Genomic DNA, 56,307 nt, shown 5'->3' with positions numbered 1-56,307 from the left:
GCTGCCTCAGGTCGAAGCTTTTCTCGCCCGACACCACGCGCTGTTCATCGACGGTCGTTATGTCCAAAGCCAAAGCGCGCAGACGCTGGACGTCGTCAACCCCGCCACCGGCCAGGTCATCGCACAGGTCAGCGAAGCCTCGCCAGGCGATATCGATGCGGCGGTGGAGTCGGCGCGGCGCGGATTCAAACAGTGGTCTGCGGCGGCACCGGCCGTGCGCGGTCACGTGCTGCTCAAGCTGGCGGACCTACTGGAGCGCCATCGCGAAGAACTGGCGCAGATCGAAACCTGCCAGTCGGGCAAGATCATCCAGATATCCCGCGCTTTCGAGGTCGACCAGGCCGCGCATTTTTTGCGTTATTACGCCGGCTGGGCCACCAAGATCAGCGGCCAGACCATCACCCCGTCGCTGCCCTCCTTCGCCGGTGAACGCTACACCGCGTTCACGCTGCGCGAACCGGTGGGCGTGGTGGTCGGCATCGTGCCGTGGAACTTCTCCACCATGATTGCCATCTGGAAACTCGCCTCGGCACTGGTGACCGGCTGCAGCATCATCATCAAACCCAGCGAGTTCACGCCGCTGACCATCCTGCGCATCGCCGAACTGGCCATGGACGCGGGCCTGCCACCGGGTGCCCTCAACGTGGTGACCGGCGGTGGTCAAGTAGGCAAAGGGTTGATCGAGCACCCTGGCACAAACAAGGTTTCGTTCACCGGTTCCGTGCCAACCGGCCTCGCCGTCGGCCAGAGCGCCATGGGCGCCGGGCTGACCCGTGCCACACTGGAACTGGGCGGCAAGAATGCGGCGGGCTTTCTGCCGGACGTGGCGGCGGACGTGGCGGTCAACGGCATCATCGAAGCGGGTTTTCTGCACTCAGGGCAAATCTGCGCGGCGGCCGAGCGGTTCTTTGTCCATCGTTCGCAGCTTGAACCGATCATGGACAAACTGGCCCAGCGCCTGAGCAAACTCAATATCGGCTCGCCCCTGGACGAAGCCACCGAGTTCGGCCCGGTCACCAACCGCCAGCATCAGCGCAAACTCGGTGAGTTCTTTGCCAAGGCCCGGGCGCAAGACAACACCATCATTCACGGCGGCAAGTTGATCGACGGACCGGGCTGTTATGTCGAGCCGACCATCATCCTTGCCAACAGTCGCAGCGATACCTTGCTTCACGAAGAGACCTTCGGCCCGATCGCCACGTTCTTGCCTTACGACAGTGAAGAAGAACTGCTGGAGCTGATGAACGACACGCCGTTCGGCCTGAGTGCCAGCCTCTGGACCAATGACCTGGGCAAGGCCCTGCGCATGGTGCCCGCCATCGAAGCCGGCACCGTATGGGTGAACATGCACACCCTGCTCGACCCGGCCGTGCCCTTTGGCGGCAGCAAGTCTTCGGGGATGGGCCGGGAGTTCGGCAGCGCCTTCATCGACGACTACACGGAACTCAAGTCCGTGATGATTCGCTACTGAGCCGCGACGTGGCGCTCACCCCAGGTAGCGCTTGAACCACTCAAGGGTGCGCCCCCACGCCAGTTCGGCAGCCGCTTCGTCATAGCGCGGGGTCGAGTCGTTGTGGAAGCCATGGTTGACGCCCGGATAGATATAGGCCTGATAGGTCTTCTTCCCGGCCTTGAGCGCTGCTTCATAGGCCGGCCAGCCTTCGTTGATGCGGGTGTCGAGTTCGGCGTAGTGGATCAGCAACGGTGCTTTGATTCGCTGCACGTCCTCAGGTTTGGGCCCGCGCCCGTAGAATGGCACCGCCGCGCCGAGCTCGGGATACGCCACGGCGGCGGCATTGGCCACCCCGCCGCCGTAGCAGAAACCGGTGATGCCGACTTTCTTGCCGCCAATGGCGTCGTGTTTCATCAGAAACTCAACAGCAGCGAAAAAATCGTTCATCAGCTTCTCGGGATCAACCTGCTGCTGAAGCTCGCGCCCCTTGTCATCGTTACCCGGATACCCGCCCACCGAGGTCAGGCCGTCCGGCGCCAGCGCCACGAAACCGGCCTTGGCCACACGCCGGGCGACGTCCTCGATATAGGGGTTCAAGCCACGGTTCTCATGGGCGACCACCACACCGGGCACCGGGCCGCTAGCCTTGGCTGGCCGGACCAGATAGCCGCGCACCTGACCGTGACCGTTGGGAGAGGGATAAGTGATGTACTGCGCCACGATATCCGGGTCGGTGAAGTTCACCTGCATCGCTTGGGCATAGTTGGGGCTCAACGACGCCAGCAGTGCGCCGGCCGTCAGCCCGCCCACCGCAAACTGACTGGCCCGCTCCAGGAAGATCCTTCGGGATATCTGGCCGTGGGCGTAAAAATCGTAAAGCTCGAGCAGTTCGGGGGCAAAGTCCTTGGCGGTCAGGCGAGTCATGGTTTGATCCTCTTCGGGGATCGAAAAATCATAGACGAAAAAAAACGCCGCTCGATGAGCGGCGTTTTTTATTCACCAGACAACGTCCGGTTTACAGCGCCATGTCGGCCGCCGGGTTGCTTTGCGGGGCAGCGGCCGGCGCAGTCGGTGCAGGCGCGGTGCGCTGCTGGCCGATCGTCGGTGGCGTGTCCAGCTGCAGGACTTCGCTGGTGTAAGCCCACTCCTGAGCCACACGCTCAGGGCTTTCGTTGAGCTTGGTGCCGTAGCTTGGCACGATCTGATGCAGTTTTTCCTGCCAGGCCGGGGTGGCGACCTTGTCCTTGAAGACCTTCTCAAGCACCGTCAGCATGATCGGCGCAGCAGTCGAGGCACCTGGCGAAGCACCCAGCAGAGCGGCGATGCTGCCGTCCTGGGAGGCGACCACTTCAGTACCCAGTTTCAGAACGCCGCCCTTCTCTTCATCACGCTTGATGATCTGCACGCGCTGGCCGGCCTGCCACAGGCGCCAGTCTTGCTGCTTGGCGTCCGGGAAGTATTCCTTCAGGGCGTTGAAGCGATCTTCGTCCGACTGCATCAACTGGCCGGCCAGGTATTCAACCAGCGGGTACTGTTCGATACCCACCTTGGTCATCGGCCACACGTTGTGGGTGGTGGTGCTGGTCAGCAGGTCAAAGTACGAACCGTTCTTCAGGAACTTGGTGGAGAAAGTGGCGAACGGGCCAAACAGAATCACACGCTTGCCGTCGAGCACGCGGGTGTCCAGGTGCGGAACCGACATCGGCGGTGCGCCAACCGAAGCCTTGCCGTAGGCCTTGGCCAGGTGCATCTGGGCGACGGTCGGGTTCTCGGTCACCAGGAACGAGCCGCCCACCGGGAAGCCGGCGTATTCACGGGCTTCGGGGATGTCGGCTTCCTGCAGCAGGTGCAAGGCACCGCCGCCAGCGCCGATGAACACGAACTTGGCGTCGGTCTCGGTTTCGCTACCGTCCTTCAGGTTCTTGTACGCAACGCGCCAGGTGCCGTCTTCGTTGCGGGTGATGTCCTGCACTTCGCTGGACAGCTTGAGGGAGAAGTTCGGTTTGGTTTGCAGGTGAGCAGCAAACTGACGGGTGATTTCGCCGAAATTCACGTCGGTGCCCAAGGGACTCCAGGTGGCCGCGACTTTCTGGCTCGGATCACGCCCTTGCATCATCAGCGGTACCCACTTGTTGATCTGCTCGCGATCTTCGGAGTACTGCATGCCGGCGAACAACGGGCTGGCCTGAAGGGCTTCGTAGCGCTTCTTCAGGAACGCGATGTTGTCCTCGCCCCAGACAAAGCTCATGTGCGGGGTGGAGTTGATGAACGAGCGCGGGTTCTTCAGCACGCCGTTCTTGACCTGCCAGGCCCAGAACTGACGGGAAACCTGGAACGCTTCGTTGATCTCGATGGCCTTGGCGATTTCGACCTTGCCATTCTTGTCTTCGGGCGTGTAGTTCAGCTCGGCCAGCGCGGAGTGACCGGTACCGGCGTTGTTCCAGCCGTTGGAGCTCTCTTGGGCAACACCGTCCAGGCGCTCGACCATTTCCATGGTCCAGTCCGGTTCCAGCTCATTGAGCCAAACGCCGAGTGTCGAGCTCATGATGCCGCCACCAATGAGCAGGACATCCACTTTTTTTGCCTCGGCGGCGTGCGTGGTCGCAAGACCCATCGCCATCGCCAGGCCCAGCAGCGCCGTGTGTGTTTTCTTCAACATGTGTGTATCCCTAGGGTAGAACGCCATTCCGCCCACCAGTCCGGCAATGATAGACCACGCCATGGCCGGCATACGGCATGACTGGGGTCGAGACGAGACTGGAGGATGGACCTACAGGGGCCGAGAATCATCGGCCTCGCTTTTATGTCTCTCCGGCGCTGACTTCTTGTAGGTCTTGGCTTCAGCTGGGTGAGGGACACTGCAAAACGCTTGTAATCGGGCCAGACATGGCCGCGCCCGATTGTCGCAGCGGGGGGAGTTTACAGAATGAACTAAACAGACCGAAGCCTCTTTTTTCATTCAAGGCATAAACACCGACCAAATGACGGCGTTTTGATGGCGCACTGGCTGAAAAATGTGGGAGCGAGCCTGCTCGCGATGGCCGTGGCGCATTAGACAGTGATGCAAGCTGACCCAGTGCTATCGCGAGCAGGCTCGCTCCCACAAGGGATTGTTGGTGAAATCTGGCGTCACCTCGCCACTCGCTATCCGAGCAACTGACTCAACACCGCCCGCAATTTGCCGGGCTTGACCGGTTTGTTGAGCAGTGGCGCATTGAGTTTGCGCAAGGCGCGGCGGCACTGGTCGCTGCGATCGGCGGTGATGATCACCGCCGGGATCGTCTGTTGGAAATGCTCGCGCAAGTGCTTGACCACTTCGCACCCGACCACGCCATGGTCCAGGTGGAAATCCGCCAGGATCAGTTCCGGCGCGCGGCCTTGCAGCACGTCAAAGGCACCCGCCTCGTCCGTGGCGGTCAACACGTCACACCCCCACTGCCCCAGCAGCGCGGCCATGCTTTGCAAAATGCTCAGCTCATTGTCGATGACCAGCAGACGGCGGCCAGGCAGCGGGTTACCGGCGACGGCCTGGGCGGGCATCTGGGCCATGGGCAGCAGTCTTTCAGCAGACAACGGCACCTCGATGCTGAATACCGAACCGCGCCCCGGGCGGGAACGTACCTGGACCCGATAACCGAGAATGTGGGCGATACGCTCGACAATCGCCAAACCCAGGCCGACACCCTTGCGATCGGCAGCGCGACCTACGTCCAGCTGGTTGAACTCCAGGAAGATCGACTCCAGGCAGTCGGCAGCAATACCGCGCCCCGTGTCCCAGACCTCCAGGCTCAACCGCTCGCCCCGACGCCGCGCGGCCAACAGGATGCCGCCCTGAGCGGTGTAGCGACAGGCATTGCTGAGCAGGTTGCGCAAGATCCGGGTCATCAGCCGCAGGTCGGTCATCACTGTTTCGTCGCCGAAACGTACCCGTAGCTCCAAGCCGGCAGCGCCAGCCACCGATTGAAACTCCGAAGCCAGCGGCGCGAGCAACTCATCCAGCCGATACGGCGCCAGGTCCGGCCTGACTGCAGCCTGGTCCAGCCGGGAGATGTCCAGCAGGTCGGTGAGCAGGTCTTCCGCCCCTTCGAGCGCCTGGTGGGTACGCTCCACCAGCACGTGTTCGGAGGTGGGCAGCGAGCGTTCGCGTAATGTGGCGATCAGTAGGCGTGCGGCGTTGAGCGGTTGCAGCAGGTCATGGCTGGCGGCGGCCAGGTATTTGTCCTTACTGCGGTTGGCCGCCTGCGCAGCGTCCCGAGCGTCGCGCAGTTGTTGTTCGATCAGCTCGCGTTGGGTGATCTGTTGTTGCAGGTTGCGGTTGGCCTCCAGCAGTGCGTCGGTACGTTCGGCCACCCGCTGTTCCAACTGATCGTTGAGCTGTTGCAGGTGTTGCCGAGCCTGTTCCAGCTCATCGAGGCGCGCGGCCAGTTCCGGATAGTGGCTCTTGCGCGTGGAGTGATTGCCCAGTCCCAGCAGCCCGGCCAGGGCTTTTTGCTGTTCGTCAGAGGGCTTCGCCATAGACGACCTCGACATCCCGCTGGCTCGACTCCCGAGGGTTGGTGAGAATGCACGGGTCATGCATCGCATGTTGCGACAGGAACGGAATATCCGAAGTACTCACCCCGTGCAGCCCCAGGGTTTCGTGAAAGCCGATGGTGCGTTTGAGGGCAATCAGGTGTTCCACCAGCCGGGTGCGGATCTGCCGGTGATTGAGGCCCCGGCAATCGATACCCAGCGTCTGGGCAATCACCTTGAAACGTTCGGGCGCCGAGTTGTAGTTGAACGCCACCACATGCTCCACCAGCACCGCGTTGCACAAGCCATGGGGCAAATCCAGGAACCCGCCCAGGCTGTGGGACATCGCGTGCACCGCACCGAGAATCGCGTTGGAGAACGCCAGGCCGGCCTGCATGCTGCCCAGCATGATCTTTTCCCGCAGGGCGACATCCGCCGGGTTGGCGATCATCTGCACCAGGTTGCTGTTGATCAGGCGCATGGCCTCCAGCGCATGGGGGTCGGTGAGCGGGCCGTGGCCGGTGGATACAAACGCCTCGATGGCATGCACCAGCGCATCGATGCCGGTGCAGGCGGACAAAAACGGGTCCATGCTCAGGGTCGTTTCCGGGTCGATCAGCGACACGTCCGGCACCGCGGCCTTGCTGACGATGGAAAACTTCATGCGCTCTTGCTGGTTGGAAATGATCACGAACTGCGACACGTCCGCCGAGGTGCCGGCGGTGGTGGGAATCAGGATCAACGGTGGGCTGGGCACGTGCAAGGTGTCCACGCCTTCGAATTCCAGGATATTGCGACCATGGGCAACGACGATGCCGATGCCTTTACCGCAATCCATGGGGCTGCCGCCACCGACCGCGACGATGACATCGCAGTGGTTTTCCCGGTACAGCTCGGCCCCGAGCATGACTTCTTCGACCCGGGGATTGGGCGAGACGGCACTGTAGATGCAATAGTCGATGGCCTGGGCCTGGAGGCTGGCCTCGACGTCGGCGACCCATCCTGCGGCGATCACGCCGGGATCGGTGACGATCAGCACCTTGCGTGCGCCGAACGTCTTGGCGTAATTGCCGACATTGTGCCGGCAACCGGCGCCAAACATGATTTCAGGTGAAACGAACTTGCGCAGCGGGCTGAGACTCTGGCTCATCGGTAAGCCTGTTCTTATTGTTCCGGGAATACCCTGAGCCTAAAGCATCCCACCGTGATTGCAATCAGACCAAATGGGTAGCCCGGCCTGAACATCTCAGGCCGGGCCAACGCTCATCGGTTGGCGAAGTACATCGTCACTTCAAAGCCTATACGCAGGTCGGTGTACGCGGGTTTAGTCCACATGGGTCTTTCCTCTTCTTGTACCGGGCCATTCCGGCAAGGTCATTAATGCACGCTGTACCCGACGTTCGAATGCTACTTTCGAAGCAGTGGGTGGGGTGCGTTGGTAGCAATGCTGCAATCACACAAATCCAAATGTGGGAGCGAGCCTGCTCGCGATGACGCCGGAACATTCAACATAGAGGTTGAATGATCTACCGCTATCGCGAGCAGGCTCGCTCCCACAGGGGGGGGTCTGGGTTAGAAGAAGCCCAACGGATTAACGTCGTAGCTCACCAGCAGGTTCTTGGTCTGCTGGTAATGGTCGAGCATCATCTTGTGGGTTTCACGACCCACGCCAGACTTCTTGTAGCCACCGAACGCGGCGTGGGCCGGGTACAGGTGGTAGCAGTTGGTCCAGACACGCCCGGCCTTGATTGCCCGACCCATGCGGTAGGCGCGGTTGATGTCACGGGTCCAGAGACCGGCGCCGAGGCCGAACTCGGTGTCGTTGGCAATCGCCAGGGCTTCGGCTTCATCCTTGAACGTGGTCACGCCCACCACCGGGCCGAAGATCTCTTCCTGGAACACGCGCATCTTGTTGTGGCCCTTGAGCAGGGTCGGCTGGATGTAATAGCCGCTCGACAAATCCCCTTCAAGATGTTCCGCCGCGCCGCCCGTGAGCAGCTCGGCGCCCTCCTCCCGGGCGATGTCCAGGTACGAAAGAATCTTGTCGTACTGCTGCTGGGACGCCTGGGCGCCGACCATGGTTTCGGTATCCAGCGGATTGCCGCGCTTGATCTTGGCGATCTTCTTCATGACCTCGGCCATGAACGGCGCGTAGATCGACTCCTGCACCAGCGCCCGTGATGGGCAGGTGCAGACTTCGCCCTGGTTGAAGAACGCCAGCACCAGGCCTTCGGCGGCCTTTTCGATGAACGCCGGCTCAGCCTGCATGATGTCTTCGAAGAAGATGTTCGGCGACTTGCCGCCCAGCTCCACGGTGGACGGGATGATGTTCTCGGCGGCGCATTTCATGATGTGCGAGCCCACCGGGGTCGAGCCGGTGAAGGCGATCTTGGCGATGCGCTTGCTGGTGGCCAGGGCTTCACCGGCTTCGCGGCCAAAGCCATGGACGATGTTCAACACACCGGGCGGCAGCAGGTCGGCGATCAGCTCGACGAACACGGTGATCGACAACGGCGTCTGCTCCGCTGGCTTGAGCACGATGCAGTTACCCGCGGCCAGGGCCGGGGCGAGTTTCCAGGCGGCCATCAGCAGCGGGAAGTTCCACGGGATGATCTGTCCGACCACGCCCAGCGGTTCGTGGAAATGATAGGCGGTGGTCAGTTCATTGATCTCGGCGGCCCCACCCTCTTGGGCGCGGATGCAGCCGGCAAAATAACGGAAATGGTCGGCCGACAGCGGTACGTCGGCGTTGAGGGTTTCGCGCACGGCTTTGCCGTTGTCCCAAGTCTCGCTGACAGCCAGGCGTTCCAGGTTCTGTTCGATGCGGTCGGCGATTTTCAACAGCACCAGGGAGCGATCCTGCACCGAAGTCTTGCCCCAGGCATCGGCAGCGGCGTGGGCTGCGTCCAGGGCCTTGTCAATGTCAGCGGCGTTGGAGCGTGGGAACTCGGCGATGACCTCGCCGTTGACCGGGGACGTGTTGGTGAAATACTCGCCGTTAACCGGCGCGACGAATTCGCCGCCGATGAAATTGCCATAGCGCGGCTTGAAGGTAACGACGGCGCCTGGGGTTCCGGGTTGTGCATAGATCATAATGGGCCTCTGCCTGGTCGATGCCTGTCGCGGGACAGGCGATAGGCCGATGGTAGAGAGCCCCGCATGCTGGACGAATGCGTCATTGGCAGGGGGGCTCTCGTTATTTGGTCGTAGGTTTTGCCGCGATCCGAGGATGAATCGGAGCTTTTATGTGGGAGCGAGCTTGCTCGCGATGGCGGCGGATCAGTCACCATCGATGCAAGATGTTCTGGCCCCATCGCGAGCAAGCTCGCTCCCACAGGTTCTACATTTGCCAAGGTTGGCTCAGCGCTTGGCCACCAACTCTTTCGGCAACTTGAAGGTCCAGAGCATGCCGCCCTGGTTGAAGTCCTTCACGCGCTTGGCCACTTCGCCGCCCCACAACGGCACCGCGCCACCCCAGCCCGAGAGCACGGAGACGTATTGCTCGCCATCCATTTCCCAAGTGATGGGCGAACCGAGCACACCGGAGCCGGTCTGGAACTCCCAGACCTTTTCCCCGGTCTTGGCGTTGAAGGCCTGCAGGAATCCTTCAGGCGTGCCGGTGAACACCAGGTTGCCCTTGGTGGTCAGCACTCCGCCCCACAGCGGCGCGAAGTTCTTGTGACGCCAGACCTCCTTGCCAGTCTTGGGGTCGATGGCCCGCAGCACACCGATGTAGTCCTCGTTCAGCGGCTTGATGGTGAAACCGGCCCCCAGGAACGCCGCGCCCTTCTTGTAGGCGATACCCTCGTTCCAGATGTCCATGCCCCACTCGTTGGACGGCACGTAGAACAACCCGGTGTCCTGGTTGTAGGCCATGGGCATCCAGTTCTTCGCCCCGAGGAACGCCGGCGCGACAAACACCGAGCTGCCCTTGGCTTCGCTGCCCGGCGCGCCCGGACGGCCGGCCTCGTTGTAGATCGGCCGCCCTTCCTTGTCCAGGCCGCTGGCCCAGGTGATCTTGTCGACAAACGGGAAGCCGCGGATGAACTTGCCGTTGGTGCGATCGAGCACGTAGAAGAAGCCGTTGCGGTCGGCGGTGGCCGCAGCCTTGATGTCCTTGCCCCCTTCCTTGTAGTTGAAGGAGATCAGTTCGTTGACGCCGTCATAGTCCCAGCCGTCGTGAGGGGTGCTCTGGAAGTGCCATTTGATGCTGCCGTCGTCCGGGTTAAGGGCCAGGCGCGACGAGGAATAGAGGTTGTCGCCGGGGCGCAGATGGGAGTTCCACGGTGCCGGGTTACCGGTGCCAAACAGCAGCAGATTGGTTTCCGGGTCGTAGTAGCCGCCCAGCCAGGGCGCGGCACCACCGGTCTTCCAGAGATCCCCCGGCCAGGTCTTGCCGGCTTCGCCACCGGAAATGCCATTTTCAATAGCCTTGCCGTCCTTGTAGACATAACCCATGTGCCCTTCCACGGTCGGACGGGTCCACAGCAGCTCGCCGTTTTTCGGGTCGTAGGCGCTGATCTTGCCCACCACGCCAAACTCGCCGCCCGCCACGCCGGTAATCAGCTTGCCATTGACGATCATGGGTGCGGCGCTGATGGAGTAGCCTTCCTTGTGGTCAGCGACTTTCTTGCTCCACACCACCTTGCCGGTGTCCTTGTTCAGGGCCACCAGCTTGGCGTCCAGGGTGCCGAAATACACCAGGTCGCCATACAGCGCCACGCCACGGTTGATCACGTCGCAGCAAGGGCGAATGTCATCGGGCAGGCGCGCATCGTATTGCCACAGCTTCTTGCCGGTGCGTGCATCCACCGCGAACACCCGCGAGTAGGAACCGGTGAGGTACATCACCCCATCCTTGATCATCGGCTGGGCCTGCTGGCCGCGCTGCTTCTCGCCGCCGAAGGAGAACGCCCAGACCGGACGCAGATCCTTGACGTTATTCACGTTCAGCGTGTCGAGCGGGCTATAGCGTTGGCCTTGCACGCCGAGGCCGTTGGTCACGACCTGCTGCGGGTTTTTCGGGTCCTGGAGAATTTCCTGATCGGTCACGGCGGCCAAGGCCGAACCGGACAGCAGCATGGCACTGAGCAGCAGGCTCACGGCGAAGGGCTGGCGACGTGCGGGATGAGTCATGACGGCTACCTCTGCGGTTATTGTTATACCCGGGAAATTTTCCCGGTCTGCCGCAGATTCTTGGCCTTGGGGCCGTCGTCAACAATTGCCCGCTGTGTTGAGTTTTCTAGTTCCTTGGTACATGTGAAGACCGGATTGGACCGTTACAACGCTGTTCCCTCAGGAAGCCGGTAAGGTGGCGCCAGCCTTGCGTGAACGGCATGCCGGCTTCAGGGCGAGTCGGCTTGGAAAAAATCGCGCAAGATTCGGGCGAATTCGTCGGGACGTTCGTCGGCCGGCCAGTGTCCGGCACCTTCAATGACGGTCCCACTCAGGTGCTGCGCCACCGGTTCGAGGAGCAGGCTGGTCTTCTCGGCGAACCCCCATCGACCACCAATGCCGAGCACGGGCATCTGCAGTTTGCCCCGCCGAGCGGTTTCGGAATGGTCGTCCATGTCCTGCCAGACCGCAGCGTAGTAATTGAGGCCCGCTCGCAGCGCGCCTGGTTTGATGATCTGCCGGACATATTCCTCGAAGTCCTCGCCGCTCACGCCCTCAGGGTTGGCGGACATCTTCCAGAAAAACCAGGAGAGCAGCTCGCGCTCCTTTCCGCGAATGAACATTTCCGCAACATCGGGCTGAGTGAAGAAGCTGAGTTGCCAGCTACTGGCGACGTCCCAGTCTCGAGATGGCGTCAGCTTGGCCTCGTAGCCGAACCCCGGCAGCGCATATTCGGCGAGGGCCAGCCGTAGAACCTCGTTGGGGTGCGCGCCGGCATATTGGTAAGCAACGCCAACACCGTGATCGTAGCCCACAAGGAAGACCGGCCCCAGGTTGAGCTTCTCGATGAGGGCTCGTAGATCGCGCGCCATGGTCCGCTTGTCGTAGCCCCCGGGCGTAATCGACGATCCTCCGGCTCCGCGCAGATCAGGGGCAATGATTAGATACTGGTCGGCGAGTTCCGCCATGACCCGATTCCACATCAGAGAGTGTTGTGGCCAGCCGTGGAGAAGGACGATCGGTGCCCCTTGCCCGGTAAACCGATAGTGCATTTCGATGCCATTGGCGTGGACTTTGTCGTGGAGGATTTTTGTGATGGTCATTTCATCGCTGCTCCAGAGTTCTGCCTTGCGTAGAAAGCACTCTGCGGCCATGACATCTTCGGTTCCGCGACTTCGGCTATTTTTTCAGGCACCACACCCCTGCTGTGTCCTTAACAATGACCTTAGACCAAGGCCCGCCTTTTTTCATTTTTGGCGCTAGCCGGGGGATTTGCCGGGACTACTCAATCTTGGCATCTACTCGCTTCATCCCTACCCGCTCATAACGCGGATAAAGATGACTGACACTGCGAATCAGCTCATACCGACTCAAGCTGATTCCGGCAAAACGCTCGGGGATGGGGCTGCGGATCATCTCGGCCATGTCATCGCCCCGGGCCGCGCCGTCGCGCATCAGTTGGTCGAGCCAGCTGAGGTAGTCGCGCATTTGCAAGAAAGGCCGGGCATCGCTCGCCACTGGACCATGGCCGGGTACGATCTGCTTCCACGACAGGCTTTGCAGGGTGTCCAGATCCTTGAGCCAGACCTCCAGACCGGGGCTGTTCGGGGTGGTCAGGGCTCGTTCGTAGAACACCAGATCGCCGGCAAACAACACGCCGGTGGTTTCATCGAGGATCGCCAGGTCCGCCCCGGTGTGCCCGGCCAATGCCAGCAGACGCAACGAATGGTTGCCGACCTTCAGCGGACCGGGAACCAGCACTTGGTTTGGCAACACCACTTCGGTGCCACGCATCCAGTCACCGACCAGCCGGTACATGTTCTCGGCCATGGCATCGCCCTGCTGGCGCAACAGATCCGTGGTCCCCGCCAGCGCGCCGATGGAGACGTCGCTGAAGGCCTGGTTGCCCAAGACATGGTCGGGGTGATGATGGGTCAGCAACACCTGGACTACCGGCTTATCGGTGATCGCGGCAATCGCCTGGCGCAAGGCCTGCCCGTAGCGCCGGGACGGGCCGCTGTCGATGACCACCACGCCGGCCTCGGTGACAATAAAAGCGGTGTTGACGATGTTGCCGCCGTTGGCCTTGGCAAAATTGTCCGTGCTGCCTTCCAGCAGCCAGGTGCCTTCGGCGATCTGCCGGGGCTTGAGTGAATAGTCCGCTGCGGCCCATGTCGGCAGGCACAGGCCCAGCCAGATCAGCAACAACCAACGCATGGCGCGCTCCTTGTGGTCAGGGGACCGTTGCCTCGAATTCATTGCCGCTGTTGTCACGCAACAACAGGCGGGTCTGCCCGGGGCCTTGAATGTCGAAGCTCAGGTTGGGGTTTTCGCTGACGGCCGGGAACAGCTCCAGGCGCGCCAGCACCTGGCCGTCGTCGTCCAGCAACTGCGCCTGGTTGAGGTAAAACTCCGGGATGCCGCTCACCAGCCCATTGTCCATCGGGTGGGCGACTTGCAGGCGCAGGCGGCTGTCTTCACCTCGGGGGTACCGAGCTCCCAGCACTTCGCCCAAGTGTTCTTCCCAGCCCGGCTGGGTCCGCACCACGCTTGGCGCGGTGCAGCCGCCACCGGCCGCGTCGATCAACGTCGAACCGACGTGCCACAGGCCGTCACGGGTCTGCACGGCGGCGCGCAACGGCGTGGCCTGCTCGATGCGAATGCGGATCGACAGCCAGGGCAGCACCCGCTCCCCCGGCTGGAAATCGACGATCTTGGGCAGTGGGTTCAATTCGGCCCAAACCAGCATGCGCACCACGTCGCCGGTGAATGCGCGGGCATCGATCTGCAACGGCACCTGGCGCGCGTCTTCGGCAAAAGGCGGCGCCAGCAATCGGACCCGGTCATCGAACACGAAGGGCGCCTCAGCCAGCAGTTGTTTGTGATAGAAGGCCCACATCACCGAGGGCACCGGGTCCTTCCCGGTCTCGAGCGCCGTCGCCGTCAACGGCAGGCAGCACAACAGCAGACCCCACGCTCGCCAGTTCATCCCTGCGCTCCTATTGATACATCTCGGGCACTTCGTAACGCAGGCCGTAATGGGCATAGATGGTTTTGAGACTGCCGTCGCGGATCAACCCTTCCAGCGCTTCTTCTACCGCATAAGCCAACTGCCGGTTGCTCTCATGCACCGCCATACCGATTTCCCACCGTTGCTTGCCCATGTTCGGGTAAGCATTTTCGGCCAATGCCAGTTGCGGATCGGCCGCCTCATGCAGTTGCCAGTCGATCTCCCCGCGCATGGCCATGACCGCGTCGACCTGCCCGGCCCGCATGGCCTTGAACGCCTGGCCTACGCCGGGGAAGTGATGGGTCCTGGCGCTGAGCATGCCGTTGAACACCGAGGTCAGGTAGAACGACGGCACGCTGTCGACTTCAACGCCAATGGGGTGCTGCTGGAATACCGCGACACTGCCTACACTTTCAAGCCGGCGGCGGTCGTACGCCACTTGCCAGCACTCCTGCTGATAAGGCCCGAACATGGCGACCTGGGCGTTTTCCAGTTCACCGATGTCGTTGCGCTTTTGCACGTAGTCGCGATCGTAAGGCACGCGCATCATCAGGTCGGCCAGTTGCCGACCATGCAGGGCGCTGCTGCGCCAGATGTAATCGCGCAGGTCGTCATCGAGCTTTTCGCCGGGCGGCGCCCAGATCAATCGCAGGCGCACGCCAAGGGCTTTGGCCAGGGCCTGGGCCAGCTCCACATCCACGCCCCGAGGCTGACCGTGGTCTTCGAAGCTATAGGGGGCAAAATCCTTGTACACCGCCACTTTCAGCTCGCCGGCGGCGATCATTTCGTCGTAGTTACGCACCTGTGCCTGAACCGTCTGGCCACACAGCAACAGGCTGCAGAATATCCACGCGAACAGGCGCATGGCGATCACTCCTCGACGTGCACGCTGTCGAGATAGGTGCGCACCGCCCACAAGGCTTCCTGGCTCAAATAGTCCGCCATTTTCGGCATGTAGACCCGGCCGTCGCGCACCGCGCCGTGACGCACGCGCTCGACAAACCACTCATCTCCGGCTTCGGCGGCATCCAGCATGCGCAGATCCGGCGCGATCCCGCCGGACTTGGCTTCCAGGCCGTGGCACGCGGCGCAGTTCTGGTTGTAGGCCGAGGCGCCGATTTCCACCGCTTTGTCTCGCTCAGGAGAACTGCGGTAAGGGTTCTGGGCGACCCAACCATCGCCATCCAACGGCAGGCCGGTGTCCTTGATCGGGGTCAGCCCTTTGGTTTCCACTGCCTGGGGCACTACGTTGCCATGGGCCCACACGGAGCCTGCGCCGGTCAGCCCTATCAGCAATGCGGTAGCGATGATGGCGTTGCGTTTTGTTGTCATTGTTATGCCCTCGAATTTGCACGCAAGACCTCTCTACAGAGGCCGTGCCGTCATCTTAGGAACGCCTGCACCCCAGCCGAATGCTGCTTTGGTGGCCGCACTCTAGTTCCTTGGTAGCGGGTCATCCGGCGCGGTTCGCAAAGACAGCCGGTTCGGGAAGTCTTCCCGGCAAGGGCGGGACTTTTTCCGTATCGGTAGAGCCCTGACGCGACCCAACCTAGTCAGGCCAAAACCTCACTGGGAATGCCCACCATGACAATAAAAACGCTCCCCGCCCTCTCTTCCCTGACCGTTGCCTTGCTGCTGGCCGGCAGCCTGTCCCTGACTCCGCAGGCGAACGCAGCAGTCACCTGGGAAGACATCGCCAACGACCACCTGACCACCCGCGACGTATTGCAATACGGCATGGGCACCAACGCCCAGCGCTGGAGCCCGCTGGCCCAGGTCAATGACAAGAACGTGTTCAAGCTCACGCCGGCCTGGTCTTATTCATTCGGCGACGAAAAGCAGCGCGGCCAGGAGTCCCAGGCCATCGTCAGCGACGGCGTGGTGTACGTCACCGGCTCTTACTCGCGGGTGTTCGCCCTCGACGCCAAGACTGGCAAACGCCTGTGGACCTACAGCCATCGGCTGCCGGACAACATTCGCCCGTGCTGCGACGTGGTCAATCGGGGCGCGGCCATTTACGGCGACAAGATCTACTTCGGCACGCTGGATGCGCGGGTGGTCGCCCTGAATAAAAACACCGGCAAAGTGGTGTGGAACAAGAAGTTCGGCGATCACGCGGCCGGCTACACCATGACCGGAGCCCCGGTACTGATCAAGGATAAAACCAGCGGCAAGGTGCTGTTGATCCATGGCAGTTCCGGGGATGAGTTCGGCGTGGTCGGGCAACTGTTCGCCCGGGACCCGGACACCGGTGAAGAAGTCTGGATGCGGCCTTTCGTCGAAGGCCACATGGGCCGTCTCAACGGCAAGGACAGCACGCCGACCGGCGATGTGAAAGCACCGTCCTGGCCCGACGACAAAACCACCGAAACCGGCAAGGTCGAGGCCTGGAGCCACGGCGGCGGCGCACCTTGGCAGAGCGCCAGTTTCGACCCCGAAACCAACACCATCATCGTCGGCGCCGGCAATCCGGGGCCATGGAACACCTGGGCGCGCACGGCCAAGGATGGCAACCCGCAGGATTACGACAGCCTCTACACCTCCGGCCAGGTGGGCGTCGACCCGAGTACCGGCGAGGTGAAGTGGTTCTACCAGCACACGCCCAACGATGCCTGGGATTTCTCCGGCAACAACGAGCTGGTGCTGTTCGACTACAAAGACAAGGACGGCAAGCTGGTCAAGGCCACCGCCCACGCCGACCGCAACGGCTTTTTCTACGTCGTGGACCGCAACAACGGCAAGCTGCAGAACGCCTTCCCTTTCGTCGACAACATCACCTGGGCCAGCCACATCGACCTGAAGACCGGCCGCCCGGTGGAAAATCCAGGTCAGCGTCCGGCCAAGCCACTGCCGGGTGAAACCAAGGGCAAACCGGTGGAGGTCTCACCGCCTTTCCTGGGTGGCAAGAACTGGAATCCCATGGCCTACAGCCAGGACACCGGGCTGTTCTACGTGCCGGGCAACCAGTGGAAGGAGGAATACTGGACCGAAGAGGTTAACTACAAGAAAGGCTCGGCCTACCTGGGCATGGGCTTTCGCATCAAGCGCATGTATGACGATCACGTCGGCAGCCTGCGGGCGATGAACCCCACCACCGGCAAGGTGGTCTGGGAACACAAGGAAGCCTTGCCGCTGTGGGCCGGGGTGCTCGCCACCAAGGGCAATCTGGTGTTCACCGGCACCGGCGACGGCTTCTTCAAGGCCTTCGACGCCAAGACCGGCCAGGAATTGTGGAAGTTCCAGACCGGCAGCGGCATCGTCTCCCCGCCCATCACCTGGGAACAGGACGGCGAACAGTACATCGGCGTGACCGTCGGCTACGGCGGCGCCGTGCCGTTGTGGGGCGGCGACATGGCCGAGCTGACCAAGCCGGTGGCCCAGGGTGGGTCGTTCTGGGTGTTCAAGATTCCGAGTTGGGATAACAAGGTGGCCCGCCAATAACCCTTGTGGGAGCGAGCCTGCTCGCGATAGCGGTGGTTCAGTTGGCAGTGATGTTGAATGTACCGACGGCTTCGCGAGCAGGCTCGCTCCCACTCTTGATCTCATTGGACACAGATTCTGTGTCCAGCAAAGATCCCTTGCGGGAGCGAGCCTGCTCGCGATAGCGGTGGTTCAGTTGGCAGTGATGTTGAATGTACCGCCGCAATCGCGAGCAGGCTCGCTCCCACAGTTAACTCGAGTTCCTGCCATGAACTATCCACTGGTTTTATTGATCGTGTTCGCCGCAAATGCCAGCGCCGCCGACCCCGACATGCCCCTGACCATCAACGGCTGCATCATCGCCGAGTCCAGCCAATGCCCCGGCGCCGACCTTCGCGGCGCCCGGCTGGCCAACCAGGACCTGCGCAAAATGAACCTCAGCGGTGCCGACCTGCGGGGCGCCGATCTGCGCCATGCGCGGCTGGACCTGGCCAATCTGGAAAAAGCCCGTCTGCAAGGCGCCAACCTGACCCGAGCCAGCTTGCAGCAAAGCAACCTGCGCCTGGCGGACTTCAGTGGGGCCACGCTCAAGGCTATCCAGGGCTGGGGCCTGTTTGCCCAGGGCGCGCAGTTCCAGAAAGCCGACCTGAGCGCCGCGTATCTTCAATTCGCCCGGCTGTCCGGCGCCCGAATGCACGAAACCAACCTGCAAGCCGCCGACCTGGAAATGGCCTGGCTGAGCAAGGCAGATCTCAAGGGCGCCGACCTGCGCGACGCCAACCTGCAGGAAGCCAAGCTTGGCGAAAGCAACCTGGAAGACGCCGACATGAGCGGTTCACGCCAGCATTACGGGAATTTTCAGGATGCGAATATGCAAGGGTGTACGGGTTGCCCGACGACTTGGGATTAGTACCCATTCAAGGACCGACACAGATCCCGTGGCGAGGGAGCTTGCTCCCGCTGGGCTGCGCAGCAGCCCCCATCCAGACAACTCAATCTTCCTGATGCACCGAAGCGATTGGTATTGGGGCTGCTTCGCAGCCCAGCGGGAGCAAGCTCCCTCGCCACAGTTGTGTATTGCTTTCAAGGATGGGATTCACCCCGCCACCCGCACCACGCCCATGTCGATCCCCAGGTGGACCAGTTCGGCATGGGAACTGACCTGCAGCTTGCTCTTGAGCAGCGTCAAGTGATTGGACACGGTCTTGGCGCTGATGCACAACTGTTCGGCAATGGTGCGAGCCGGGGTGCCCCTGGCGAGCATGACGAAGATCTCCAGCTCGCGCTGGGTCATGCATTGCAAGCGCGGGTCGGTGTCGTGTCGGGTACTGGCGCAGGCCAACTGGGTGGCCAGGGCTTGTTCGATGTAGGCATGGCCGGCCAGCACCCGGCGCACGGCCTCCACCAGTATCTGAGGTGCCGAATTCTTGGTCAGGTAGCCCGCAGCCCCGGCGTCCAGCGCCTGACGGACCAATGGCAGTTCATCGTGCATGCTGAAGAACAGCACCCGCAGTTGCGGCAGGCGCTGGCGCAGGCGCCGGGTGGTTTCCAGCCCGCTGATACCGGGCAGGCCGAAATCCATGATCACCAGATGAGGCACCTGCTCCAGCACTTGACTCAACGCCTCCTCACCGGTGGCGGCTTCGCGCACGTGCAGCTCCGGCATCAGCGCCCGCAATAGGCTGGCATAGCCCTGCCGAACCACCGCATGATCGTCGACCAACAAGATGTTCATCACGCCTCCAGGGGAATATTCAAGGCCAGCGCCCAACCGGCACCGGGCTGGCTGATGATGCGCAGTTCGCCACCCAGGCTGCGGGCGCGCTCGGACATCGAGTGCAGGCCAACGCCCGCTCGATGGGGCCCGGTCGCTCCCCGGCCGTTGTCACGCACCAGCACTCGCAAACGCCCGGCCCGATGGTGCAGGCGAATCCGCACCTGCGTGGCGCCGGCATGCCGGACGACATTGGTCAGCGCTTCCTGCAACAGGCGATACAGGTGGGTCTTGTTCGAGCCCGACAACGGCGGCAACGGCGCGTTGATCCGCAGCTGACAGGCGATGCCCTGGTTTTGTTGCCACTGAGCCACCAGCAGCTCGATGGCCTCGGACAGCGGCAGGTGCTGAAGCACCACCGGATACAGGTCTTGCACCAGCGCACGGAATCCCTGTTGCAGATGCTCGCAATGACCCTCGAGCTGGCTGACGGTCTGCTCCAGCATCGGCGGCTGATCGATCACCAGCCGCAGCAAGCATGCCCGGGCGCGGATCCCTGCCACGTATTGGCCCAGGTCATCGTGCAGGGTCCGAGCCAGCTGCGTGCGTTCCTGCTCCTGCACGGCCAGCAGGGCTTGAGTAAGCCGGGTGTTATCGGCCTGGGCCTGAGTCAGGGCAGCGGTCATGCGATTGAAATGCACCGCCAATTGCCGGGCCTCCGGGATAGCATCAGCGGCCAGCCGCACCCGCAGATCGCCGGCGCAGACCTGACGCAGGGCCTGCAGCAATTCATCGAGCAATCCCATACCCCGGCGCACCGCCCAGCGGATCACCAGCAGGCTGACCAACAACGCCAGCGCACAGACGCCGAGCAGTTGCACCAGGGAATCGAGGACTTCTTCGATTTCGTCCCGAGGATCGACCGCGATCCAGGCCCGGCGACCGTCGCGCAAATCCACCACCTCGGCAGCCGGAGCGTCGCCCAGTAACCAGCGACCAAGCCAGGCGCTCACCCCGCCCTCGCTGTTCACCGGGTGCATCTGCCCCGCCGCCAACCAGTGCACCCGTACATGACGCAGACTGCCGGTCAACCGCGACTGGAGACTGGCCGGGTTGCGCTCGGCGGTTTCACTCAGGTAATGCACCACGGACTCGGCCGATTGCAGCTCGCGTTTCACATCGGCCATGGCTTGATGCAGCAACAGGACCGCACAAGCCAGGGTGACCACGGCGAAAAACGCCGTCACCCAGAGGTTGATTCGCCAGAGGGCCGACATGGTTAGCGGCCCATTCCCTGGCCGGCACAGAACCCCGGTGGGAGCGAGCCTGCTCGCGATGAGATCGGCACATTCAACAGCGCTGTCGACTGAACCACCGCTATCGCGAGCAGGCTCGCTCCCACAGGGGAACCTCTGTGCTCGCAGGTTTTGTGTTCGCGGCAGCTCTTTGGTTTGCCAGACAACCGATCCACGCCAATCAGACTCAAGATCAGCAACAACGGCAGCAGCAGGGCTTTGAGAATCCGCACGGTCTGTCCGCTCCTGATGAATGACGATGACTGGCATCCTAAAACCCCGGCGTCGACAGCGGGTTACTACCTTGGTACTGGCCCGGCGGTACTTTCTGCATATTTCCCCCTGGACACAGGCTTCCTATGCTGGCGCTACCCGCAAATGGAGGTGTTATGCGCCGGCTCGTCAGTTACGCCTTGATCCCTTTGCTCGCAGCGGCCAGCGCCGGGTTGCCGGTCGCCGCCCAGGCTGGCGACGGCGCGCCGCTGCAAGTGCGCATCGGCTACCTGGGTTACCGCCCCGACCCGGGCCCGCTGCTGTCCAACGTCATTGAAGAGCCCGCCGATGCCGGGCTGCGCGGGGCGCAGTTGGCGATTGTCGACAGCAACAGCACCGGGCGTTTTCTCAAGCACGATTACCAACTGCAAAGCGCCAGCGTCGACAGCCCCGAAGCCTTGCTCCAGGCCGCCCGAGCGCAGCATGACCAGGGTCTGCGGTTGTTTGTGGTCAACGCGCCATCCGCCAGCCTGCGCCAACTCAGTGCCGCCCTGCCCGACAGCCTGCTGTTCAATGCCGGCAGCGCCGACGACAGCCTGCGCACCACCGATTGCCTGGGCAACGTGCTCCACAGCCTGCCCGACCGGGCGATGCTCGCCGATGCCCTGGTGCAGTTCAGCGTCGTACGCAAATGGCGGCGGGCATTACTGATCGTCGGCCAGACGGCCGAGGACCAGGCCTATGCTGCTGCGCTACGACGAGCCATGAAGCGTTTCGGCATGAAGGTCGTCGCGCAAAAAGACTGGCAGTTCGACAACGACCAGCGCCGCAGCGCCCAGGCCGACATGCCTTTGTTCACCCAGACCGCCGAATACGACGTGGTGCTGGTGGCCGACGAGCGCGGCGACTTCGGCGAATACGTGCCCTACCAGACCTGGTACCCGCGTCCGGTGGCCGGCACGCAAGGCCTGACCCCCACCGCCTGGCACAAGACCGTGGAAACCTACGGCGCGGCACAGCTGCAAAAACGCTTTGAAGCCCTGGCCGGGCGCTGGATGAATGATCGTGATTTCGCCGCCTGGATCGCCGTGCGCAGCATCGCCAGTGCCGTGAGCAAACTGCGCCAGGACGACCCATTGGCCATCCGCCAACTGGCCCTGAGCGAGCAATTGCCGCTGGACGGTTTCAAGGGGCGCAAGCTCAGTTACCGGCCGTGGAACGGGCAACTGCGCCAGCCGATTCCCCTGGTTCAGCCGCGGGCGCTGGTGAGCACCTCGCCCCAGGACGGTTTTCTGCACCCTACCAACGAAATGGACAGCCTGGGCTACGACCGGCCCGAAGTGAGCTGCCGCTACCCCTGATCCCTTCAAGAACAACAATAAGGAAACCGCCATGCGCCGCCCCCTGCTTGACCCGACCCGGTTCCAACCTGCCCTGCTTTGCCAGACCCTCACCCTGGCGGCGGCGTTGTTGGTCGCCGGCCCCGCCGCCGCCAGCATCGCCTGGGTTTCCAATGAGAAAGACAACAGCCTGAGCCTGATTGACATGCAGAGCCTGGAGGTCATCGAGACCCTGCCGGTGGGCCAACGCCCCCGAGGCCTGTTGCTGTCCCACGACAACCGCCTGCTGTACATCTGCGCCAGCGATTCGGACCGGGTCCAGGTGATGGACGTCGCCACCCGCAAGATCATCAAGGAATTGCCCTCCGGCAAGGACCCGGAACAGTTCGCCTTGCACCCCAATGACCGCTGGCTCTACGTGTCCAACGAAGACGATGCCCTGGTGACCGTGATCGACACCCAGACTTCCGAGGTGCTGGGACAGATCGGCGTCGGCGTCGAGCCCGAAGGCATGGCCGTCAGCCCCGATGGCAAATGGGCGGTCAACACCAGTGAAACCACCAACATGCTGCACTGGATCGACACCAGCACCCAGACCTTGGCCGACAACACACTGGTGGACCAACGGCCGCGTTTCGTCGAGTTCAGTCGTGACGGTTCGCAGCTCTGGGCCTCGGCGGAAATCGGCGGCACGCTGACGATTCTCGATGTCGCCAGTCGCCAGGTGCTCAAGACGCTGACGTTCCAGATCAAGGGCGTTCACCCCGACAAGGTACAGCCAGTGGGCATCAAGCTCAGCGCCGACGGCAAACTCGCCTTCGTCGCCCTGGGCCCGGCCAATCACGTCGCCGTCATCGATGCCAAGACCTTCGAAGTGCTGGATTACCTGCTGGTGGGGCGGCGCGTCTGGCAACTGGCATTCACCCCCGATCAACGCCAACTGCTGGCAACCAATGGCGTCAGCGGCGATGTGTCGGTGATCGACGTGCAGAGCCGCAAAGTGCTCAAGTCGGTGAAAGTCGGGCGTTACCCCTGGGGTGTAGTGGTGACGCCATGAACGCCCTGGAAGTCAGCGACCTGAGCTTCGCCTACGGCGCGCGCGAAGCCCTCAGGCAGGTGAGTTTCAACTTCGCAGCCGGGCGCTTCGCCGCGTTGCTGGGCCCCAATGGCGCCGGCAAATCGACGCTGATTGCTTTGCTCACGCGCCTGTATGACGTGCAGCGTGGTGAGGTCCGGGTCGGCGGCCATTCGTTGCAGACCTCGCCGCGGCCGGCCTTGCGCCAATTGGGTGTGGTGTTCCAACAGAGCACCCTGGACCTGGACCTGAGTGTCGAGCAGAACCTGCGTTACCACGTCGCGCTGCATGGCCTGTCGCGGCGCCAGGGCAGTGTGCGCATCGACGCGGAACTGGCCCGCCAGCAGTTGACCGAGCGGCGCCACGAACGGGTGCGCGCCCTGAATGGCGGCCATCGTCGCCGGGTGGAAATCGCCCGGGCGCTGCTGCATGAACCGCGCCTGTTACTGCTCGATGAACCCAGCGTTGGCCTTGACCCGGCCAGCCGGCTGGCCCTGAACCAACACGTCCGCCAGTTGTGCCACGAGGGCATCAGCGTGCTGTGGACCACGCACCTGCTGGACGAAGTACAGCCCAGCGACGATCTGCTGATCCTGCATCAAGGCCGCCTCGTCGCCAGCGCACGCGCCGACGCCGTGAGCCAGGCACACGGCGGCACCCTCGGTTCGGCCTTCACCCACCTGACCGCAGCGGGAGTTCACTCATGAACGCGTATTGGCAATGCTTCAGCGGCATCGTGGTGCGTGAATGGCTGCGTTTCGTGCTACAACGCACGCGCTTTCTCAGTGCCCTGGTGCGGCCGCTGCTGTGGCTGCTGGTGTTCGCCGCCGGCTTTCGTGCGGCACTGGGCATCGCCATCATTGCCCCCTATGACACCTACATCCCTTATGAGGTGTACATCGTGCCTGGCCTTGCCTGCATGATCCTGTTGTTCAATGGCATGCAGGGTTCGCTGTCGATGGTCTATGACCGGGAAATGGGCAGCATGCGCGTGCTGCTCACCAGCCCCCTGCCGCGGGCCTTTCTGCTGGCGAGCAAGTTGCTGGCAACCTCGCTGATCTCGTTGTTGCAGGTCTACGCATTTCTCGCCATTGCCTGGCTGTACGGCATCCAGCCACCGGCCATGGGCCTGCTGCTGGCGTTTCCGGCGCTGCTGCTGGTGGCCCTGATGCTCAGCGCCCTGGGCCTGCTGCTGTCCAATGCCATCCGGCAACTGGAGAACTTTGCCGGGGTGATGAATTTCGTGATCTTCCCGATGTTCTTCCTGTCCTCGGCACTGTATCCATTGTGGAAAATGCTGGAGGCCAGCCCTTGGCTGTACTGGCTGTGCGCGGTGAGTCCGTTCACCCATGGGGTGGAGCTGGTGCGTTATGCGTTGTATGAACGGTTCAATCTGCTGGCGATGGTGGTGTGCGCGGGCTTGACTCTGGTGTTCGCGCTACTGGCGGTGTGGACCTTCAATCCGCAGCATGCGGCGTTGCGCAAAGCAGGCTGATTGCACGACGAATAACCCTTGTGGGAGGGAGTCTGCTCGCGATAGCGATGGTTCAGTTGGCAGAGACGTGACTGACGCACCGCTATCGCGAGCAGGCTCGCTCCCACAGGGGATAGAGCATGACCTAGGTTTGACACTTGTCTTTGAGCCCGAAATTACTACTTTAGTACCGGTTTTCCTGTCTATGGTCGCATTCACAAGACCTCGACCCTGGCATGTAATGGGCGCATAACAAAAAGGATAAATTCCCATGCCCCGTTTGCTGGTGATCGTCTTGCTGAGCCTGTGGCTGAATGTCGCCCAGGCTGACACTGCGCTGTTCTCCGCGCAGGGCTATCGCATTGCCCAGTACCGCAGCCCGACGCCCGCCACCGTCGATGGCGCAAAAACGCTCGATACCCAGGCACTGCAACAGCTGATGATGCAAACGCCATCTGCGATCCTGATCGACGTCTATCGCCGCCCCTGGCTCCAGGGACGCTTCATCGACAACGAGCCCCACGCCAACCTCCCCGGCAGTCTGTGGCTGGCCAATACCGGCGACGGCGAACTCGACCCGACCTGGCAGGATTACTTCAACCATCACCTGGGAAAAGCCACGGGCGGGCGAGCGGATCAACCGCTGGTCTTTTATTGCCGCTCTGATTGCTGGTTGAGCTGGAACGCGGTAAAACGCGCCGCCGCCATGGGCTATAAACAGTTGTATTGGTACCGCGACGGCCTCGACGCTTGGGAGGCGGCCCGCCTGCCCTTGCAAGCGGCCCGGCCCGAACCCTTTCCCTGATTTCAATGAGTGCGTGCCCCCGCTCCACCCACACGACAATAACGAGGTGAATGGCCATGTATAAGATCCTGATAGCCGACGATCACCCACTGTTTCGCGAAGCCATCCACAACGTCATCAGCGACGGTTTTCCTGGCAGCGAGGTGATGGAAACCGCCGATCTGGACAGCGCCCTGGCGTTGACCCGCGAGCACGACGACCTCGACCTGATCCTGCTGGACCTGAACATGCCCGGCATGCACGGCCTCAATGGCCTGATCAACCTGCGCAACGAGGCGCCGACCATCCCCGTGGTGATCGTCTCCGCCGAACAGGACAAACAGGTGGTGCTGCAAGCCATTACCTACGGCGCGGTGGGGTTCATCACCAAGTCCTCGCCGCGCTCGCAGATGACCGACGCCATCGAGCAGATTCTCAACGGCAACGTGTACCTGCCACCGGACATCATCCGCACGCAGAAAAGCCCGATGGGCCGCCGCCTGAACGAAACCCCGGCCTTTGCGCCCGAGCTGCTCCAGGCCCTGACCCGTAAACAATTGCTGGTGCTGGAACGCATGACCAAGGGCGAGTCGAACAAACAGATCGCCTACACGCTGGAGATCGCCGAAACCACGGTCAAGGCTCACGTTTCGGCCATCCTGCGCAAGCTCAATGTGCACAATCGGGTGCAGGCGATTCTCAGTGCCGGGGATATTGATTTCGGGGCTTATCTGCGCCGTTGAACCGCTGACACACATCCCTGTGGCGAGGGGATTTATCCCCGCTGGGGCGCGAAGCGGCCCTAAAACCTAAGAACTCGGTCTGCCTGGCAGATCTAGGGGGGCTGCTTCACAGCCCAGCGGGGATAAATCCCCTCGCCACAACAGCGTTCGGCTCAATGACTCTTGGGCCCACTCAACAAATGACTCATCGCAATCTTCAGTTTCATCGGCCGCACCGGCTTGTGCATCAGGGTGTGGCCGCGTTCGCGGATCTGCTGCTTGAGTTCGTTGCTGTAGTTGGCGGTGATCATCATGGCCGGGATCGCCGAGGCCCGGCGGGCGTTGATCCGGGCCACGGCGTCGACGCCGTTCTGTTCGTTGTCCAGGTGATAGTCGGCAATCAGCAGGTCGGCCTCGGCATGGTAGTTGTCCACCTGACGCGCCAGGTCCTGCTCCGACAGCGCAGTCACCACCCGACACCCCCAACCTTCGAGCAACGTACGCATGCCGGCGCAGATGGCCGCGTCGTTATCCAGCACCCAGACCCGGGCCCCGCGCAAGCGCTCAAGCATCGGTTCACTCATCTCCAGGCTCGGCAACGGCTTGGGCGCGGTGGCGCTCAGGGGCACGTCGATGGAGAACACCGAGCCCTTGCCCGGCCATGAACGCACCTGGATCCGGTGCCCGAGGATCCCGGCGATTTTCTCGACGATCGCCAGTCCCAGGCCCAACCCTCGATCCTGATCCGGGCGCTGCACATCGCCGCGCTTGAACTCCTGGAAGATCTCTTCAAGACGGTTTTCGGCAATGCCGATGCCGCTGTCCCAGACCTGGATGGACAAGCGCTGGCGGTGCCGGCGACAGCCCAGCACCACCCGCCCGCTGGGGGTATAGCGAATGGCATTGCTCAGCAGATTGCGCAGGATCCGCGCCAGCAACTGCATGTCGCTGCGCACCAGGGCCGAACACGGCACAAAGTGCAGTTCCAGCCCCTCACTGCGCGCCACCTGGACGTATTCGGCGGCCAGGTTGTCGAGCAACTCGCTGAGGGCGAACGGCGCGATATCGGCCTTGATCACCCCGGCATCAAGCTTGGAAATGTCCACCAGCGTGCCCAACAGGTTTTCCACGTCCTGCAGCGAGTGGCTGACGTTGCGCACCAGTTGCGCATTCGCCACCGGCTCACGGCGCTCGAGCAAAGCGCTGGTGAACAGCCGCGCGGCGTTGAGCGGTTGCAGCAGGTCATGGCTGACCGCCGCGAGGAATTTGGTTTTCGACAGGTTGGCCTGCTCGGCCTCGCGCTTGGCCTCGCGCAAGCGCAGCTCCACCCGGCTGCGCTCGTCGATTTCGCGCAATAGCTGGTCATTGAGGGTGGTCAGTTCGGCGGTGCGTTCCTGGACGCGCTGTTCCAGGTTCTGATAGGCCTGGTGCAGCGCCTCGGCGGTGCGACGCCGCTCGGTGATGTCGCGGATCAGCACGAAGATTCCCACCACTTCACCATTGGCCAGCCGATTGGGCACGTAGGAACGCAGCATATAGCGTTCCTGGTTGTTGATATTGGTCTCGGCAAACTCGAACGTCACACTCTCACCGGCCAAGGCCCGGGCCACGTAGGCCTCCAGGCGCTGGTAATGCTGTTCGCTGTGGGCCTCGCGCAGGCTCTGGCCGAGCATCACACCACGGGGCCAGCAATACCATTGCTCGTAGACTTTGTTGGTAAATTCGTAGACCAAGTCGGCATTGAGGTAGGCGATCAGCGCCGGCACATGGTCGGTGATCAGGCGGATCCAGCGTTCGCTTTCACTCAGGGCCTCGGCGTGCTGGTAGCGCTCGGTGATGTCGGTGAAGGTGTTGACGTAGCCGCCGGTGGGTAGCGGATGGGTGCGAATCTCCAAGACCCGGCCATCCGACAGGCGCTGCTCGCATTCGTGGATGAGCCGGCCATTGCTGTCGCGACTGGCCGGGGTCAGCAGTTGCAGTTCACTGTCGGCGATCACCTCGGAAAACGGCCGATGGGCCGCCACTGGCGCCAGACCGCTGAGTTCCAGGAAGCGACGGTTCCACAACTCCAGCACACCCTGGGCATTGACCATGGCCACGCCCTGGGAAAGGTTGTCCACGGCCCGTTGCAACAAGTGCGATTTCTGCGCGATGGCCTGTTCGCGACGCACGGTTTCACTGAGTTTGACGTCGGTGATGTCGGTAAACAGAATCACTCGACCGCCTTCCTGGGTTGGTCGTTCGCTGACTTGCAGCCAGCGCCCGTTCTGCAAGCGGTAAAGCACATGCTCGTCGGCCTGGCCACGCGGTTCTTCGCTGAACAACCCGTTGGCGGTCATCAGTCGCTTGACCTCGGAAATGCGCATCCCGGCGATGATACGCACGCGGCTGTGGGCCCAGAATGCCTTGAAGCGGCTGTTGAACAGGACGATGCGCTGTTGTTCGTCGAACAGCACAAATGCATCGGAAATGCTCTCAATGGCATCGATCAGGTGCCGGTGGGCGGTTTCCGCGCGCAGCCGCGCTTCGCCCAGCAGGTGATTGCCGGCCTTGAGTTCGGCCATGGCCTGGTTCAGGGCATCGGTGCGCTCGCGAACCTGCTCGGCCAGCACCACTGAATGCTGGAATGCCGCATACGGGTCGTTGCCCCGGGTCACGCCGGACTCCACCCGTTCGATCAGTGCGTCGTTGATCCGCCGCAGTTTGCGGTTTTCGTGCTGCAGGCTGGCGATCTGCGCCTGCAGGTCAGCGATGGCCGGGGACGCGATGGCGGGCAATGGCAACTCCGGTGAAGGTCTGGTTGATGTGCATGCCATTGAACTGCTCTCCGTAGGTGTTGAAGCCCATCACGCGATGGTCGCGCAGGAACTGGCCGATCTGCTCCAGGCCACCGCGATCTTCCAGTTCCATGCGCCTGAGAAAACAGTCACAGCCGATGGTCAGCAGCAAGTCACCCAGACGCCCCTGCAAGCCGCTGAACAGCTCTTGCAGGTTGTGCAGCAAAGGGCCCGGGGTCATCGCCGTGAGCACGATGCCGTTCTCCACCGCGCAGTAAAAACTCAGGCTCAGGTCTGGGTGCACCTGCTGGATCGCCCGCACGTAATACTGGTCGTTGATGCGCACCGCCAGCGGATGGGCGGCGAAGACCCGGTAGTTCAGCGCATTCACCGGCACGCCGATGTGCCGGGCATATTCCTCGGCGGCGGGTTCGGCATTGAGCTCGTAGACACGCCGTGAGGTGCTGTCGGCCCCGGTCACGACCAACTTCTCCTCCCGAGGCAGGATGTGATGGGTGGTGAACACCTCGAAATCCAGCCAGGTGTTGATCAGCACCACCACGGCCGCGCCGCTGTGGAACTGACCTTCGTAGTACACGTGGGTGTGAGTCAGGTAGTTGTCGTCGCCGGCCGAACCGCCGAAATGCGGAATGTCCCCCAGCGCCGCGCTCAACGCCGCCAGCACCATCTCCTCGCGACTGGACAACCCATCGAGCAAGGTCAGGGCAAAGCTGTGGCCCTTGATCGGCGCCAGCGCATTGCTGCGGCAACCGCTGGCCAGCCGTTCGACCATTTGCTGGGCGTCGATCAGGCTGAAGTGCTCCATTTCCCCGATCAGCTCGGCGGCAATGGAAAAATGCCGATGATCGAAACCCACCGCTGTGACGCAGTTGCGGCCATAGCCTTGACTGGTGATTTCTCCGGCGCTGGTGCAGCCCACCAGGCGAATCCCGCCGAAGCTCTGGGAGAGCGCCTTGCCAAGAGCCGGCAAGTCGTATTCGGCGGAGCAGAAAAACAGCACGAAACCCAAGTGCGGGTGCAGCAACTGCCGCGCCAGCTCCTGGGCAACCTGCTGGACGTTCGTTGCCTGGGACATGGCGCTTATCACACCTTCGCTCTGGGCCTTTAGCATCTTCGCCTCCGACGGGTGCGTAACAGGAACCTTGAGTGTACGAAGCGGCGCCCGACTCACGAATGCTACTTGGGTAGCGGGTAGACGCTTCCATGGGAGGAGAACAGTGGCGGCCCCTGCCGCGATGCGCACGGCAGGGGCCACCACAAAAAACGGGGTTTCGGCTGGAATGCTCCTGCGGTGAGGGGATTTATCCCCTCACCGTAGGGTTGTGCATTGCTGCCGATGGATCCTCTTTACCAGGTCAACACCGCCCCCACCGCAAAGGTGTCGGTGTCTTCGTTCTGGGCGCTGGTGTCATGGCCGTTGATTTCGAACTGGTTGTATTCGGCCACGAGCTTGAGGTTGTCGTTGACGTCATGGAACAGCGCTATGCCACGGGTTTCATAGTCGGCGCCGCTGCCCACCACGCCATTGCCGTCGTCCTCGGTCTTGCCGTAGGACAGCGCCAGGCGGTTCTTGCCCAGTTTGTAGGAGCCCTGCAACAGGTAGCCGGTACTGTCGACATTGCGCAACGTCGCTTCGCCAGCGTTGTTGGTGAAGAACGGGTTGATACCCTTGGCCTGGAACCCGGAACCGGTGAGCGACAGGCCGCCCATCTTCGCCTGTACGCCATAGCCCAGGCCTTTGGAGGTCACTGAATCGACCGTGGTGTCGGTGTTGTCCGAGGTCTGGTAGCTGCCGTTGAGCCAGCTGTAGATCTTCGCCCCACCCAGGTCGAACTGGTAGGTCACCTCACTTTCAGTACGCGGATTTTCCTGGTAGGCCTTGCCGGTGGCGCTGCTGTCGTTGGTGTCCACCGGGTCCATGATGCCCACCGCCACCCGCAGCCCATCCATCACCGGCGTGCGGTAAGTGATCTGCGAAGTCGGGAACGGATACGGGTAGCCGCTGCCGATGTTGCCGAACGACACCCCGCCGCCGTCCACCAGTCCGAGGGTATCGCTGACCTGCCCGTAACCGGCCAGCAACTCGTCCAGCAGAATATTGGAACGGGCGAACAGACCGAAGTCCTTGCCGACCAGCACTTCACCCCACTGCGGATTGGCGACGGTGCCGTAGAACTGCCGCACGTCGATGGCGGTGTCGGTGCCGTTGGTTTCGCTGTCATTGATGGTCACCCAGAACGAGGCACGGGCGCCAAGCTTGAGGTCATCGACCTGCTTGCCCATGTTGAAGCCCAGGTAGTTGGGCAAGAAGCCCATCTTGACCCGCGCCTGCCGACGGTCGAACTGCTCCCCTGCCCGGTCAACATCGCTGTTGACGTAAAAGGCGTTGATATAGCCGTCGGTGGAAAAGGTGGTCTGGTCCTTGTCGTACAGCATGATTTCAGCCTGGGCCCACGACGTCAGGCCAAGGCTCGAAAGGCCGGCGATGACCGCAGGCAAAAAACGGTGGCGAGTATTTTTATTGTTGTGCATGGCGCGCTCCGCAACATGAGACGGGATGTCGGAGGCGATTATCGAAAGGCGACAGGCCACGTCATACGCTGCCTTGGAGGCAATTGGCGGATGCTTTGGAGGCGCCGGCCCGGCGCGGCAGTTTGGGTGTAAGACTGCGATGTGACGGAGGGGCAATACTTAGGGCCTAACCCTGAAACTAAGGTGGGAGCGAGCCTGCTCGCGATGGCGGTGTGTCAGCCACCCTAAATGCTGCTGACCCAACGCCATCGCGAGCAGGCTCGCTCCCACAGGATCCTTGGCTCAGAACCTCGGTTTGACGGTTTTCCAGTCCGGCTTGTAGCGCTGCATCTGCCGCACATCGTCGCGCTGGCGGATGCCGCAACTGAGGAACTGCTCATGCAGCTTGCCCAGTTGATCGCGGTCCAGCTCCAGTCCAAGCCCCGGCGCACGGGTGATTTTCACGCAACCATCGACAATCGGCAGCTTGCCGCCCTTGATCACCTCTTCATCCGGTTCCTGCCACGGGTAATGGGTGTCACAGGCGTAATCCAGGTTCGGCACCGAAGCCGCGACGTGGGCCATGGCCATCAGGCTGATGCCCAAGTGGGAGTTCGAATGCATCGACACGCCCAGGCCAAAGGTGTCGCACATTTTCGCCAGCGCCTGGGTGTCTCGCAGCCCGCCCCAGTAATGATGGTCGGCCAAGACGATCTGCACACTGTTCAGCGCCACGCTGCGACGGAACTCGTCGAAATCGGTGACCACCATATTGGTCGCCAGCGGCAGGCCCGTGCGCCTGTGCAGTTCGGCCATGCCTTCGAGCCCTGGTGTGGGGTCTTCGTAATATTGCAGGTCATCGCCCAGCAGCTCGGCCATGCGAATGGAAGTTTCCAGCGACCAGTTGCCATTGGGATCGATGCGCAGCGGGTAGCCGGGAAACGCCTGTTTCAACGCCTTGATGCAGGAAACCTCGTGTTCCGGCTCCAGGGTGCCAGCCTTGAGCTTGATACTCTTGAAGCCGTAGTCCTGGATCATGCGCCGGGCCTGGGCGACGATCTGCTGTTCGTTGAGCGCCTCGCCCCAGCTGTCCGGCGGATACGGCGAATCGACGTGCTCGGCGTACTTGAAAAACAGATAGGCGCTGAACGGGATCTCATCCCGAATCGCCCCGCCCAGCAGATCCACCAGCGGCACGTTCAGGTAATGGGCTTGCAGGTCCAGGCAGGCCACTTCAAACGCTGAGTAAGCATTGCTCACCGCCTTGCTCGCATGGGAACCCGGCGCCAGCTCCGCACCGGCAACGCTGGCGGGCCGGTGGGCGGCCACGGTGGCCTGGACGATGGCCCGCAACTGGTTGAGATTGAACGGGTCGAGCCCGATCAACTGGCTTTGCAATTGCTGCTGGATCGCCAGGGCCGGCGCATCGCCGTAACTCTCGCCCAGGCCGATGTAACCGTTGTCGCTCTCGATCTCGATGATCGAACGCAACGCGTAGGGCTCATGAATGCCGCTGGCGTTGAGCAACGGCGGATCGCGAAAGGCGATGGGTGTGACGGTGACGCGGGTGATCTTCATGCAGCGGCTCCGATCATTGTTTTTGTAGAGGACGGGCCGATGATGGACGGAGGGTATTGTTCCCGTCTAATCTAACTTGGCACTTGATTGATACCTGGATTGAATCAATGTTTGAACTGGCCCAGCTACGCTGCTTCACCACGGTGGCGACCGAACTCAACTTCCGTCGCGCCGCCGAACGCCTGAACATGACCCAGCCTCCGCTGAGTCGGCAGATCCAGTTGCTGGAACATCACCTGGGTGTCGAACTGTTCACCCGCAGCACTCGCAGCGTGGCGCTCACCGCCGCCGGACGGGCGTTTTTCATCGAAGCGCAGAACCTGCTGGAGCAGGCGCAACAAGCCGCCGTGGCCGCCAAGCGGTTTGCCCAGGGCGACATCGGCTCAGTCACCATCAGCTTCGTCGGCAGCGCGGTGTATGAGTTTCTACCCAAAGTCATCGCCGAAGCCCGCTTGAAGCAACCCCAGGTAAAAATCGTTCTGTCGGAGATGAACACCTACCAGCAACACGAGGCCCTGCGCGCTCGCCGCATCGACTTGGGGATCGTCCGCTCGCCACTGCTGGAAACCGGCTACGCCACCGAGTGCCTGGTGCGCGAACCGTTCGTCCTGGCCGTGCCCGTCGGGCATCCGCTGGCCAGTGCCGATTCGGTGGGCGTCGAAGATCTCGACGGTGAACCGTTCCTGATGTACTCCCACTCCGCCTACCCACCTTTCAACGAACTGCTCACCGGCATGCTGCGCTCGGCCCGCGTTGCACCGCAGTTCGTGCAATGGCTGGGTTCCTCACTGACGATCCTGGCGCTGGTCAACGCCGGCATGGGTCTGGCACTGGTGCCCCGGTGTGCCACCAGCGTGGTGTTCAGGCAGGTGGTGTTTCGTGAGATCGATCTGGGTGAAGGGGTACAAAGCGAGTTGCACCTGATATGGCGCCAGGACAATGACAACCCGGCGTTTGCCATGTTGCTGGAGGGCATTCGCGGGGCGGTTCGCGAGGGTCTCTGAATCTGAAGCCTACCGATGCCGCTCTCGTCACCGACCAAACTTGACGACCTATTCCCGTCACCCCAAACAAGTTGTACGATGACAGACGAGATCAGCTGAAAACGCTAATCCGCTCCGATACCTACAAAAATAAGGAAATACCCATGAAAAAAGCCACATTGGTCATCAGCTTTCTGTGCCTGTTCAGCGGCTACGTCGCGGCTGCCTCTTCATCGGCCGAGCAGGAAGTGGCCCAGGCCGTCGACCACCTGACCCAAGCCATGCTGCACAAAGACATCCCACAACTCCAGGCACTGGCCGCCGAAAACCTGACCTACGGGCACTCCAGCGGGAAGATTCAGGACAAGAAAGCCTTCATTGCCGACATCGAAACCGGCAAGAGCGCGTTCAAGACCCTGGAGATGAAGGATCAGAAAATCACCCTGTCAGGCGATGTGGCCCTGGTGCGTCACCACTTCTCCGCGCAAGCGCTCAAAGGCACCGAAGTGGTTCCGACGGAAATCGAGAACTTTCAGATCTGGCAGAAGCAGAAGAATGGCAAGTGGCTGCTGATTGGGCGCCAGGCGTTTCGGTTCTGAGCTAAAAATCTCCGTGGGCGCCGTTAGTTAACGTGAAGCGGCAGGGATTCAATGTGGCGAGGGGATTTATCCCCTCGCCACAGGTCACCGTTACTTCAATCCGCCGCCCACTGCTCCCGGTACTGCAGCAGGAAATCGACAAAGGCGCGCACCCGCTGCGGCACGTACCGACCGTGGGGATACAGCAAGGTGAACGGACGTGAGCGCCCCGCGAAAGGCGCAAGTACCTCCACCAATTGCCCGTTGGCCAGCTCCTGCTCCACGATGAATTTGTAGGTCTGGAACAAGCCGGCGCCATGTTTGGCCAGCGTCACGCCGCCGAGCACATCGTCCGAACAGCAATACCCTCCTTCGCCGAACACCTCCTTTTCCTTGCCGTCGACATTGAACAACCAGGAAATCCGCCGTCCGCTGCTGGGCAATTCGAACTGGATGCACTCGTGGTCGTCCAGGTCTTCAAGGACCTGCGGCGTGCCGGCCTTGCGCAAGTAATCCGGGGACGCGACCACCACCAGTTTCGCGTCCTCCAGCAGCCGGGCGATCATCGATGAGTCGGGTTGTGCTCGCACCCGGATGGCGAGGTCATAACCTTCGGCAACGAAGTCGATGTTTCGGTTGCTCAGGTGCAGGTCCACCGTCACTTGCGGGTACAGCGCCCGAAAGGCCGGCAGCAAGGGCAGGATGCGGTGATGACCGTAGGTGGTGGGCAGGCTGATGCGCAGTTGCCCGGACGGCACCGATTGCGCGCCCATCATTTCCTGTTGCGCCTCCACCAGTTGCGTCAGCGCTTGCCGGCATTGCTCGAAATAGGTCTTGCCGGCTTCCGTCAGCCGAATGCTGCGAGTGGTGCGCACGAAAAGACGCGAACCCAGGCGCTCCTCCAGACGAAAAATCGAGCGACTCACCGCCGCCGGAGTCACACCGGCAAGCTGGGCCGCTGCGGTGAAACTCCCTGCCTCCGCCGCCAGGCAGAACAGTTCTATGCTGCCCAACTGCAAGTCTTCGAAATGACGCTTCATGATTCGTTACACCGCGTATCAACTGAAAGTTCCAGACACCTGTTTATCAGCCGCAGGCGTATAAATATAGTGGCCCCCGTGGCGCGGGAACCTCCTGCGCTCATTTCCCATCAGCAGGAGTGCATCATGCCTTTCGTCAATGTGCGTATAACCCGCGACGGTGTCACTCGCGAACAGAAAGCCCAGGTCATTTCCGAGATCACCGAAACCCTGCAACGGGTGCTGGGCAAGGACCCGCACTTGACCCACATCGTGATCGAGGAAGTCGACACCGATAACTGGGGTTACGCGGGTATGACGACGACGCAATACCGAAGCTTGCCCAAAGAGTGACGGTTCTACCTTCCCGAGCCCGGTCCAACTGACCGGGCTTTTTTGTGCCTGATGATTAACCCTGTGGGAGCGAGCCTGCTCGCGATGGCGATGGACCCGTCACATTGATGTTGGCTGGAATACCGTCATCGCGAGCAGACTCGCTCCCACATTGAATTAATTACATGACGTATCAACTCAAGTACCAGCCCCCGCATTTATCAAACCCAAGCGCATCAATACCCTGATCTCAACCACCGCCAACATCGGTGCAACGGTTTCAATTCAATTGATCAGGAGTCCAATCATGAGCCTCAACAAAACCGTCATCATCACCGGCGCCTCCAGTGGCATCGGCCTGGGTCTGGTCCAGGCGTTCCTGGATCGGGGCTATAACGTGGTGGGCAATGCCCGCTCTCAGTCCGGCCTGGACAGCGCGGCGCAACAGCTCGGCCATCCGGCGAACTTCATTGGCGTGGCCGGTGATATCGCTGACCCGGCGACTTCAACCCGTCTCATCAACAAAGCCATCGAAACCTTCGGGGCCGTGGACGGGCTGGTGAACAACGCCGGTTTCTTCCTGCCAAAACCTTTCATCGAATACAGCCCCCAGGACCTGGAAGCGCTGCTGGACACCAACCTCAAGGGTCTGGTCTACGCCAGCCAGGCGGCTGCCGCACACATGATCGGTCGTCAGCAGGGTTTCATCATCAACATCTCCGCCGCCGTGGCCCTGCAACCGAACATCCAGGTGCCGGCGGCGCTGCCGGTGTTGATCAAAGGCGGGGTCAACCAGATGACCCGTGCCCTGGCGCTGGAGCTTTCGCCCCACAACATCAAGGTCAACGCGGTCGCCCCCGGCATCATCGACACGCCCATGCATGACCCGGCGCACCGCGACTTCCTCAACAACCTGGCCCCGGCCGGTCGCGTCGGTACCATCGAGGAAATTGCCGAGGCCGTGTTGTACCTGGCGGGCGCTGATTTCACGACCGGCGCGATACTGCCGGTAGACGGCGGGATGAGCACGGGCAAGTGGTAAAAAGAAAAACCCCGGAGGCACAACCTCCGGGGTTTTCATGACGCCTGGAGTTCAGAGCGTATAGGAGATGCCGGCCTGCACGGTTCGCGGTGCGCCTGGGTAGGCGTAGACGCCACCAAATGCGCCTTCCTCATAATCGGCGTCGAACAGATTTTTCAGGTCCAGGTTGAGGCGGATCCGCTCGTTGACCTTGTAGTAGCCGAGCAGGTCCACGACGGTGTAGCTGTCCATGGTGAAAGTGCTGGCCGCCGTATTACCTGCCCGCTCATCGACATACTTGGCGCCTAAGCCCAGCCCAAGGCCCTTGAGACCACCGTCCTGGAACTCGTAGACGTTCAACAGGCTGAAGGAGTTCTTGGGCACGTTAAGCAAGCGGGTGCCGGACGGGATGTTGATGTCCTTGGTCACTTCGGCATCCACATACGCGTAGCCACCGATCACGCGCCATTGCGGCGTTAAGTTGCCCGCCACATTCAAGTCGAAACCACGGCTGCGCACCTCCCCGGCAGCCACGTTGAAGGTGGCGTCCAGCGGGTCGGGCGTGAGTACGTTGCGCTTTTCAATCTGGTAGACCGCCGCGTCGACGCTCAACTGCCGATCCAGCGCTTCCCACTTGACGCCCATTTCATAGGACTTGCCCTCTTCCGGCTTGAATCCGCCACCTTGAAGGCTGGCACCGGTATTGGGTTTGAAAGAGCGGGCGGTATTGGCATAGACAGCCACGGTGTCGGTCAGGTCGTAGATCATCCCCAGGCGTGGGGTGACGGCGCTGTCAGTGACATCCCAGTTTCTGCTGCCGGGCCGAGGCTGTGGGACGAATGTCTCATACTCATGCTCAAACCGCTCAAAACGCGCTCCAGCCAACAGCTTCAACCGCTCGGTCAATGCCACCTGATCCTGGACAAACACGCCAAACGTCTTGAGGTTTTCCTGGTCATCCGTGGGCTTGCGCGTCAACGCCGGGCGTGGCTGGCCATACACCGGATCGAAGATATCGATCGGGTAGGCACCGACCTCGCCGGAAGATCGCTGGATGATGGACTGGTAGTCGTAGTCTTCATACTCGATGCCGGTCAACAGTGTGTGCTCGAACCCACCCGTGGAAAAACGCCCGGTGAGGTTGAGCTGGGTGTCGCGATCGGTCCATTCCAACTTGCGGTAGTTGAAGTTACGACTCAGCGTACGCCCATCGGCGCCGATGCTGTTGCCTTCCACCGCGTTGCCCTGCAGGGTGCCGTCCAGCCATTGGGTACCGCCGGCCAAGGTCCAGTCGTCGTTGAGCATGTGCTCGAAACGCACCTGCAGCATGTTGTTGTCGTTGTGCAACTTGCCGGCGTCTTTCTCGCCGAAGAACGTATCGCGCGAGGCGGTGCCGCGCTGGCCGGCGTAATGGGTCAGGCCACGGTCCAGCGGCGCATTGTTGCGCATGAAGTCGCCTTCGAAGGTCAGGCGCGTGGTGTCGTTGACCTGCCAGGTCACCACCGGCGCAATGCCATAGCGTTCGGTCTCGACGTGGTCGCGGAACGTATCGCCGCCCTCGCCGATCACGTTCAGGCGATACGCCAGGCGCCCTTCTTCGTCCAGCGGGCCCGAGGCATCCAGGGTCCCGCGACGCATGCCCTGGTCGCTGACCTGGCTGCCCAGGGTCACGGTGCGTTCGGCCAATGGCTGCTTGGACACCACGTTGAAGGTGCCGCCTGGATCGCCGCGACCGTACAACATCGTCGCCGGGCCGCGCAGCACTTCCAGGCGCTCGATGGTGTTGGCATCTGGCATGTTCGGGTAACCGCGGTTGATCGGGAAACCGTTGCGGTAGAACTCGCCCGTGGTAAAGCCGCGGACCGTGAACGTGGTCAGGCCCTGGCCACCGAAGTTGTTCGCCCTGCCGACCCCGCCGGCGTAATCGAGCGCGTCTTGCAGCCGGGTGGCGCTGAGGTCTTCCACCACGTCGCGCGAAACCACGGAAATCGACTGTGGGGTTTCATGAATCGCGGTGTCGGTACGTGTCGCGCTGGCCGAACGGGTCGCGTGATATCCCTTGACGGGCCCCTGCGCGGACTCGATATCCGAAAGACCCACGATGTCCGTGGCTTGCAGTTCCAACGGTGCGGAGGTTGCGGCCATGGGCTCGTCTGCCCACGTGGATACGGAATAAGCCTGGAGCACACACAGTGAAACGAGAATCCGACGCATCGATGCACAATCCTAACGAAAATACGTCAGCCCCCCAGAGGCCGACAAGAATGTGTCGCGAAAGATACAGCAACTCATTCTTGTTTGACACAAATTCCCATTCACAACCCAGCGAAATGCCCCTTCCTGGCACGTGCCAACTGCACAACGCGACTGCTGGCAAAGTCGTATACCATATCCCCAACCAAGCCAAACGACCGCCGCCGTGACCTTATCCAAGTTCAATCTGCCTGATCTGGGCAACACCCCTTCCACTTCGGAAATCATCACCCGTCATCTGCGCGAAGCCATCGTGGCCGGGCATTTTGCCGAGGACGAGCCCATTCGCCAGGACGACATCGCCCGGCAGTTCAACGTCAGCAAGATTCCCGTGCGCGAAGCCCTCAAGCGCCTGGAAGCCGAGGGGCTGGTGATGTTCCAGCGCAATCGCGGGGCGATGGTCACGCGCATTTCCGAGGCGGAACTGGCGCAGATGTTCGAGGTGCGGATGCTGCTGGAAGACAAAGTGCTGCGCCTGGCGATTCCCAACATGACTGAAGAGACCTTCGTCCGCGCCGAGAGCATCTGCCGTGAGTTCATCGGTGAAGACGACGTGGGTCGTTGGGCTGAACTGAACTGGCAATTGCATGCCTGTCTCTACGAGCCGGCGCAACGCCCCTTTCTGGTGGGTTTGATCCGCTCGGTGCACGACAAGCTGGAGCGCTACCTGCGCATGCAGATGAGCCTTTCGGCCGGCAAGGAACGCGCCGACCACGAACACCGGGAAATTCTTGCGGCCTGCCGCGCCGGTGATGTGGAGCGGGCGGTGAAGTTACTGGACGAACACATCGCCGGCGTTTGCAAGACGCTGTTCGAGTTCCTGCCTTCGAGCCATTGATGCGCCGCTGCTGTGCCGATTTCGTCATGAGTGACAGATAAATCCATCAAGCCGTCACCCCCCAGCGCGGGCCACGCTTGCCGTCACTCATCTGAACGGACGTGGCCCCCCATGAAACGCATCACCGTGATCGATTCCCATACCGGCGGCGAACCGACCCGTCTGGTCACCGACGGTTTTCCCGACCTGGGCCAAGGCAGCATGGCCGAGCGCCGCCAGCGTCTAGCGACACAGCATGACGCCTGGCGCACCGCCTGCGTGCTGGAACCACGGGGCAGCGATGTGCTGGTGGGGGCGCTGCTCTGTGAGCCGCAGGACCCGAGCGCCTGTGCCGGGGTGATCTTCTTCAACAACAGCGGCTACCTGGGCATGTGCGGCCACGGCACCATCGGCCTGGTGACGTCACTGGCACACCTGGGCAAAATCGGCCCTGGCGTGCACACCGTCGAAACCCCGGTGGGCACGGTGCAAGCGACCTTGCATGAGGACCGTTCGGTCAGCGTACGCAATGTGCCGGCCTACCGTTACCGCAAGGCCCTGAGCCTGGAGGTGCCCGGTATCGGCCCGGTGGTGGGCGATGTGGCCTGGGGCGGCAACTGGTTTTTCCTGATCGCTGACCATGGCCAGCGCGTGGCGGGCGACAACCTCGACGCGTTGACCGCCTATACCTACGCCGTGCAGCAGGCCTTGGAACAGCAAGGTCTGCGGGGTGAGGACGGGGGCCTGATCGATCACATCGAACTGTTCGCCGATGACCCGCACGCCGACAGCCGCAACTTCGTGCTCTGCCCCGGCAAGGCGTATGACCGCTCCCCATGCGGCACCGGCACCAGCGCCAAACTGGCGTGCCTGGCCGCTGACGGAAAACTGCAACCCGGGCAGATCTGGCGCCAGGCCAGTGTCATTGGCAGTGAATTCGAAGGCTCCTATGAGTTCGACGGCGAGCGCATCGTGCCGACCATTCGCGGCCGCGCCTACATCAGCGCCGAAACCACGCTGGTCATTGAGCCGGATGATCCGTTCGCCTGGGGCATCGTCCCGTGAACGCCGGCCACGTCGCCGATGTGATCATCATCGGTGCCGGCATCATCGGCGCCGCCTGCGCCCGAACGTTGGCCCGGCGAGGCTTGAAGGTCCTGGTACTCGATGCCGGTTGGCACGGCGCCACAGCCGCCGGCATGGGCCACTTGCTGGTGCTGGACGACAACCCGGCGGAACTGGCCCTCAGTCAGTATTCCCTGCAGCGCTGGCGCCAGTTGGCCCCGGCCCTGCCCGACGCCTGCGCGTGGCGCAACAACGGCACCCTGTGGCTGGCGGCCAATGCCGAGGAAATGGCCGTTGCCCATAGCAAGTACCTGAACCTGCTGGCTCATGGCGAAGACTGCGAGCTGATCGGGCGTGCGGCCCTGCAGCAGCGTGAGCCGCAACTGCGCGAAGGCCTGGAGGGCGGCCTGCTGATCAAGGGCGACGGGATCCTGTACGCCCCGGCTGCCGCGCGCTGGATGCTGGACGAGGCCAATATTGCTCAGCAACGCGCCCAGGCCATTGAAGTGGACGGCCATCGAGTGCGTCTTGAGGACGGTCGCTGGTTGAACGCAGAAGCGGTGATTCTCGCCAATGGCATCCAGGCCACCGAGCTGTGCCCGGAGTTGCCGATCGAAGCCAAGAAGGGCCATTTGTTGATCACCGATCGTTACCCCGCCACCGTCTCCCACACCCTGGTGGAGCTGGGGTATGTCACCAGCGCTCACAACGCCAGCGGTCCATCGGTGGCGTGCAATATCCAGCCGCGTCCGACCGGGCAGCTGTTCATCGGTGCCTCGCGACAGTTCGGCACCGTCGACCCGCAGGTGGAAGGCTGGATGCTGGCAAAGATGCTCAAGCGTGCTGTCTACTACATGCCAGGCCTGGCACACCTCAACGGCATCCGCGCCTGGACCGGTTTTCGCGCCGCCAGCCCCGATGGCCTGCCGCTGGTGGGGCAACATCCGCAACGCCCTGGCCTGTGGCTGGCGGTGGGTCACGAAGGCCTGGGCGTGACGACGGCACCCGCAACGGCCGATCTGTTGGCCGCGCAACTGTTCAACGAAACCTCGCCGCTGGCGGCGCAACCGTACCTGCCACAGCGCTTTCTGGGAGAACCGGCCCATGCCTGATCTGTTTCTCGATGGTCGCCCGCTCACTGTCGTCAGCGGCACCAGCGTCGCTGCCGCCCTTGCCCTGGGAGCCGACGGTTGCAGCCGCACTTCGGTCAGCGGCCAGCGCCGCGCGCCTCTGTGCGGCATGGGCATTTGCCAGGAATGCCGGGTGATGATCGATGGCCATCGACGCCTGGCCTGCCAGACACTGTGTCGCGATGGCATGCAAGTGCAAACACGACCATGAACGAAACCACCGACCTGTTGATCATCGGCGCCGGCCCCGCCGGCATGGCTGCCGCCCTGGCCGCAGCAAGCAGCGGCATGCGCATTGTGCTGCTGGACGATAATCCATTGCCGGGCGGGCAGATCTGGCGCGACGGCCCCCAGGCTCACCTCCCCGCCGAGGCCCGACGTCTGCGCAACTCATTACAGGCCTGCGCCAATGTGCGCTGCCACGCCGGCACCCGCGTCATCGCCTGCGCCGCCGATAAAACCCTGCTGGTGGAAGATGCCGAGCGCGGCTGGCAGATCACCTACCAGCGCTTGATCCTGTGCACCGGCGCGCGCGAACTGCTGCTGCCCTTCCCCGGCTGGACGCTGCCGGGGGTGACCGCCGTCGGTGGTTTACAAGCATTGATCAAGAGTGGCCTGCCAGTGCGCGGCGAACGGCTGGTGATCGCCGGCAGCGGTCCGTTGCTGCTGGCCAGCGCCGCCACCGCCAAACATCAAGGGGCGCAGGTACTGCGGATCGCCGAGCAGGCCAATCATCGCGCCGTCGCCGGTTTCGCCGCGCAGTTGCCGCGCTGGCCGGGCAAGTTTTTGCAGTCGTTCAGCCTTTTCGATCCACACTACCGCACCGGCACGCATGTGCTGGAGGCCCTGGGTCGCGAGCGGCTTGAGGGCGTGCGCTTGCTACAACAGGGCAAGACACTTGAACTCGCCTGCGACCGTCTTGCCTGTGGGTTCGGGCTCATTCCCAATACTCAGCTCGGCCAGGCCTTGGGCTGTGGTCTTGAAGGCCAGGCGCTGGCCGTTGACGCCTGGCAAGCGACTACCCGCCACGACCATTACGCCGCCGGTGAATGCACCGGTTTCGGTGGCAGCGAACTGGCGCTGGTGGAAGGCGCCATCGCCGGCCACAGCGCCGTCGGCAATAGTGTCGCCGCGCAACGCTTGTGGCCTCGCCGGGCACGCTGGCAAGGTTTCGCCCGGGCGTTGAACAAGGCCTTCGCCTTGGACGCGCGACTCAAGACCCTCGCTCGGGACGACACGCTGGTGTGCCGCTGCGAAGACGTGCCGTATGGCGAGCTGGTCGACCACCAGGACTGGCGCGCAGCGAAACTGGCGAGCCGGTGCGGCATGGGGGCCTGCCAGGGACGGGTCTGCGCTGCCGCGCTGGAACATCTGTTCGGCTGGCCCTCACCCACGCCGCGCCCGCCCTTCAGCCCGGCGCGGATCGAGACTTTGCTGCACCTGCAAGAAACCCCGACAACCTGAGGCCACACCAGATCCTTCTGTGGGAGCGAGCTTGCTCGCGAATGCGTCGGCACATCCAGCATCGATGCAAGCTGACCCACCGCTTTCGCGAGCAAGCTCGCTCCCACAGTGGACCGCGTCAGGCCTGGACTTCCTGCCTCGATGACTTTGCCCCTATGATCCCTGCGTCCCCTCAGAAACCTGACGCCATGTACCCCACGCTCACTTCCTTCGCCCCCTGCGATTTACCGACCCTGCTCAACAGCCTGCAACCCATCGCGCCGTTGCTCGACACCCTGTCGGACGTGGTGTTTTTCATCAAGGACAGGCAAGCCCGCTATGCCTTCGTCAACCAGACCCTGGCCCGGCGTTGCGGCTTCAAACAAAGCGCTGACCTGCTGGGCCTCACTGCCGAGCAGGTTTTTCCCGAGCGTTTCGGCCCGCTGTACACCGAGCAGGACCGACGGGTGCTGGCCAGCGGCCGGGAACTGGCCGACCAGCTCGAACTGCACCTGTACTACGGCAACCAGCCGGTGTGGTGCCTGACCCATAAACTCGCCCTGCATGCGCCCAACGGCCAGATCGTCGGCCTGGCCGGGATTTCCCGGGACTTGCAACTGCCCCAGTCGAGTCACCCCGCGTTCCACAAACTGGCGGCGGTGGATGCCCATATCAAGCAGCACTTCGCCCACCCCATCAGCCTTGCCGACCTGACCGCCATCGCCGGGTTGTCGGTGGCGCAGTTGGAGCGCCACTGCAAACGTATCTTCCAGCTCACGCCCCGGCAGATGATTCACAAGGCGCGGCTGGAAGAAGCCTCGCGGTTGTTACTGGACCACGACCTGCCCATCACCGAAATTGCCCTGCGCTGCGGCTACACCGATCACAGCGCGTTCAGCCGGCAGTTCCGTGCCTTGACCAGCCTTTCGCCCAGCCAGTATCGCGAAAATCAGCGCTGACCAGTGTTCCCTGGTGGGGCATGGGGACTGCGATTGCTCCTATCTGTAACACCGCACGCAAGCGTTGTTCGGCGTCTGACGCAGCTCCACGTCTTTTAATGCATGCACATCAAAGCCTTACCAATGACCACTGACTCAACCTCAAACCGGCACGCTGCTTGCTTTATTTAATATCGTATACGAAATCCTCAATACGATATTTCATCCGCATTTATTCGACAGCGAGGCATTTATGAAGAACCCTGCATTGGCTGTAGCCCTGAGCGTTGCCCTCACGCCCCTTTTCATCGCCCCCGCTCACGCCGACAAACTCGACGACATCATCGGCTCCGGCAAACTGCGCTGCGCCGTGACCCTGGACTTCCCGCCCATGGGTTTTCGTGACGCTGGCAATAAACCCGCTGGTTTTGACGTGGACTATTGCCACGACCTGGCGAAAGTCCTCGGCGTGGAACCCGAAGTGGTGGAAACACCGTTCCCGGACCGGATCCCGGCGCTGGTTTCCGGCCGTGCGGACGTGATCGTTGCCTCCACCTCCGACACCCTGGAGCGGGCCAAGACCGTGGGCCTGACCGTGCCCTACTTCGCGTTTCAGATGGTGGTGCTGACCCGCGACGATACCGGTATCAACAGCTACGACGACCTCAAGGGCAAACCTCTGGGTAACACCAGCGGCACCTACGAAGCCATCGCCCTGGAAAAAGACCAGAAGAGTTGGGGCAGCGGCAGTTTCCGCGCCTACCAGTCGCAGAACGACACGCTGCTGGCCGTCGCCCAGGGCCACATCGATGCGACCGTGGTGACCAACACCGTGGCGGCCGCGACCATCAAGTCGGGCAAGTACAAGAACCTGAAAATCGCGGGCAACGCGCCCTATGTCATCGACTACGTGTCCCTTGGCGCCAAGCGCAACGAGTACGGGTTGATCAACTACCTCAATCTCTTCGTCAACCAGCAGGTGCGCACTGGCCGTTACAAGGAGCTGTTCGTCAAATGGGTGGGCACCGATATCCCGCCGGCCGACCTGGTGGTGCCGCAGGTTTACTACTGAGGATTGGAGCATGCCAAGCACGCCTACCCGTGTGACGGGCCGAAGTCTGGTGGAGGGTGCCGCCCAGGGCGCCCTGCTGTACGCCGATGTGGGCCTGAGTTTCTGGGGCGGGGTCGATCCGGCCAGCGGCGAGGTGATTGACCGCCATCATCCGTTGAGCGGTGAACGCCTGGCCGGGCGCGTGCTGGCGATTCCCAGCGGGCGTGGCTCCTGCACCGGCAGCAGCGTGCTGATGGAGCTGATCAGCAACGGCCACGCCCCTGCGGCCCTGGTGCTGGCCGAGGCCGATGAAATCCTGACCCTGGGCGTGCTGGTGGCGCAGGTGATTTTCCAGCGCTCCCTGCCGGTGGTGTGTGTCGGGCACGAGGCCTTCAAGCGGTTGCGCGGCCAGGGTTTTGTGCGCATTGAAGGCGCTTGCCTGACCTTGTCAGGTCAGCGCCCCAACGATGGCTGGCACGGGCTGGACTTTCCAACCCCCGCGCTCAGCGGTTCAACCATCAGCCTCAGCCAACAGGACCAAGCGCTGCTGGACGGCAGACACGGCAAGGCGGCCCAGGTCGCAATGCAGATTGTATTGCGCATGGCCCAGATCCAGGGCGCTACACAACTGCTGGATGTGACCCAGGCCCACATCGATGGCTGCATCTATACCGGCCCGGCCAGCCTGCGTTTTGCCGAACAACTGGTGCAATGGGGCGCGAAGGTGCGCGTGCCCACCACGCTCAATTCGATTTCCGTAGACCAGCGGCGCTGGCGGGAGCTGGGCGTCGACCCCGCCCTGGGTGAGCCGGCCAGCGCCTTGGGGGATGCCTACATGGCAATGGGTGCGCAGTTGAGTTTCACCTGTGCCCCCTACCTGCTCGACAGCGCGCCCAAGGCTGGCGAACAGATCGTCTGGGCCGAATCCAACGCCGTGGTCTACGCCAACAGCGTGCTCGGTGCCCGCACGCAAAAGTACCCGGACTTCCTGGACATCTGCATCGCCCTCTGCGGTCGCGCGCCATTGACCGGCTGCCATCTTGACGCGCAGCGCAAAGCCGCGCTGATTATCGATGTGCCGCCGTTGGGGCCCGTGGACGACAGTTTCTATCCGCTGCTGGGTTATCACATCGGCAGCCTGACGGGCCGTCGCATTCCACTGATCCGCGGCCTGGAGCACGCCGCCCCCACGCGGGACGACTTGAAAGCCTTCGGCGCCGCGTTCGCCACCACCAGCGCTGCGCCGCTGTTCCACATCGCCGGGGTGACGCCCGAGGCCCTCGACCCGGTCGATGTCCTGGAGCCGGGAGTCAGTTTGCCGCAGGACACTGTCAGCGCTGCCGGCCTGCTCGCCAGTTGGCGCGAACTCAACAGCGCCCGGCACCGCCAGGTGGACGTGGTCTCCCTGGGCAATCCGCATTTTTCCCTCGGCGAATTCGCTGCCCTGTCGGCCCTGTGCGCCGGCCGCCACAAGCATCCGGATGTGGTGCTGGCGATCACCTGTGGCCGAGCGGTACTGGAACAGGCTCGCGAGGCGGGCCATCTGCAGGCCATCGAAGCCTTCGGCGCGCTCCTGGTCACCGACACCTGCTGGTGCATGTTGGGCGAGCCGGTCATTCCGCCCGAGGCCACCACCCTGATGACCAACTCCGGCAAATACGCCCATTACGCGCCGGGTCTGGTCGGTCGCGGCGTGCACTTTGCCAGCCTTGCGCAGTGCGTTGAAGCTGCGTGCAGCGCAACGGCCAGCGGTCAACCGCCGACGTGGCTGCAACCGACTGTCCATACGGGGGGCCTGACCGATGTTTGACTACAGTTTCCAGTGGCGCCCGGCCTTACGTGCCCTGCCCGACATGCTCGCCGGGGCCTGGGTCACCTTCGAGACCGCGGCGCTGTCGATGATCTTCGGCGTGCTGATCGCCCTGGTGCTGACGGTGATGCGCCAGGCCCGCCATCCGCTGCTGCGCGGCGTGGGCAATGGCTGGGTGTCGATCGCCCGCAACACGCCCTCGCTGTTCCAGATCTACATCCTCTACTTCGGCCTCGGCTCTCTCGGGCTGCACGTCAGTTCCTGGCTGGCGTTGCTGGCCGGGATCACCTTCAACAACGCCGGTTACCTGGCGGAAAACTTTCGCGGCGGCCTCAAGGCCGTGCCGAGTACCCAGATGCGCGCCGCCCGCTCCCTGGGCATGAGCACCTGGCAGGCCTACCGGATGATCATCGTGCCGCAACTGCTGCGCATCGTGTTCTACCCGCTGACCAACCAGATGGTCTGGGCGGTGCTGATGACCTCCCTGGGTGTGGTGGTGGGCCTGAACAACGACCTGACCGGCGTCACCCAGGAATACAACGTCAAGACTTTCCGCACCTTCGAATACTTCGCCCTCGCGGCGGTGCTGTATTACCTGATCGCCAAGCTGATCGTCGGGCTGGCCCGGCTGTTGTCCTGGCGATTGTTTCGTTACTGAGGGCGCGTCATGTTTACCACCAGCCTCACCTTTAACGACCTGCTGTTCTTGCTCGACGGGGCCTGGGTCACGCTGCAACTGACCGCGTGGTCGATCCTGCTGGGTTCCCTGGCCGGCTTGCTGTTCGGCCTGCTGCGGGCATTGCTGCCGCGGGCCAGCCTGCCACTGGCCTGGGTACTGGACGTGTTTCGCAGCGTTCCGCTGCTGATCCAGTTCGTGCTGTTCAACGCCCTCAAGAGCATCGTCGGCCTGAACCTGAGCGCCTTCGCGGTCGGTTGCATCGTGCTCGGCGTCTACGCCGCCGCCTACTTCACCGAGATCGTGCGCGGTGGCGTGTTGGCGGTGCCGTTGAGTACCCGCCGGGCCAGTCGCTCCCTGGGCCTGAGTTACCTGCAGGATCTGCGCTACATCGTCCTGCCGATTGCCACGCGGGTCGCATTCCCTGGCTGGCTGAACCTGGTGTTGGGCGTGATGAAAGACACCGCGCTGGTGATGTGGATCGGCATCGTCGAACTGCTGCGCGCCTCGCAAACCATCGTCACCCGCATCCAGGAACCGTTGCTGGTGCTGTGCATCGCGGGCCTCATTTACTACGTCATGAGCCTGGTGGTCGCCCGCCTTGGCGCACGTCTGGAAAGAAGGTGGCAGGAAAATGATTGAGATCGAGAACGTACACAAATCCTTTGGCGAGCTGGAAGTGGTCAAGGGCGTGAGCCTGACGGTGGACAAAGGGGAAGTGGTGTCGATCATCGGCGGCTCCGGCTCCGGCAAATCGACCCTGCTGATGTGCATCAACGGCCTTGAGCCGATCCACAAAGGCAGCATCCGCGTGGACGGCATCGAGGTTCACGACCGCACCACCGATCTCAACCGCTTGCGGCAAAAGATCGGCATCGTGTTCCAGCAATGGAACGCTTTCCCCCATCTGACCGTGCTGGAAAACGTGATGCTGGCGCCTCGCAAAGTGCTGGGCAAAAGCAAGCAGGAGGCCGAAGCGCTGGCGCTGCGACAGCTGGAGCATGTGGGCCTGGGAGACAAGCTCAAGGCCTTCCCCGGCAAGCTTTCCGGTGGTCAACAACAGCGCATGGCGATCGCCCGGGCCCTGGCGATGTCGCCGGACTACATGCTCTTCGACGAAGCCACCTCGGCCCTGGACCCGCAACTGGTGGGCGAAGTGCTGGACACCATGCGCATGCTCGCCGAAGACGGCATGACCATGGTGCTGGTGACCCACGAGATCCGCTTCGCCCGGGACGTGTCCGACCGCGTGGCGTTTTTCTGCGACGGGCGGGTCCATGAGATCGGGCCGCCGGATCAGGTGATTGGCAACCCTGTGCAGCCGGAGACGGCGGCGTTTCTCAAGTCGGTGAAATAGCGATGGCCCCATCGCGAGCAAGCTCGCTCCCACACTGTTTCGTGTACACCACAGAACCCTTTGTGGGAGCGAGCTTGCTCGCGATGAGGCCCTACAAGACAACACAAGGATTTGACTCATGCGCTCATCGAAAATCATCCATGTCGTCAGCTGCCACGCCGAAGGCGAAGTCGGCGATGTGATCGTCGGCGGCGTCGCACCACCGCCCGGTGCCACCGTATGGGAACAGTCACGCTGGATCGCCCAGGACCAGACCCTGCGCAACTTCGTCCTCAACGAGCCCCGTGGCGGCGTGTTCCGTCACGTCAACCTGCTGGTGCCGGCCAAGGACCCGCGGGCGCAGATGGCCTGGATCATCATGGAACCAGCCGACACACCGCCGATGTCCGGTTCCAACTCGTTGTGCGTCGCCACTGTATTGCTCGATAGCGGCATCCTGCCCATGACCGAGCCCCAGACGCGCTTGGTCCTCGAAGCACCCGGCGGGCTGATCGAAGCGGTGGTCGACTGCCGCGACGGTAAAGTCCAGCGGGTGGAAATCAAGAACGTGCCCTCCTTCGCCGACCGCCTCGATGCCTGGATCGAAGTCGAGGGGCTGGGGTCGCTGCAGGTGGACACTGCCTACGGCGGCGACAGTTTCGTCATCGTCGACGCCCAGCGCCTGGGTTTTGCTATCCGTCCTGATGAAGCGGCCGAATTGGTGACCGTGGGGCTGAAAATCACCCGGGCCGCCAACGAGCAACTGGGCTTTGTCCATCCGTTGAACCCGGACTGGTCGCATATCTCGTTTTGCCAGATCGCCGCGCCCATCGTCCTGGAGAACGGCATCGCCAGCGGTGCCAACGCCGTGGTGATCCAGCCCGGCAAGATCGATCGCTCCCCAACCGGCACCGGTTGCTCGGCGCGCATGGCGGTGTTGCACGCCAAGGGGTTGATGCAAGTGGGAGAGCGCTTCATCGGCCGCTCGATCATCGGCTCCGAGTTCCACTGTCGTATCGATTCATTGACCGAAGTGGCCGGGCGCCCGGCAATTTATCCGTGCATCGCCGGGCGCGCGTGGATCACCGGCACGCATCAGTTGCTGCTCGACCCGGCAGATCCCTGGCCACAGGGGTATCGGCTTTCGGATACCTGGCCTGGCGCATGACTTTCGAACTTTGCACATCCCCCTGTGGCGAGGGAGCTTGCTCCCGCTGGGCTGCGCAGCAGCCCTCTTGGATTGCCTGACACATCGAGTTGTCAGGTCATTGTTGGGGCCGCTTCGCGCCCCAGCGGGAGCAAGCTCCCTCGCCACAGGGGATTTGTAGTGAATTAAATTTTTGCGCATACGAAACACCATAACCGGAGACAACCATGAGCAAACGCATCAACTGGAGCGGCGTATTCCCCGCCGTCACCACGCAGTTCAACGATGACTTTTCCATCAACCTGGAAAAAACCCATCAAGTGATTTCCAACGTCATCCGCGATGGCGTGTCAGGCCTGGTGGTCTGCGGCTCGGTGGGGGAAAACACCTCCCTGAGCGCCGAGGAGAAAATCGCCGTGACCGAAGTGGCGGTGGATGCTGCCCGGGGCCGGGTGCCGGTGATCTGCGGCGTGGCCGAGTTCACCAGCGTGCAGGCGGCCAAGGTCGCCAACGCAGTGCGCCGGGTTGGCGTCGACGGCGTGATGCTGATGCCAGCGCTGGTCTATGGCTCCAAGCCGTTCGAGACCGCCGAGCATTTCCGCTACGTGGCCCGGCATGCCGACGTGCCATTGATGGTCTACAACAACCCGCCGATCTACAAGAATGACGTGACCCCGGACATCCTGATTTCCCTGGCCGATTGTGACAACGTGGTGTGCTTCAAGGATTCGTCCGGCGACACCCGGCGCTTCATCGACGTGCGCAATGAAGTGGGCGACCGCTTTGTGTTGTTTGCAGGCCTGGACGACGTGGTGCTGGAAAGCCTGGCCGTGGGTGCCGAAGGCTGGGTCTCGGGGATGTCCAACGTGTTCCCCCAAGAAGGCGAAACCATTTTCCGCCTGGCCCGCGCCGGACGTTTTGCCGAAGCGATGCCGATCTATGAATGGCTGATGCCGATCCTGCACCTGGACGCCCGCGCCGACCTGGTGCAGTGCATCAAACTGTGCGAAGCCATCGCCGGTCGCGGCAGCGCCCTCACCCGCCCACCGCGTCTGGCGCTGCCGGAGGAGGATCGCGTGTACGTCGAGCAGATCATGGCCAAGGCCCTGGCCAATCGGCCGGTGTTGCCGGATGTGGGGCTTTGACCGCAGGACATGGCGCTGACCGGCGGTGATAGCGCCGCCGCCATCGCGAGCAGGCTCGCTCCCACATTCACCACAAATCCCTGTGGGAGCGAGCCTGCTCGCGATAGCGGTCTGTCTGAATCGACTATGCTGGATGTGCCGCCCTCATCGTGAGCCAGCTCGCACACAAGGTGCCCCATGAACTATTTCCTGGCCCAGGCCCTGAACAATCAGTGGGCCAATCACCGACTACTCACTGCCTGCGCGCCGTTGAGCGAGGCCCAATACCAGGCACCGCGCACGGGGTTCTTCCCGTCCATCCAGGCCACGCTTTGCCACATCCTGGAAGTGGACCGCTATTACCTCACCGCCCTGGAAGGCGACCGTGACGGCCAGATAAAGGATTTTTCCGAGACCCTGGCCTTTGCCCAATTGCTGCACAACCAGACTCAAACCGACCAGCGACTGGTGGCATTCTGCGAAGCCCTGCGGGAAACCGACCTCGCCCGCTCCGTCGATCTGGTGCGTGTCGACGGGGTGGTGCGCGAACGAATCGACCGACTGCTGTTGCACCTGTTCGAACATCAGATCCATCATCGCGGACAGGTCCACACCATGCTCAGTGCCACCCACGTCAAGCCGCCGCAACTCGATGAGTTCTTCCTCGACTGCGACCGCAGGTTTCGCGAAGAAGACGAGCAGTCACTGCAGCTCGGCGAAGACCGCGTCTGGCGCAACTACCTGCCGGGCTGAACCGATGATCCAACAGGAGACCTGCCATGAAACACATACTCGGTTGCATCGGCTTATCGTTGATGCTGATGGCAACGACAGCCCTGGCCCATCACGGCTGGAGCGAGTACGACACTGACAACACCCTGCAACTCAACGGAACGATAGAAGAATCCGGCTATTCGCATCCCCATGGCTTCGTGCGCCTGAAAACGGCGGACAAAACCTGGACCGTGGTGCTCGCCCCGCCGTCACGCATGGAGAACCGAGGCCTGAGCAAGGACATGCTCAAGCCTGGCAACCAAGTGGGCGTGGTCGGCTATGCAAACCGCAACAAACCCGATGAGTTGCGCGCAGAACGCATCACCGTCGACAACAAGACCGTCGAGTTGCGCTGATGCAGGCCATCGAGGCAGGCAACGACCCGCAGGGCTGGCTGGACCAACTGGAAGGTTCGTCCCTGGCGCTGGCCATGCGCGGCGAACTGTGGCTCTACCCGTTGGTGGAGGTGGTGCACATCATCGGGTTTTCGCTGTTGGTGGGCGCGGTGGTGATGTTCGATTTGCGGGTGCTTGGGGTGTCCAAGGACATTGCCGTGACGGCGCTGGCCCGCCATCTACTGCCCTGGGCCCTTGCGGCCCTGCTGTTGATCGTACCCGCCGGTTTGATGATGTTCAGCGCCCATCCCCATGACTTCGCCGGCAATGGCGTGTTTATCCTCAAGCTGTGCCTGATTGCGGCGGCGGGCCTCAACGCCCTGGCGTTTCACCTCGGGATTTATCGCACGGTCAGCCAATGGAACACCGCCAGCGCGGCACCAGGACTTGCAAAAGCGCAGGCGGTGCTGTCCGTGGCGATATGGTTCACGGTGGTGTTGTGTGGGCGCTTGCTGGCCTATACCTGAGATAAAAAGTGCGATGGCCTTGCCGGCCATCGCCAATCGCCCACCTCAGGCGCGCTCAGATCCGTGCGGGTGACACGATGATTTTCACGTTGTGCTCCTTGTTGTTGACCAGTTCCTCGAACCCCTGGCCAACGATCTGCTCCAGCTGGATGCGCCCGGTCACCAGCGGCGAGATGTCCAGGCGCCCATCGGCGATGAAGGCAATCACGTCGGCGAATTCACCGTTGTAGGCCAGCGCGCCAAGTACCTGCTTCTCGGTGGAGACCAGTTCAAAGAAGTTGAACTCGCTCGGTTCCTCGAAAATCCCCACCAGCACACATTTGCCCGCCTTGCGGATCAGGTCGATGGCGAGTTTGGCGGTGTGCTTGTTGCCGATGCACTCGAAACTGACGTCGGCCCCCAGACCAGCGGTCAAACGACGGACTTCGGCCAGGGCGTCGCACTCGTTCGGATCGATCACATGACTGGCCCCGACTTCCAGGGCCTTGGCCTTGCGCGCACCGGACATTTCCAGGGCGATCACCTGCGCCGCGCCGGCGGCCTTGGCGCACATGATGGTGCACAGGCCGATGGTGCCGGCGCCGACCACCACTACGTTCTGGCCCAACAGGCTGCCGGCCTTTTTCACCGCATGCATGCCCACCGCCAACGGCTCGATCAGCGCGCCGGCTTCGGCGGGAAAATCGGCAGGCAGTTTGTAAAGCAGATTGGCCGGCACATTGACCAGCTCCGCGAACGCACCGTTGTTCATCAGCCCGGTGAACGCCAGGTTTTCGCAGATGTTGTAGAGCCCATGTGTGCAGTAATAGCAGGTGCCACAGTGCTGACAGGCATCGGCCGCCACCGGCTCGCCGACGCTGAAGCCCTCGACACCAGCCCCCAATTCGACGATTTCACCGCAGAACTCATGGCCGAGGATGCACTGGCCCTTGATGCCGGTCAGCGGATGCGGCGCGTCCACCGGAATGAACACCGGCCCGGCCACATATTCATGCAGGTCAGAGCCACAGATGCCGCACCACTGCACGCGGATCTGCACCCAGCCGGCGGGCGGCGCTACGGGCAGCGGCACGTCTTCGACGCGGATGTCGTTGCGGCCATGCCAGACAGCGGCGCGCATGCTGCGGGTAGGCTTGATTGAAACGTTCATAGCGTTGCCTCCAGAATTTTGTAGGGGCGACGAATCACCGCGCCGCCCGCTTGATCAGTGCTGCTCAATGAACCCAAGGATCAACCGGTTGACCTGCTCGGCCGCTTCCATCTGCACCATGTGCCCCTGGCCAGGTAGCACCTCGACCTGGGCACTCAGCCCGTCGCTGTGGGCTGCCGGGATGATCGCGTCGTCGCTGCCCCAGATCACCAGCGTCGGGACGTGGCCGGCCTGCACCACTTCGCGTAAATCCACCTGCTGGCGGCCGTCGGCGAACAGCGTCGCTGACAGTTGCAACAGCGCAGCGTCCACACCCTCCAGGCGCTTGTACTTGAGCATGTCATCGAGCATCTGCCGGGTGACCAGCTCGGCATTGGAGAACAGTTGCACCAGTTGCGGCTTGAGGGCGTTGCGGTTGGCCGCTTCGACAAAACCTTTGAGGTAGCTGCCATTGATCTGCGCGCCCAGCCCGGCACTGCCGATCAAGGTCAGCGACCGCACTCGCTGGGGCATCAGGCGCGCGGCGTTCAGCGACACCGCCCCACCCATGGAATGCCCCACCAGATGCACAGCGTTGATGTCCAGGTGATCGAGCAAGGCCAGCACCACGCCGCTCAGTTCGTCCAGGTCACCGCGTTGCAGTGTCTTGGCGGATTCGCCATGGCCCGGCAGGTCCAGGGCGATGACCCGACGCCCGGCCGCCAGTGCTTCGTGGTTGAACAGCCAATTGTTCAGGTCGCCGCCGAAACCATGCACCAGCAGCAGCGGCGTGCCGCCTTCGCCACGCTCGAAAAAGCGGATCACCCGGCCATCCAGTTCGACTTTCTGCGGTTTCGGGCCGCTGTCTTCGTCGGCAGCGTCGCCGGGCACAAAGGACGACTGGAACTGCTCGATGACAGCATCGATCTCGGCATCGCTCGCTTCACCGTCGACGACAATCCCGAGCAAGGCGCCGACCGCCAGGGTTTCGTCCTGTCGGGCAACCTGCCGCCGCAAGATCCCGGAGAACGGCGCTTCGACGCTGCTGGAAATCTTGTCGGTTTCCACGTCCATCACTTCATCACCCTTGGTGATGGCCTGGCCCTCCTCCTTGAGCCAGGCATCGACCCGGCCTTCGGTCATCGACAGGCCCCACTTGGGCATGGTCAGGGTATGAATCTGGCTCATCAGCGCTTGCTCCACTCGATCACGTTGAGCACGGCTTGTTCGATCTTCGCCGCGTCAGGGATGTACAGGTCTTCCAGAGCATCGGAGAACGGCACCGGGGTATGGGGCGCGGTGACCATTTCGATCGGCGCCTTGAGCGCGCCAAAGGCTTTTTGCGCCACCAGCGCGGAAATGTCGGTGGCCATTGAGCAGCGTGGGTTGGCCTCATCGATGACCACCAGGCGCCCGGTTTTCTCGACGCTTTCCAGGATGCTGTCCTCGTCCATCGGGCTGGTGGTGCGCAGGTCGATGACCTCGCAGTCGATGCCGCGCCCGGCCAGGCTGCGGGCCGCGTCCATCGCGGTGTTGACCATGCGCCCGTACGACACCAGGGTCACGTCTTTGCCGTCGCGTAGGAAATTGGCCTCGCCGAAGGGAATGGTGTAGAGCTCTTCCGGCACCTCGCCCTGCATGCTGTAGAGCAATTTGTGCTCGCAGAAGATCACCGGGTCGTTGTCGCGGATCGCCTGGATCAGCAGGCCCTTGGCGTCGTAAGGCGATGACGGACACACCACTTTCAGCCCCGGAATGTGCGTCCACAAGGAGGTGAGCATTTGGGAATGCTGGGCGGCGGCAC

The 56,307-nt window shown here is 62.4% G+C and carries 52 protein-coding genes (2 of these 52 running past the window's edge); 29 read left to right on the top strand and 23 right to left on the bottom strand.

The genetic code is table 11. The features are described from left to right. A protein-coding gene (locus GKKCFE_RS10085; RefSeq protein ID WP_047229921.1) for an aldehyde dehydrogenase family protein crosses the window boundary here: on the top strand, positions 1-1,471 show its 3' portion. It extends 17 nt beyond the left edge of the window; only the last 1,471 of its 1,488 coding nucleotides appear in the window; its start codon lies beyond the left edge, outside the window; its stop codon occupies positions 1,469-1,471. Between the two features lie 15 nt (positions 1,472-1,486). On the opposite strand, the gene yghX is transcribed toward GKKCFE_RS10085, so the two are convergent. From yghX to pedF, 12 genes are all read right to left on the bottom strand, one after another. Continuing rightward, positions 1,487-2,377 (bottom strand): YghX family hydrolase, encoded by an 891-nt coding sequence (yghX, locus tag GKKCFE_RS10080; RefSeq protein WP_160892512.1) that lies wholly within the window; start codon positions 2,375-2,377, stop codon positions 1,487-1,489. A gap of 91 nt (positions 2,378-2,468) precedes the next feature. Continuing rightward, a complete protein-coding gene (gene mqo, locus GKKCFE_RS10075) occupies positions 2,469-4,112 on the bottom strand; it encodes a malate dehydrogenase (quinone) (RefSeq protein ID WP_274090837.1) in 1,644 nt (547 codons plus the stop codon). Positions 4,113-4,597: 485 nt separating this feature from the next. After that, positions 4,598-5,968 carry an ATP-binding response regulator gene (locus GKKCFE_RS10070; protein WP_047229924.1) on the bottom strand — a complete coding sequence of 457 codons (1,371 nt, stop codon included), beginning with the start codon at positions 5,966-5,968 and terminating at the stop codon, positions 4,598-4,600. After that, the gene (gene ercA, locus GKKCFE_RS10065; protein WP_076385145.1) at positions 5,952-7,115 is read right to left on the bottom strand and encodes an alcohol dehydrogenase-like regulatory protein ErcA; all 1,164 of its coding nucleotides are present in this window, start codon (positions 7,113-7,115) and stop codon (positions 5,952-5,954) included. The genes GKKCFE_RS10070 and ercA overlap by 17 nt, the downstream gene beginning before the upstream one ends. A gap of 113 nt (positions 7,116-7,228) precedes the next feature. After that, complete coding sequence (gene pqqA, locus GKKCFE_RS10060; protein WP_003243383.1) at positions 7,229-7,300, bottom strand: pyrroloquinoline quinone precursor peptide PqqA; 72 nt, start codon at positions 7,298-7,300, stop codon at positions 7,229-7,231. A gap of 237 nt (positions 7,301-7,537) precedes the next feature. After that, complete coding sequence (exaC, locus tag GKKCFE_RS10055) at positions 7,538-9,058, bottom strand: acetaldehyde dehydrogenase ExaC (RefSeq protein ID WP_076385147.1); 1,521 nt, start codon at positions 9,056-9,058, stop codon at positions 7,538-7,540. Between the two features lie 267 nt (positions 9,059-9,325). After that, positions 9,326-11,101 carry a PQQ-dependent methanol/ethanol family dehydrogenase gene (locus GKKCFE_RS10050; RefSeq protein ID WP_076385149.1) on the bottom strand — a complete coding sequence of 592 codons (1,776 nt, stop codon included), beginning with the start codon at positions 11,099-11,101 and terminating at the stop codon, positions 9,326-9,328. 209 nt (positions 11,102-11,310) lie between these two features. Then, positions 11,311-12,183 carry an alpha/beta fold hydrolase gene (locus tag GKKCFE_RS10045; protein WP_188251610.1) on the bottom strand — a complete coding sequence of 291 codons (873 nt, stop codon included), beginning with the start codon at positions 12,181-12,183 and terminating at the stop codon, positions 11,311-11,313. 178 nt (positions 12,184-12,361) lie between these two features. Continuing rightward, a complete protein-coding gene (locus tag GKKCFE_RS10040; RefSeq protein ID WP_076385153.1) occupies positions 12,362-13,297 on the bottom strand; it encodes a quinoprotein relay system zinc metallohydrolase 1 in 936 nt (311 codons plus the stop codon). 16 nt (positions 13,298-13,313) lie between these two features. Further along, positions 13,314-14,069: a quinoprotein dehydrogenase-associated SoxYZ-like carrier gene (locus GKKCFE_RS10035; protein WP_188251611.1), complete on the bottom strand. Its 756-nt coding sequence runs from the start codon at positions 14,067-14,069 to the stop codon at positions 13,314-13,316. A gap of 10 nt (positions 14,070-14,079) precedes the next feature. Next, positions 14,080-14,955 (bottom strand): substrate-binding periplasmic protein, encoded by an 876-nt coding sequence (locus GKKCFE_RS10030; protein WP_047229004.1) that lies wholly within the window; start codon positions 14,953-14,955, stop codon positions 14,080-14,082. Positions 14,956-14,960: 5 nt separating this feature from the next. Further along, positions 14,961-15,422: a cytochrome c-550 PedF gene (pedF, locus tag GKKCFE_RS10025; protein WP_160892508.1), complete on the bottom strand. Its 462-nt coding sequence runs from the start codon at positions 15,420-15,422 to the stop codon at positions 14,961-14,963. Between the two features lie 252 nt (positions 15,423-15,674). On the opposite strand from pedF, the gene exaA reads away from it, so the two are divergent. After that, positions 15,675-17,531, top strand: a complete 1,857-nt coding sequence (gene exaA, locus GKKCFE_RS10020; protein ID WP_047229002.1) for a quinoprotein ethanol dehydrogenase — start codon at positions 15,675-15,677, stop codon at positions 17,529-17,531. Between the two features lie 247 nt (positions 17,532-17,778). Next, positions 17,779-18,420, top strand: coding sequence for a pentapeptide repeat-containing protein (locus GKKCFE_RS10015; RefSeq protein WP_310662926.1), 642 nt, complete (start codon positions 17,779-17,781; stop codon positions 18,418-18,420). A 186-nt stretch (positions 18,421-18,606) separates the two neighbouring features. Here the strand turns inward: GKKCFE_RS10015 and GKKCFE_RS10010 are convergent, their stop codons facing one another. Beyond that, positions 18,607-19,245, bottom strand: a complete 639-nt coding sequence (locus tag GKKCFE_RS10010) for a response regulator (RefSeq protein ID WP_047229000.1) — start codon at positions 19,243-19,245, stop codon at positions 18,607-18,609. Further along, a complete protein-coding gene (locus GKKCFE_RS10005; RefSeq protein ID WP_445577804.1) occupies positions 19,245-20,501 on the bottom strand; it encodes an ATP-binding protein in 1,257 nt (418 codons plus the stop codon). Before GKKCFE_RS10005 ends, GKKCFE_RS10010 begins: the two co-directional genes overlap by 1 nt. A 407-nt stretch (positions 20,502-20,908) precedes the next feature. On the opposite strand from GKKCFE_RS10005, the gene GKKCFE_RS10000 reads away from it, so the two are divergent. The 6 genes from GKKCFE_RS10000 to GKKCFE_RS09975 all read left to right on the top strand — a co-directional run bounded on the left by GKKCFE_RS10000 (position 20,909) and on the right by GKKCFE_RS09975 (position 26,148). Continuing rightward, entirely contained in the window at positions 20,909-22,093 is a 1,185-nt protein-coding gene (locus GKKCFE_RS10000) for an ABC transporter substrate-binding protein (RefSeq protein ID WP_274090830.1), read from the top strand. Positions 22,094-22,124: 31 nt separating this feature from the next. Next, positions 22,125-23,129 carry a YVTN family beta-propeller repeat protein gene (locus tag GKKCFE_RS09995; protein ID WP_047228996.1) on the top strand — a complete coding sequence of 335 codons (1,005 nt, stop codon included), beginning with the start codon at positions 22,125-22,127 and terminating at the stop codon, positions 23,127-23,129. Next, positions 23,126-23,854: an ABC transporter ATP-binding protein gene (locus tag GKKCFE_RS09990; RefSeq protein WP_316912986.1), complete on the top strand. Its 729-nt coding sequence runs from the start codon at positions 23,126-23,128 to the stop codon at positions 23,852-23,854. The genes GKKCFE_RS09995 and GKKCFE_RS09990 overlap by 4 nt, the downstream gene beginning before the upstream one ends. Further along, entirely contained in the window at positions 23,851-24,642 is a 792-nt protein-coding gene (locus GKKCFE_RS09985) for an ABC transporter permease (RefSeq protein ID WP_076385171.1), read from the top strand. The genes GKKCFE_RS09990 and GKKCFE_RS09985 overlap by 4 nt, the downstream gene beginning before the upstream one ends. A 250-nt stretch (positions 24,643-24,892) precedes the next feature. After that, the gene (locus tag GKKCFE_RS09980; RefSeq protein WP_445577803.1) at positions 24,893-25,426 is read left to right on the top strand and encodes a PQQ-dependent catabolism-associated CXXCW motif protein; all 534 of its coding nucleotides are present in this window, start codon (positions 24,893-24,895) and stop codon (positions 25,424-25,426) included. 56 nt (positions 25,427-25,482) lie between these two features. Beyond that, positions 25,483-26,148 (top strand): response regulator transcription factor, encoded by a 666-nt coding sequence (locus GKKCFE_RS09975; RefSeq protein WP_047229013.1) that lies wholly within the window; start codon positions 25,483-25,485, stop codon positions 26,146-26,148. 152 nt (positions 26,149-26,300) lie between these two features. Here GKKCFE_RS09975 and nahK read toward each other — a convergent pair whose 3' ends face one another. From nahK to GKKCFE_RS09955, 4 genes are all read right to left on the bottom strand, one after another. Then, entirely contained in the window at positions 26,301-28,943 is a 2,643-nt protein-coding gene (gene nahK, locus GKKCFE_RS09970) for a hybrid sensor histidine kinase/response regulator NahK/ErcS' (RefSeq protein ID WP_281459298.1), read from the bottom strand. Then, complete coding sequence (gene nosP, locus GKKCFE_RS09965) at positions 28,873-30,036, bottom strand: nitric oxide-sensing protein NosP (protein ID WP_445577802.1); 1,164 nt, start codon at positions 30,034-30,036, stop codon at positions 28,873-28,875. The genes nahK and nosP overlap by 71 nt, the downstream gene beginning before the upstream one ends. Before the next feature lie 236 nt (positions 30,037-30,272). Then, entirely contained in the window at positions 30,273-31,457 is a 1,185-nt protein-coding gene (locus GKKCFE_RS09960) for a porin (RefSeq protein ID WP_076385177.1), read from the bottom strand. A gap of 282 nt (positions 31,458-31,739) precedes the next feature. Then, the gene (locus tag GKKCFE_RS09955; protein WP_173407039.1) at positions 31,740-33,014 is read right to left on the bottom strand and encodes a glucarate dehydratase family protein; all 1,275 of its coding nucleotides are present in this window, start codon (positions 33,012-33,014) and stop codon (positions 31,740-31,742) included. 107 nt (positions 33,015-33,121) lie between these two features. On the opposite strand from GKKCFE_RS09955, the gene GKKCFE_RS09950 reads away from it, so the two are divergent. Together GKKCFE_RS09950 and GKKCFE_RS09945 are read left to right on the top strand one after the other, a co-directional pair. Beyond that, positions 33,122-34,018, top strand: coding sequence for a LysR substrate-binding domain-containing protein (locus tag GKKCFE_RS09950; RefSeq protein ID WP_188251616.1), 897 nt, complete (start codon positions 33,122-33,124; stop codon positions 34,016-34,018). Between the two features lie 143 nt (positions 34,019-34,161). Beyond that, positions 34,162-34,596 (top strand): nuclear transport factor 2 family protein, encoded by a 435-nt coding sequence (locus tag GKKCFE_RS09945; RefSeq protein ID WP_047228987.1) that lies wholly within the window; start codon positions 34,162-34,164, stop codon positions 34,594-34,596. A gap of 95 nt (positions 34,597-34,691) precedes the next feature. On the opposite strand, the gene GKKCFE_RS09940 is transcribed toward GKKCFE_RS09945, so the two are convergent. Then, positions 34,692-35,615, bottom strand: coding sequence for a LysR family transcriptional regulator (locus GKKCFE_RS09940; RefSeq protein ID WP_107321696.1), 924 nt, complete (start codon positions 35,613-35,615; stop codon positions 34,692-34,694). Between the two features lie 126 nt (positions 35,616-35,741). Between GKKCFE_RS09940 and GKKCFE_RS09935 the strand changes: the two genes are divergently transcribed. Both GKKCFE_RS09935 and GKKCFE_RS09930 read left to right on the top strand, forming a co-directional pair. Continuing rightward, positions 35,742-35,948, top strand: coding sequence for a tautomerase family protein (locus tag GKKCFE_RS09935; RefSeq protein WP_003202537.1), 207 nt, complete (start codon positions 35,742-35,744; stop codon positions 35,946-35,948). 286 nt (positions 35,949-36,234) lie between these two features. Then, positions 36,235-36,969 (top strand): SDR family NAD(P)-dependent oxidoreductase, encoded by a 735-nt coding sequence (locus GKKCFE_RS09930; RefSeq protein WP_445577801.1) that lies wholly within the window; start codon positions 36,235-36,237, stop codon positions 36,967-36,969. A 51-nt stretch (positions 36,970-37,020) separates the two neighbouring features. Here GKKCFE_RS09930 and GKKCFE_RS09925 read toward each other — a convergent pair whose 3' ends face one another. Next, the gene (locus tag GKKCFE_RS09925; RefSeq protein WP_445577800.1) at positions 37,021-39,162 is read right to left on the bottom strand and encodes a TonB-dependent siderophore receptor; all 2,142 of its coding nucleotides are present in this window, start codon (positions 39,160-39,162) and stop codon (positions 37,021-37,023) included. A gap of 205 nt (positions 39,163-39,367) precedes the next feature. Between GKKCFE_RS09925 and GKKCFE_RS09920 the strand changes: the two genes are divergently transcribed. From GKKCFE_RS09920 to GKKCFE_RS09845, 16 genes are all read left to right on the top strand, one after another. Further along, the gene (locus GKKCFE_RS09920) at positions 39,368-40,039 is read left to right on the top strand and encodes a GntR family transcriptional regulator (protein ID WP_047228982.1); all 672 of its coding nucleotides are present in this window, start codon (positions 39,368-39,370) and stop codon (positions 40,037-40,039) included. 111 nt (positions 40,040-40,150) lie between these two features. Next, the gene (locus GKKCFE_RS09915) at positions 40,151-41,083 is read left to right on the top strand and encodes a 4-hydroxyproline epimerase (RefSeq protein ID WP_047228981.1); all 933 of its coding nucleotides are present in this window, start codon (positions 40,151-40,153) and stop codon (positions 41,081-41,083) included. Continuing rightward, a complete protein-coding gene (locus GKKCFE_RS09910; RefSeq protein ID WP_445577799.1) occupies positions 41,080-42,195 on the top strand; it encodes an NAD(P)/FAD-dependent oxidoreductase in 1,116 nt (371 codons plus the stop codon). Before GKKCFE_RS09915 ends, GKKCFE_RS09910 begins: the two co-directional genes overlap by 4 nt. After that, on the top strand, positions 42,188-42,424 hold the full coding sequence (locus GKKCFE_RS09905; protein ID WP_047228979.1) for a 2Fe-2S iron-sulfur cluster-binding protein: 237 nt from the start codon (positions 42,188-42,190) through the stop codon (positions 42,422-42,424). Before GKKCFE_RS09910 ends, GKKCFE_RS09905 begins: the two co-directional genes overlap by 8 nt. Further along, on the top strand, positions 42,421-43,677 hold the full coding sequence (locus tag GKKCFE_RS09900) for an FAD-dependent oxidoreductase (RefSeq protein ID WP_445577798.1): 1,257 nt from the start codon (positions 42,421-42,423) through the stop codon (positions 43,675-43,677). Before GKKCFE_RS09905 ends, GKKCFE_RS09900 begins: the two co-directional genes overlap by 4 nt. A 188-nt stretch (positions 43,678-43,865) precedes the next feature. Next, positions 43,866-44,615, top strand: coding sequence for an AraC family transcriptional regulator (locus GKKCFE_RS09895; protein ID WP_076385191.1), 750 nt, complete (start codon positions 43,866-43,868; stop codon positions 44,613-44,615). 232 nt (positions 44,616-44,847) lie between these two features. Continuing rightward, positions 44,848-45,666, top strand: a complete 819-nt coding sequence (locus tag GKKCFE_RS09890) for an ABC transporter substrate-binding protein (RefSeq protein ID WP_047228976.1) — start codon at positions 44,848-44,850, stop codon at positions 45,664-45,666. A gap of 10 nt (positions 45,667-45,676) precedes the next feature. Next, positions 45,677-47,455: a cis-3-hydroxy-L-proline dehydratase gene (lhpI, locus tag GKKCFE_RS09885; protein WP_445577797.1), complete on the top strand. Its 1,779-nt coding sequence runs from the start codon at positions 45,677-45,679 to the stop codon at positions 47,453-47,455. Further along, entirely contained in the window at positions 47,448-48,113 is a 666-nt protein-coding gene (locus GKKCFE_RS09880; RefSeq protein WP_445577796.1) for an amino acid ABC transporter permease, read from the top strand. Before lhpI ends, GKKCFE_RS09880 begins: the two co-directional genes overlap by 8 nt. A gap of 9 nt (positions 48,114-48,122) precedes the next feature. Then, complete coding sequence (locus GKKCFE_RS09875) at positions 48,123-48,773, top strand: amino acid ABC transporter permease (protein ID WP_445577795.1); 651 nt, start codon at positions 48,123-48,125, stop codon at positions 48,771-48,773. Next, on the top strand, positions 48,766-49,488 hold the full coding sequence (locus GKKCFE_RS09870; RefSeq protein WP_445577794.1) for an amino acid ABC transporter ATP-binding protein: 723 nt from the start codon (positions 48,766-48,768) through the stop codon (positions 49,486-49,488). Before GKKCFE_RS09875 ends, GKKCFE_RS09870 begins: the two co-directional genes overlap by 8 nt. Before the next feature lie 118 nt (positions 49,489-49,606). Beyond that, positions 49,607-50,635, top strand: coding sequence for a trans-3-hydroxy-L-proline dehydratase (locus tag GKKCFE_RS09865; protein WP_445577793.1), 1,029 nt, complete (start codon positions 49,607-49,609; stop codon positions 50,633-50,635). A gap of 206 nt (positions 50,636-50,841) precedes the next feature. Continuing rightward, positions 50,842-51,759 carry a dihydrodipicolinate synthase family protein gene (locus GKKCFE_RS09860; protein WP_047228970.1) on the top strand — a complete coding sequence of 306 codons (918 nt, stop codon included), beginning with the start codon at positions 50,842-50,844 and terminating at the stop codon, positions 51,757-51,759. A gap of 177 nt (positions 51,760-51,936) precedes the next feature. Then, a complete protein-coding gene (locus tag GKKCFE_RS09855; RefSeq protein WP_047228969.1) occupies positions 51,937-52,491 on the top strand; it encodes a DinB family protein in 555 nt (184 codons plus the stop codon). 26 nt (positions 52,492-52,517) lie between these two features. Next, positions 52,518-52,868, top strand: coding sequence for a DUF6152 family protein (locus tag GKKCFE_RS09850; RefSeq protein WP_076385202.1), 351 nt, complete (start codon positions 52,518-52,520; stop codon positions 52,866-52,868). Then, positions 52,868-53,374 (top strand): DUF6644 family protein, encoded by a 507-nt coding sequence (locus tag GKKCFE_RS09845; RefSeq protein WP_047228967.1) that lies wholly within the window; start codon positions 52,868-52,870, stop codon positions 53,372-53,374. Before GKKCFE_RS09850 ends, GKKCFE_RS09845 begins: the two co-directional genes overlap by 1 nt. 55 nt (positions 53,375-53,429) lie before the next feature. Here GKKCFE_RS09845 and GKKCFE_RS09840 read toward each other — a convergent pair whose 3' ends face one another. From GKKCFE_RS09840 to GKKCFE_RS09830, 3 genes are all read right to left on the bottom strand, one after another. Next, positions 53,430-54,494, bottom strand: a complete 1,065-nt coding sequence (locus GKKCFE_RS09840) for a 2,3-butanediol dehydrogenase (protein WP_230682633.1) — start codon at positions 54,492-54,494, stop codon at positions 53,430-53,432. An 84-nt stretch (positions 54,495-54,578) separates the two neighbouring features. After that, a complete protein-coding gene (locus GKKCFE_RS09835) occupies positions 54,579-55,691 on the bottom strand; it encodes an acetoin dehydrogenase dihydrolipoyllysine-residue acetyltransferase subunit (protein WP_445577792.1) in 1,113 nt (370 codons plus the stop codon). Beyond that, a protein-coding gene (locus tag GKKCFE_RS09830) for an alpha-ketoacid dehydrogenase subunit beta (protein WP_047228964.1) crosses the window boundary here: on the bottom strand, positions 55,691-56,307 show its 3' portion. 400 nt of this gene lie beyond the right edge of the window; only the last 617 of its 1,017 coding nucleotides appear in the window; its start codon lies beyond the right edge, outside the window; it ends in the stop codon at positions 55,691-55,693. Before GKKCFE_RS09830 ends, GKKCFE_RS09835 begins: the two co-directional genes overlap by 1 nt.

It is taken from the genome of Pseudomonas sp. E141 (genome assembly GCF_052659885.1).
This window is presented reverse-complemented; position numbering and strand designations above follow the sequence as displayed.

Excerpts from the sequence above, each read along its gene's own strand:
- yghX (WP_160892512.1), bottom strand. The coding sequence starts at position 2,377 with ATGACTCGCCTGACCGCCAAGGACTTTGCCCCCGAACTGCTCGAGCTT.
- mqo (WP_274090837.1), bottom strand. The coding sequence starts at position 4,112 with ATGTTGAAGAAAACACACACGGCGCTGCTGGGCCTGGCGATGGCGATG.
- GKKCFE_RS10070 (WP_047229924.1), bottom strand. The coding sequence starts at position 5,968 with ATGGCGAAGCCCTCTGACGAACAGCAAAAAGCCCTGGCCGGGCTGCTG.
- ercA (WP_076385145.1), bottom strand. The coding sequence starts at position 7,115 with ATGAGCCAGAGTCTCAGCCCGCTGCGCAAGTTCGTTTCACCTGAAATC.
- exaC (WP_076385147.1), bottom strand. The coding sequence starts at position 9,058 with ATGATCTATGCACAACCCGGAACCCCAGGCGCCGTCGTTACCTTCAAG.
- GKKCFE_RS10050 (WP_076385149.1), bottom strand. The coding sequence starts at position 11,101 with ATGACTCATCCCGCACGTCGCCAGCCCTTCGCCGTGAGCCTGCTGCTC.
- GKKCFE_RS10045 (WP_188251610.1), bottom strand. The coding sequence starts at position 12,183 with ATGACCATCACAAAAATCCTCCACGACAAAGTCCACGCCAATGGCATC.
- GKKCFE_RS10040 (WP_076385153.1), bottom strand. The coding sequence starts at position 13,297 with ATGCGTTGGTTGTTGCTGATCTGGCTGGGCCTGTGCCTGCCGACATGG.
- GKKCFE_RS10035 (WP_188251611.1), bottom strand. The coding sequence starts at position 14,069 with ATGAACTGGCGAGCGTGGGGTCTGCTGTTGTGCTGCCTGCCGTTGACG.
- GKKCFE_RS10030 (WP_047229004.1), bottom strand. The coding sequence starts at position 14,955 with ATGCGCCTGTTCGCGTGGATATTCTGCAGCCTGTTGCTGTGTGGCCAG.
- pedF (WP_160892508.1), bottom strand. The coding sequence starts at position 15,422 with ATGACAACAAAACGCAACGCCATCATCGCTACCGCATTGCTGATAGGG.
- exaA (WP_047229002.1), top strand. The coding sequence starts at position 15,675 with ATGACAATAAAAACGCTCCCCGCCCTCTCTTCCCTGACCGTTGCCTTG.
- GKKCFE_RS10015 (WP_310662926.1), top strand. The coding sequence starts at position 17,779 with ATGAACTATCCACTGGTTTTATTGATCGTGTTCGCCGCAAATGCCAGC.
- GKKCFE_RS10010 (WP_047229000.1), bottom strand. The coding sequence starts at position 19,245 with ATGAACATCTTGTTGGTCGACGATCATGCGGTGGTTCGGCAGGGCTAT.
- GKKCFE_RS10005 (WP_445577804.1), bottom strand. The coding sequence starts at position 20,501 with ATGTCGGCCCTCTGGCGAATCAACCTCTGGGTGACGGCGTTTTTCGCC.
- GKKCFE_RS10000 (WP_274090830.1), top strand. The coding sequence starts at position 20,909 with ATGCGCCGGCTCGTCAGTTACGCCTTGATCCCTTTGCTCGCAGCGGCC.
- GKKCFE_RS09995 (WP_047228996.1), top strand. The coding sequence starts at position 22,125 with ATGCGCCGCCCCCTGCTTGACCCGACCCGGTTCCAACCTGCCCTGCTT.
- GKKCFE_RS09990 (WP_316912986.1), top strand. The coding sequence starts at position 23,126 with ATGAACGCCCTGGAAGTCAGCGACCTGAGCTTCGCCTACGGCGCGCGC.
- GKKCFE_RS09985 (WP_076385171.1), top strand. The coding sequence starts at position 23,851 with ATGAACGCGTATTGGCAATGCTTCAGCGGCATCGTGGTGCGTGAATGG.
- GKKCFE_RS09980 (WP_445577803.1), top strand. The coding sequence starts at position 24,893 with ATGCCCCGTTTGCTGGTGATCGTCTTGCTGAGCCTGTGGCTGAATGTC.
- GKKCFE_RS09975 (WP_047229013.1), top strand. The coding sequence starts at position 25,483 with ATGTATAAGATCCTGATAGCCGACGATCACCCACTGTTTCGCGAAGCC.
- nahK (WP_281459298.1), bottom strand. The coding sequence starts at position 28,943 with ATGGCATGCACATCAACCAGACCTTCACCGGAGTTGCCATTGCCCGCC.
- nosP (WP_445577802.1), bottom strand. The coding sequence starts at position 30,036 with ATGCTAAAGGCCCAGAGCGAAGGTGTGATAAGCGCCATGTCCCAGGCA.
- GKKCFE_RS09960 (WP_076385177.1), bottom strand. The coding sequence starts at position 31,457 with ATGCACAACAATAAAAATACTCGCCACCGTTTTTTGCCTGCGGTCATC.
- GKKCFE_RS09955 (WP_173407039.1), bottom strand. The coding sequence starts at position 33,014 with ATGAAGATCACCCGCGTCACCGTCACACCCATCGCCTTTCGCGATCCG.
- GKKCFE_RS09950 (WP_188251616.1), top strand. The coding sequence starts at position 33,122 with ATGTTTGAACTGGCCCAGCTACGCTGCTTCACCACGGTGGCGACCGAA.
- GKKCFE_RS09945 (WP_047228987.1), top strand. The coding sequence starts at position 34,162 with ATGAAAAAAGCCACATTGGTCATCAGCTTTCTGTGCCTGTTCAGCGGC.
- GKKCFE_RS09940 (WP_107321696.1), bottom strand. The coding sequence starts at position 35,615 with ATGAAGCGTCATTTCGAAGACTTGCAGTTGGGCAGCATAGAACTGTTC.
- GKKCFE_RS09935 (WP_003202537.1), top strand. The coding sequence starts at position 35,742 with ATGCCTTTCGTCAATGTGCGTATAACCCGCGACGGTGTCACTCGCGAA.
- GKKCFE_RS09930 (WP_445577801.1), top strand. The coding sequence starts at position 36,235 with ATGAGCCTCAACAAAACCGTCATCATCACCGGCGCCTCCAGTGGCATC.
- GKKCFE_RS09925 (WP_445577800.1), bottom strand. The coding sequence starts at position 39,162 with ATGCGTCGGATTCTCGTTTCACTGTGTGTGCTCCAGGCTTATTCCGTA.
- GKKCFE_RS09915 (WP_047228981.1), top strand. The coding sequence starts at position 40,151 with ATGAAACGCATCACCGTGATCGATTCCCATACCGGCGGCGAACCGACC.
- GKKCFE_RS09905 (WP_047228979.1), top strand. The coding sequence starts at position 42,188 with ATGCCTGATCTGTTTCTCGATGGTCGCCCGCTCACTGTCGTCAGCGGC.
- GKKCFE_RS09900 (WP_445577798.1), top strand. The coding sequence starts at position 42,421 with ATGAACGAAACCACCGACCTGTTGATCATCGGCGCCGGCCCCGCCGGC.
- GKKCFE_RS09895 (WP_076385191.1), top strand. The coding sequence starts at position 43,866 with ATGTACCCCACGCTCACTTCCTTCGCCCCCTGCGATTTACCGACCCTG.
- GKKCFE_RS09890 (WP_047228976.1), top strand. The coding sequence starts at position 44,848 with ATGAAGAACCCTGCATTGGCTGTAGCCCTGAGCGTTGCCCTCACGCCC.
- lhpI (WP_445577797.1), top strand. The coding sequence starts at position 45,677 with ATGCCAAGCACGCCTACCCGTGTGACGGGCCGAAGTCTGGTGGAGGGT.
- GKKCFE_RS09880 (WP_445577796.1), top strand. The coding sequence starts at position 47,448 with ATGTTTGACTACAGTTTCCAGTGGCGCCCGGCCTTACGTGCCCTGCCC.
- GKKCFE_RS09875 (WP_445577795.1), top strand. The coding sequence starts at position 48,123 with ATGTTTACCACCAGCCTCACCTTTAACGACCTGCTGTTCTTGCTCGAC.
- GKKCFE_RS09870 (WP_445577794.1), top strand. The coding sequence starts at position 48,766 with ATGATTGAGATCGAGAACGTACACAAATCCTTTGGCGAGCTGGAAGTG.
- GKKCFE_RS09865 (WP_445577793.1), top strand. The coding sequence starts at position 49,607 with ATGCGCTCATCGAAAATCATCCATGTCGTCAGCTGCCACGCCGAAGGC.
- GKKCFE_RS09860 (WP_047228970.1), top strand. The coding sequence starts at position 50,842 with ATGAGCAAACGCATCAACTGGAGCGGCGTATTCCCCGCCGTCACCACG.
- GKKCFE_RS09855 (WP_047228969.1), top strand. The coding sequence starts at position 51,937 with ATGAACTATTTCCTGGCCCAGGCCCTGAACAATCAGTGGGCCAATCAC.
- GKKCFE_RS09850 (WP_076385202.1), top strand. The coding sequence starts at position 52,518 with ATGAAACACATACTCGGTTGCATCGGCTTATCGTTGATGCTGATGGCA.
- GKKCFE_RS09845 (WP_047228967.1), top strand. The coding sequence starts at position 52,868 with ATGCAGGCCATCGAGGCAGGCAACGACCCGCAGGGCTGGCTGGACCAA.
- GKKCFE_RS09840 (WP_230682633.1), bottom strand. The coding sequence starts at position 54,494 with ATGCGCGCCGCTGTCTGGCATGGCCGCAACGACATCCGCGTCGAAGAC.
- GKKCFE_RS09835 (WP_445577792.1), bottom strand. The coding sequence starts at position 55,691 with ATGAGCCAGATTCATACCCTGACCATGCCCAAGTGGGGCCTGTCGATG.